This window comes from Prosthecobacter sp., assembly GCF_049294395.1.
Taxonomy (GTDB): domain Bacteria; phylum Verrucomicrobiota; class Verrucomicrobiia; order Verrucomicrobiales; family Verrucomicrobiaceae; genus Prosthecobacter.
This window is the reverse complement of sequence record NZ_JBAQCR010000362.1, coordinates 1-42,157: the sequence shown is the minus strand read 5'-3', so window position 1 is coordinate 42,157 and position 42,157 is coordinate 1. Positions and strand designations below refer to the sequence as shown.

Sequence of the window (42,157 nt, the reverse complement as noted above, 5' to 3'; positions counted from 1 at the left end):
ACCTACGACGGCTCTCGCGTGGCACGCTGGGAGTCGCGGTTTGCGCCGGTGCCGCCCGGGGCGATGACGCCGGACCAGCTGCTCGCCGAGACGCGCATCAAGCTCGACATCATCCCCGCCGGCACGGTGGGCCGCCGCTACTACCGGCCGATGAATCCGCGCTACATCACCATTCATAGTACGCAGAACTACACCGGCAATGCCTACCAGCACGCGCTGGCGCTGAAGCGTGGCGCCCTGCGTGCGACGAAACGCAAAGGGGGCAACCGCATCGGCTTTCTTACCTGGCACTTCACCGTGCAGGATGACATCGCCATCCAGCACCTGCCCTGCCGTGAGCAGGGCGAGCACGCTGATTTCGATGGCGTTGGCAACAATTACAGCATCGGCATCGAAATGTGCGAGCACCATGGCAATGACCTTGGCCAAACCATTGACCGCACGGCGCGGCTGGCCGCGTATCTGATGCGTGCGTATAACATTCCTCTCGATCACGTGGTTCCGCACTATCACTGGCCACGTGTCGGTGTCAGTCCGCTGCACAAGGACTGCCCTCATTTCTTGCTGGAGAATGGCCGCCCGGGTCAGACCTGGCGGTGGTTTCAGGGGCGTGTGCAATTTCACTACAACCGCATGCTGCAAGGTCCGGCAACGCCGCTGGGTTGAAAAAACATGAATGCGGTTCTGCTCCAGTTTGTGTTCGCTCTCACGGCAGTTTCTGCCTGCTGCGGGCAGAGTGCGGTCGCGTGGCCGGAAAAGCCGGTGCCCAGCACGAGCAAGCAGGTCGCCATCCTGGAAAACAAGCGCCTCAATGAAAGCTCCGGTCTGGCGCTGAGTGTCCGTGATCCCTCGATTTTCTGGACCTCGAACGATTCCGGCGGCGAGCCATGTGTCTTTGCCATCGACCGCAGTGGTAAAACGCGCGCCAAGGTGCGTGTGCGAGATGCGGCGAACTTTGACTGGGAGGACATCGCTTCCGGCAAAGATGAGCAAGGAACTCCGACGCTCTTCATTGGCGACATTGGCGACAATCTTTACATCCGCGCCTCGATTCAGGTCTATCAGATCCACGAGCCTGAAATCAGTGCGGCGGGCCAGCCTGTGGCGGAAACTGAAACCGCCGCGCCGCAGATCTGGCGCGCCAACTATCCCGACGGGAAGTACAATGCCGAAAGCCTGCTCGTGCACCCGCAGACACGTCGCCTTTACGTCCTGACCAAGAGTGATGACGGCAAGTGCGCGCTCTATGCTTTTCCACAGACGTTGCAGCCCAAGGTGAGCATGGTGCTCGAAAAAGTGGCCGACCTGACTTTTCCGAAGTTAATTCGCGCCGGCAAGCGCCCCCATGACAACTGCATGACCACGGCAGCGTGCTTTTCGCCGGATGGATCACGGATGGTCGTCTCCACTTACAGCAGCCTGTATGAGTGGCTGCTGCCCAAGGAGAAATCCCTCGCGGAGGCCCTGAAAGAAGCGCCGGTGCGCATCGAACCCCAACTCCTGCGGCAGCTGGAAGGAGTCTGCTATGACAGCGACAGCCGCACGCTGTGGATTATCAGCGAACACCTGCCGACGCCTCTGATTCGGATCACACGCTGATCTGCTTATTTGACCCACTCGAAAAAGCCCATGGCTTCGAGTTCGCCGTGCAGCCGGTCCTTTTGTGCGGGAGTGAGCGTGGTGTTGGGAAGGCGCGCCGGACCGACATCGACCCCGAGCATCGCCATCACAGCTTTTGCCGCGCCCATGTAGCCATAGTTGACAAGGGTGCTGATGATCTGCACCCCGCGAAACTGCTCTCGCTGAGCAGCAGCAAAATCGTTCTGAGCAAACGCGGCCAGCAGTCGCAGGTAAATAGGAGCGGCGAAATTGAACCCGCTGCCGACAGCGCCCTTTGCACCCATCGCCAAAGCACCGAGCATGTGCTCATCGCAGCCAAAGGGCACGTCCCAGGCACCATTGTCGGCACGCAGCGCGTACTGGTAGGCCATGAGGTCGGGATTGGTGAATTTGACGCCGGCCAGATTCGGGATGCGCCTGCCTGCCTGCTGCAGGAAGTCGGGCACCGAGAGATTCACGCCCGTCATCGAAGGGATGTCGTAGTAGTAGAAAGGGGTGTCCGGCGCTGCTGCAGCGATCTGGGCCATCGTCTCCACCAGCACCTCGACATTCTTGGGTTTGAAATACATCGGTGCCAGCGCTGCGATGGCTGCTGCGCCCAATTCCTCGGCCTGCTCCGCCAGCGCTTTCGCATCGGCAACGCAGTTTGCTCCCACGTGCACCACCACGCGCATGGCGGTGCCCTTCGTGACCGCCATCCAGAATTTGGCCAGGAGATGGCGCTCTTCATAGGTAAGCGAGTGGCTTTCGCCGGTGCTGCCACCGATGAAAACGGTGTTCACTCCTTTCGACAGGAGGAACTCCAGTTGTTTTTCCACGACCTTGAGATTGAGGGAGCCATCGGAATGAAATGGAGTGTGGGTGGCCGTGACCAGGCTGTGCAGGCGTTGGGAGTCGGGCAGGTTCATCATAATGCTCCAAACCTGCGATACACGAAATCCTCTGCAACATGATTCATGGTGGTGAGTTTGTTTGTCCATGCGCGCTGCCTTTTTCATCCTTCTCCTGCTGTCCGCCATGCTCCGTGCCGATGACTGGCCGCAGTGGCTGGGGCCTCAAAGCGACAGCGTCTGGCGCGAGTCCGGCATCATCGACACCTTTCCAGCAGGTGGTCCCAAGGTGCTATGGCGCGCGAAGATCGGTGGTGGCTACACCGGTCCGGCCGTCGCGGAAGGCCGGGTTTATATCATGGACCGCCAGGTGGCTGAGAAGAGCAACGTGCCCGGCAATGCCTTTGCGCGGGGCATCATTCCCGGCACCGAGCGCGTGTTTTGTCTGGATGCGAAGTCGGGTGCGCTCGTTTGGGAGCATCGCTACGAATGCACTTACACGATGAGCTATTCCACCGGCCCTCGCTGCACTCCGGTGGTGAGCGGTGGCAAAGTGTGGACTCTCGGCGCGGAGGGAAACCTCCTGTGCCTTGATGCCGCAAACGGCAAGGTGCTATGGTCGCATGACTTCAAAGCCGAATATGGAGCGAAGACACCGATGTGGGGTTTTGCCGGACATCCGCTGCTCGATGGACAGCGCCTGATCTGCCTCTGCGGCGGACCCGGCAGCGTGGCGGTCGCTTTTGACAAGGACAGTGGCAAAGAAATCTGGCGTGCGCTGGATGCGCGCGAGCCCGGCTACTGCCCGCCGACGATGATTGAGGCCGGGGGCTCAAAGCAACTCATCCTCTGGCATCCGCAGGCAGTGAATTCGCTCGATCCTGCCACGGGAAAAGTGTTCTGGTCCTATCCATGGGAGGTGCGTTTTGGCCTCACCGTGGCCACGCCACGCCTTGCTGGAGATAGGCTCCTATTCAGCTCGTTCTACACCAGTGCAAAATGCTTCAAGCTGGATGCCACCAAGCCTGTGGCCACGCTGCAATGGGAGGGCAAAAGCTTCAGCGAAAAGAATACGGATACGCTGCACAGCCTCATCAGCACGCCCTTCATCGAGAACGGTCACATCTACGGCGTCTGCAGCTACGGTCAGCTCCGCTGCCTGAAGCTCGACACCGGTGAGCGCCTCTGGGAAACCTTTGCCGCCACCACCGGCGGCCCGCCCGTCCGCTGGGCGAACGCCTTCATCATCAAACATGAGAACCGCTTCTTCCTCGCCAACGAGCAGGGGGATCTCATCATCGCCAATCTCACACCCCAAGGTTATGAGGAGATCAGCCGGGCCAAGCTGCTGAAACCCACCACCACCGATCCACGCCGGGCCGTCGTGTGGTCACACCCTGCCTTCGCCAACCAGTGCGTCTTCATGCGGAATGACGAGGAGATTGTATGCGCTTCACTGGCGAAGTGATTCTCTGCTCCGAAGAATTCCCGGCTGGCAGCCGTATGGTTGCACATGCCTTCTGCCTCGCCCAAGTCTGTTTGTTCCGGTCCCTTGGACCGACGTGGCTTCATGCGCTTCGGACTCACGGGATTTGCGAGCCTGGGCTGGCCGGGATTGCTCAAGCTGCGCGCTGAGAATGCCGCGAAGCCTGCGCGTGAACGCACCGCTGTCATTTTGGTGTGGCTGCGCGGCGGGTGCTCGCACCTCGACACCTATGACCCCAAACCGGACATCGGCAGCGAGTATCGTGGTCCGTTTAAGACCATCAAAACGAAAGTGCCCGGAATGCAGCTCACCGAGTTGATTCCATTGCAGGCAAAGATCGCCGACAAATTCACCCTGCTGCGCTCCATGACGCACACCGGCGGCGGACATCCGGCGGGATCGCTGCAAATGCTCAGTGGCGATACGGATGCGCGTGACAAACCCAAGCCCTTGCTGCCGGACTGGATGACCGTGGCGAATTTCATGCGCTCGAAAAACAAGCGCGGCAGTCCGTTGCCGAACTACATCGGCGTGAACCCGATCATCAATTACGACAGCTTCACCATCGCCGGACCGGGGTTTGTGAACGCCGCCTATTCGCCGCTTGCGGTGCTGAATGATCCCAGCCGCCCGGATTTCGCCGTGCCAAACGTCGGCCTGTCCGACCCGTCCAAGCTGGCCCGTCTGAATGACCGCATGGCCTTGCTGCACAGTCTCGACAATCTGGAACGGAACGTCGATGCCGCTGGTGAAATGGGCGCGATGGATCAGTTCGAAGCGCAGGCGATGACGCTGCTCACCAATCCGCGGACGCGGCATGCGTTTGATCTCTCCAAAGAAGACAAGCGCACGCGCGGGCGCTACGGCATGCATCGCTGGGGGCAGCAGATGCTGCTGGCGCGACGTCTCGTTGAATCGGGTGTGGAGATCATCACGAGCTGCCTCGATGGCCCGCAATGCGGCCGTGTGGGCAACTGGGATGATCACGCCGTCAACCACCACGTCTTTGATGCGTTGCGCTTCCGTGCTGGAGCCTTCGATCAGGCCGTTTCAGCATTGATTGAGGATGTGTATGCGCGTGGCCTCGACAAACGCGTGCTCGTCGTGGTCAGTGGGGAGTTTGGGCGCACCCCAAGAATCAGTCACGTTGCCAGTTCCGGCGCAGGCGAGGCCAGTGCGCCGGCGGGTGTCGTGCAGCCGGGCCGCGACCACTGGCCGCGTGCCTTTACCAATCTCTGGGCTGGTGGCGGCCTGCAAACCGGCGGCATCATTGGTGCCAGCGACAAACGCGGCGAAGACGTGGCCGAGCACGCCTGCTCGCCGCACGATTTCCTCGCCACGATCTACCACCATCTGGGGATCGACTCTGCCAAAGAAACCATCAATGACTTCAGTGGTCGCCCCACACCCATCGTTCCGAACGGGACACCCATCCGCGAATTGATTCGAGTGTAGGTGAGAGGACGCAACGTTCGACCTGCCTCACATCCCCTTCGGCATCCATGGATCCAGCTTGCTCACTTCCGCCTTCGCGGCTGAGCTGACGGGAATGCCCCAGGCATCGAAGAAGGGGCCAAGGTTCTTGTTGGTGATCTTGGAGTATCGCACGAGGAACTGGTCGCGGCGTTCGTCATCGCCCTTCGGGGCGGGGCCGAATGAGGGGTCGTCAAAGCTGTAGAGATATTTGCGCCAGCTTTCCCAGCCGAACTCCTGCATGAGCTGGATATAGGTGGTCAGCGCGGTGAAGGGTTCGCTTTTCCACACCTGCCACTTGTTGGACGCTTTCTTGATCTTTTGGATGTTATCCTTGCGCGCTTCTTCGGTGATGGCGGTGTGGCCGATGAGCCAGTCCTTCTTCAAGACGGCGTCATAGCAGTACATGCCGATGACGTTGTTGGTGACCTCGCCGGTGCCGTCGAAGGTGAAATCGCCGCGCTGATGGTTGTGGCCGATCTCATGGTAGAAACCCCAGCCGGGGAACTTCAGTTTGCCAAAGGTCGTCATCTCTGGTACGGCGCTCGTCGGAATCATGATGGGATAACCGCTGTGCATGTAGCCGGCGCTGATCTGCACATCCGCCACGATACGCTCGGGGCGTTTGCGTTCGGCCGTTTGATTGGTGATGTCGTCCTGCGCTTCGACCACCTTCTTCCAGAACTCCATGAGCTGGGTGGGATTGTTGATGGCGCGCGCGACCTCGGTGGGGCAGCTCACGATCATCTTGTCGCAGGCGAGCTCGGCCCACGGGGCGGGGCGCTTTTTGATTTCGCTCCATTTGGCGTCATCATCCTGACCGAGCACGAACAGCGGTGCAGGCACGGCGTTTTGAATCGTGGCGGTGAAAGGCTCGTCGTCCTTGGCGCGGCCTGGAACTTCGATGTAGATGAGCCCGCCAAAGGAGCTGGCGGTTTTCGTGGTGGCGGTGGCTAATCCGACGCTGCGGGTGATGTCCGGTGCGCGTTCCCATTTGTCGAGATGGTAAAGCGTGTCGCTGTGGCAGCCGATGCGCACGGCGTAGCCTTTGTCGGCGAGTTTTTCCGGCAGTGTGACGGTGATGGTGTCGCCTGCGGCCGCATAGAGGCCGGTGCTGGTCCAGCCGGGAATGCTGGGAGTCACTTTGATCTCTCCCGAGACACGTGGTGCACCCTCAGGCACTTTGCCGGGGAAGGATTCATGCGCAGGATGGGCGGCCACGCCTTCACCGGCGGCAAGGCGCAGCACGCGTGTCTCCATGCCGAGGCGCAAACGCTGCGCGGCATTTTTCTCGGCGGTAAGCGGTACCTCTTTCGTCGGCACCACGGCATCGGCGCCAGAGTTGCCCAGTGCGGCGAGCACAGCGGTCTTCAGATTGCTGCGGTCCGGTGGTTGAGCCGCCATGGCGATCTGGATGGCGTTCGTGCCCTGCTTCATCTGCTCAGCCGTCAGCGCCGGGCCGCCGTCGCGTTGCTTTTTGATCGCGCTGATGGCTTCCGAGGCGTTCATCATTTGGGGCAGTTCCACGCGTGCTTCAAAGCTTTTCAACTGGTCAAACGCGCTCATGTCCGTGATCGCGATGCCTGCGGGCATCAGCGCCTGGTTGAGGCCGTGTGACACCGCCAGGTCTTTGCCGCCGCTGGTCTGGCTGAAAGCCCAGCCCGTCATGCCGCCGATGAAGCCGCCGCCGCCTTTGACATACTCGGCCACCGCCGCGCCTTCCTCGGCGCTGATGATGCCCTGCATGTTGACGATGACGACATCGAAGTCGCTCAGGCTTTTCTTGTCGATCTTGTCAAAGGTTTCCACTTTGAATTCGTGCTGTTTGTACAAATTGACCGCGTTCACGCCTTTAAGGCCCAGACGAGGCTTTTCTTTGTTGGCCGCCCAATTCACGCAGTTCTCCATGAGCTTCGCGTGATCTCCGCCTTCACCCCCGGCGAGGTAGCTGTTGTGACCAAAAAGAATGACGTGCCCCTTGGCATAACCTGCCGCCGCTGCGACGGCGATCTCGACCCCATCTTTGTCAGGCGCGGAGAGAATGGGGAATGCCATGTTTCCCCAGATGCCGATGGGGCCCGGCGCACCTGCCTTCGGCACCGATTTGACGCCGCCGAGGATTTTGGCGCGTTCGGCATTCACGAGCGCAGGCGGCATCTGCGCATGCAAGATCCCGACAAAGGCGAGGAGGACGAGTGTGGTGGCTGATTTCATGGTTGGGTTGGGAAATGAGGCTCTAGCGATAGATCACGACGAGGAACACCAGAGCGTCCCCTTTGCCGGTGTTGACGATGGCGTGCGGCACGTCGGCGCGGTAGGTGCCGGAGTCGCCTTTGCCGAGTTCTTCGCTGTTTTGGTCGGATTCGATGCGCACGCTGCCGTCCTCCACGGTCAGGAACTCGCGGGTGCCTTCAAAGTGAGCCTGGCTGCGAAGGGTGCCTCCGGGGCGCAGCGTCATTTCATAGAACTCCACATCCTTTTCGAGGTTGATGGGGGAAAGCGTGCGGATCTCACACTGCTTGTCGCTGCGATAGACCTGGGCGCGGTCGCTGGCCCGGATGACTTGGATTTTCGAAGCGCTGGCCTCGGCACTTTCGATCAGTTCCTGCAAGGTCAGTCCAAAGGCCCGGGCGATGCGGAAGGTGACGGTCAGGGTCGGATTGGCCTTTTCACGCTCGATTTCGCTGAGCATGGAGCGACTCACACCGCTCGCCGTGGCGAGTTCTTCGAGCGACCAGCCACGGTCTCCGCGCAGTTTTTTCACCCGCTTCCCCAAATTCTCATTGATGGCCTCAGGGCTGGATTCAATAGAGGGGGCTGCTTTGGGTTTGGGGGGCATGGGTGTCGGTATAACGGATGATTCTCTTGTAAATTAGAAATAATAGTCACATGCTCAAATCATGATGCGTTGATATGACTGTTGACCTACCCAGCTAGAACGCTAATTTCCACCATGCCTGCACGACCCAATGTCCGCTCTGAACTCGAAGCCGCCATGCGCCAGAGAATCCTGGTTATTGATGGTGCCATGGGCACGACCATTCGCGGATACGGACTGAAAGAGGCCGACGCACGCGGCACCCGCTTCCTTTCCAATGAGAAGGATCTGCTCAACAACGGCGACATTCTTTCCATCACCCGTCCGGACATCATCGAGGACATCCACCGTCGCTTTTTGGAAGCCGGGGCTGACATCATCGAGACGAACACCTTCAGCGGCACCAGCATCGCCCAGGCGGAGTTCTTCACGGAAGTGCCGGCAGGGCGGCGCAAAGATCCCGAGTTCTTCCAGACCGTGCTGGAGGACAAGTTCCTCAACGATCTCGCTTGGGAGATCAATTTCGAGTCCGCTAAGCAGTGTCGTAAATGGGCCGACCTCGTGGGCGAAAAGACCGGGCGGAAACGCTACGTGGCAGGAGCCATCGGGCCGCTCACCGTCTCGCTTTCGCAGTTCCCAGATCTCTCCGACCTCAGCTTCCGCTACGTTACCTTTGATCAGGTGAAGGAGGCGTACAAGCACCAGGTGCGCGCCCTCATCGCCGGCGGAGTGGACACCTTGATGGTCGAGACGATCTTTGACTCCCTCAATGCCAAGACCGCCCTCGTGGCGATCCGTGAAGTGTTTGCAGAAGATCAGGTCGAGTTGCCCGTGCAGATCAGCGCGGCTGTCGGACCTGGTGGTGAGACGATGATCTCCGGTCAGGTGACTGAGGCTTACCTCAATGCCATGCGGCATGTGAAGCCGCTGTCCATCGGTCTGAACTGCTCGCTTGGACCTGATAAGATGCGTCCCTTCCTGGAGGAACTCTCCACCAAGGCCGACTGCTTCGTCTCCGCCTATCCGAACGCCGGCATGCCCAACCCTCTGGCACCGACGGGTTTTGATCTGCTCCCGCCGGACATGGCCGCTTACGCCAAGGATTTTGGCAGCAGCGGTTTCGTGAACATCATGGGCGGCTGCTGTGGCAACACGCCCGAGCACATCGCCGCTATTGCCAAGGCGGTGGAAAACCTCGCACCGCGTCAGGTGCCTGCCGACACGCATTCGATGCGCCTCAGCGGCTCGCAGCCCTTTGTGCTGAAGGGGACAACGCCAGAGGAGCGCCCGCCTTATCTCATGATCGGCGAGCGCACGAACGTGGCCGGATCTCCGAAATTCGCCAAGCTCATCAAGGAGGGCAAGCTGGAGGAGGCCGTGGCCGTGGCCCGTCAGCAGGTGGAGAGCGGTGCCAATGTGATCGACGTCTGCATGGACGAAGGCCTCATCGACGGCGTGCCCACGATGACCAAGTTCCTCATCCTGCTGCAGACCGAGCCTGAGGTGAACAAGGTGCCCATCATGGTGGACTCCTCCAAATGGGAGATCATCGAGGCCGGCCTCAAATGCCTGCAAGGCAAGGGCATCGTGAATTCCATCTCGCTCAAGGAAGGCGAGGACAAGTTCAAGGAATGCGCCCGCAAGATCAAACAGTATGGCGCTGCCACCGTGGTCATGGCCTTCGATGAGCAGGGCCAGGCCGCCACGTATGAGGACAAGATCCGCATCTGCGAGCGCGCCTATCGCATCCTCGTGGACGAGATCGAATTCCCGCCAGAAGACATCATTTTCGATCCCAACATCCTCACCGTCGCCACCGGTCTGGAGGAGCACAACAACTACGCGCTCGACTTCATCAACGCCACGCGCTGGATCAAGGAGAACCTCCCTTATGCCAAGGTCAGTGGCGGCGTCAGCAACGTCAGCTTCAGCTTCCGTGGCAACAACAAGGTGCGTGAGGCCATGCACAGCGTGTTCCTCTACTATGCCATCAAGGCGGGCATGGACATGGGCATCGTAAATGCCGGCATGCTCGAAGTGTACGAGGAGATCCCGAAGGACATGCTCGAAAAGGTGGAGGACGTCATCCTCAACCGCCGCCCGGATGCCACGGAGATTCTCGTGGATTACGCCGAGCAGTTCAAAGGCCAGGCTGGCACCACCAAGAAGGTCGAGATCGACATGAGCTGGCGGCAGGGCCCAGTGAGCAAGCGTCTCGAACACGCCCTGCTGCGCGGCATCACGGACTTCATCAATGAAGACACCGCCGAAGCTCTGGCCCAGCTGGGCAAACCTCTCTCCGTGATTGAAGGTCCTCTCATGGACGGCATGAGCGTCGTGGGCGATCTCTTCGGTGCTGGCAAAATGTTCCTCCCGCAGGTCGTCAAAAGCGCCCGCGTGATGAAGCAGAGCGTGGCCTATCTGCAGCCCTTCATGGAAATCGAGAAGGCTCGCAGAGCACGTGAGCGCGCCTTGCTGCTCGAAGTCGCCGCGAAGACTGTCGCTGCGTTGAAAATCGGTGGCGCTGTCGCCGTGGTCGAATCTTTCAGCTACACTCCCAGCATCGGCTTGAGCCTCGAAGAGCGCCGTGCTGAAGTGAAGCTTGCCGCCGAACTCGGCGCTGTGTTTGAAGTGGAAGGCGAGGCCGCTCTTCAGCAGAAGCTTGAAAGCCTGCGCAAGGACGCCTCCAACTCCGACCGTGTCGTCGCCCCATTCCTCAACCATGCTCAGTCCACCTCTGGTGGTGCTGCCGGCTCGGCCGATGGTCTGACCGCCGAAGACTTGATTCCTGCCGAGGCTGCCAAGCAGGGCGGTGGCAAGATCGTTCTCGCCACGGTCAAAGGCGACGTGCATGACATCGGCAAAAACATCGTGGGCATCGTTCTGGCCTGCAATGGCTTCGAAGTCACTGACATGGGCGTCATGGTGCCCTGCGACAAGATTTTGGAAAAGGCCCTCGAAATCGGTGCCGATGTGATTGGCCTCAGCGGCCTGATCACGCCTTCACTGGATGAGATGGCGCATGTGGCCAGCGAGATGGAGCGGCGTGGCTTCAAGCAACCACTTCTCATCGGCGGTGCCACCACCAGCCCGGCGCACACCGCCATCAAGATCGCGCCAAAATACAGCGGCAGCATTGTGCATGTTTTGGACGCCTCCCGCAGCGTGCCCGTCACGACTTCTTTGCTCAGTAAAGATCAGCGTGAAGCCTTTGTGGCCAGCAACGAGGCCCGCCATGCCCGTCTGCGTGAGGAGTACGGCAAGAAGAAGGACCGCGTGCTTCTCAGCATCGCCGAGTCTCGCGAAAAAGGCGTCAAGTTTGACTGGGCCACGCAGGACATCGCCACGCCCACATTCCTCGGCACGAAGGTCTATGAAGGTCCTCAGCTTGTCGCCGCACTGCGCGAGTTCATCGACTGGTCGCCCTTCTTCCATTCGTGGGAACTGCGTGGCCGCTGGTTTGCTGCCGAGCAGCGTTTCTCCTCTGCTCAGGAAGATGCGGAGATGAAAGGCAAAGCTGAGGCGGAGGCACTCAAGCTTTACAAGGATGCTAATGATCTGCTCGACCGCGTCATTGCTGAAAGCCGGTTCAACCCGCGTGGCATCATGGGCTTCTTCCCTGCCAACGCCATTGGCGATGACATCGAAGTCTACACGGACGAGTCACGCGCCACGGTGAAAACCACCTTCCACACCCTGCGCCAGCAGGTCATCAAGAAGGACACGCCGAACTACGCGCTCAGCGATTATATTGCGCCGAAGGACAGCGGCCGAGCCGACTACATCGGCGGGTTCGCCGTCGGCATTCACGGTGCGGATGAGTTCGCCAAGGAATTCGAAGCCGCGCACGATCCCTACAGCGCCATCATTGCCAAGGCCGTGGCCGACCGTCTGGCCGAGGCCTTCGCCGAATACCTTCACCAGCAGGCCCGCTACGCCTGGGGCTATGAAAAACCCGGCGAGCTTTCCCGCGAGGAACTCATCAAGGAAAAGTATCGCGGCATCCGTCCAGCGCCCGGCTATCCCGCCCAGCCTGACCACACCGAGAAGCCCATCCTGTTTGATCTACTCGATGCCGCTGCCAAGACCGGCGTGGAGCTGACTGAAAGCATGGCTATGCATCCCGGCAGCGCTGTCAGCGGCCTTTACTTCGCACATCCAGAATCGCACTACTTCGGTATCAGCGTTCTGGGCAAAGACCAAGTGGAAGACTACGCGCAGCGCAAAGGCATGACGCTTGCCGAGGCAGAGCGCTGGCTTGGTCCTTGGCTCGGCTATTGAGGCTTCTCCAGATTCAACGAAACCAGCCACGGATGCGGTCGAACAGTCCGCGTCCCTGGCCGGGTTGATGCATCTGACGCGGTGGAGGAGCGGCGTAGCCCTGATGTTCTGCGCAGAAGTTTTTGGGCACCAGATCGTAGGGCAGGGCATCTTCGTACGCGGTGCCGGCCTGACTACAGCCATCGGTGGCCAGCTGGCTGCTCACGCGGCACAGAGTCACGCGTGAAAGCGGCAGTGTGACTTTGGGCACCTCCGTTTTGTAGCCGAGAGCCACGGCTTTTTTCATCACATCAGCCCAGATCGGCAGTGCGAGGGTTCCTCCGTAACCTCCCTCGACAATCGTCGCTGGCTTGTCGAGCCCCACCCAGATACCGCAGCTCACGCGATCTGTGAAACCCGCGAACCAGGCATCCTTGTAATCATTGGTGGTGCCGGTCTTGCCACCACCCGGTTCTTTGAAACCGTATTCATTGCGCAGGGAGGCCGCAGTGCCCCGATCCAGCACTTGAGCGAGGATGTTGCGCATCAGGAACGCCACGCTCGGGGTGATGACCTCGGATTCGAGCACGGGTGTCTGGTAGATGATGTTGCCCGCTTTATCGACAATGCGGTCAATGAGGAAAGGGCGGCGGCGCAGGCCTTGATTGGGGAAGATGCTGATCGCGCTGGTAAGCTGCCGCGGATTGCCGCCGATGTTGCCAATGAAAATCTGCGGTGTTCTTTCGGCAGGCTTGCTGAAGCCGGCGTTGGTGAGCAGATCGATCACGCGATCGATTCCGGCATAGTTGCCGAGGCGCAGGGTCATGGTGTTGCGGCTTTTCACAATGCCGTCCGTCAGCGTGGTGGGGCCGAGGAATTTGCCATCCGAGTTCTGCGGACTCCAGCCAGGATCAGCCCCGTCAATCTCACCGGGCTGGATCGGCGCATCATTGATCAGCGTGCCAGGCATGAAACCGGAGGCGATGCCTGCGGCATACACGAAGGGTTTCACTGTCGATCCGATCTGCCGCTCACCCTGAGTGGCGCGGTTGTATTTGCTGTGGCGGTAGTCACGCCCGCCCACGAGGGCGAGAATGCCGCCTGTGGCATTGTCCTGCATCATCAGTGCCGCCTGCAGATAGGGCGTGGAGGCAATTTCCTGAGAGCCGTCCCAGGTCTTGTCAAAATCCGCCTTCTTCGGGTGCGCATATCCATGCTGCTTTTCCACTGCGGTCAGACGCTTTTCCACAGCCGCCTCCGCAGCGTCCTGCAGGCTTTTGTTTAGAGTGGTGAAGACCTGCAGTCCGCCGTCCTCGATCTCCTGCTGCTCCAAAATCAAATCCAAGTCACGCCGCACGGTGTCCAGCGCGTAGCCGCCCTGGCTTTGAAACACAGGCTGCGCATGCAGGGCGATGTCAGCATACTTGGCTGCGATTTCCTCCTCCGGCGTGATCACCTTCGTTTCCAGCATGCGCTTGAGCACGGTGTCGCGTTCCTTCAGCGCTCCTTCATAGTTGCGGAAGGGCGAGAAGCGCACGGGGCTGCGGATGATGCCGGCGATCATCGCAGCCTCGCTCAGGCTGAGCTGGCTGGCATGCTTGCCAAAGTAAACCTGACTGGCACGCTGCACCCCATAAATGCCGGGGCCGTAGAAAATCCGGTTCACGTAATGCTCAATGATCTGGTCCTTGGTGCAGGCCTTCTCGATGCGACGTGCCAGCATCATCTCCACCAGCTTGCGGTGGATGCTGCGGTCATCGAGATCCGGGTAGCTGTTGCGCGCGAGCTGCATGGTCAGCGTGCTCGCGCCCTGCACCACGCGCATGTCCTTGAGGTTGCGCACCATGGCGCGCGCCACGCCTTTGTAATCGATGCCGCCGTGATCGTAGAAGCGTGAGTCTTCGCGTGCCAGCAGCGCTTTGACAAACCACGGCGACACCTCGCTCAGCGGCACAATGATGCGGTTCTCACCATGCATGCGGCCAAGGACTTCGCCTTTGTAGTCCATCACGATGGTCCGCTCCGGCATGTCCCCGAGCTTGGTCAGGTCGTAGGCCTTCGCCAGATGGCTGTAAACGCCGATGACCACCGCCGCCGTGAGCGTGCAAAGGAGCGAACCTCCCATGAGAAAAATCACGCCAAGCCGCTTGAACGACTGCCAGCGCGACAGGGTGGGTTTTGTCGGCTTGCGCTCTTCAGTGGGCTTCTTTTTCATGTGTGCAGGCATCGGGTCGCTGGTTTTGGACCAAAGATCAAGCCTCAGACGATGAACTCGGTGTGAACTTCAATTTCACATTTCATTTGGAAGCCGATCCAGTCGAAATGAAATCGGGCGGCACCCGGTAGGTGCGGGTACTCAACTCATCAGAAAGTGCCGCCGAGGTCAGGACAACGGCGTGGGCATCCACCCGGACTTTCAGACCCACAGCATGGGCGATCTGATCCAAGGCGCTGCGCAGCGAAATCTCCCGAACTTCCAGGCTGATCTTCTTTTTCTTTTGCTCCTCACTGGCCCCCAGAATGATCACATTGAGGTTCTCGTCGCCAAAGGCATGGAGGTTCTTCACGGCCCGCTTCACATAAGTCACCGCTTCCTCCAAGGTGGCATCCTTGAATTTGATCTCGCCAAGCATGGTCGGTTTGGCGCAATCCGTGATGAAGGCTTTCGTGGATTGCAGTCCCGCCAGGAGAATCAGCGCGCAAAGCCACCCTAAGGCGAAGCGAGATCGGGGCTGCATGAATGCTTTCATGGGAAATTCGACTGATCTTATGAAATGCCGCTACAGAAGGCAATCCTACTTTGGGCGTGACATTTCGCCTGCGGTTCACGTACCCTACGACCGCAACCACTCCTTCCGACCATGAAAGCACTCTGCCTCTCCCTCCTCATCGTCACCACATTAGGTGCGTCCGCTGCCCTGCTCGAATCACCGCAGCAGGGTGGATTGCAGATCCAGTCTCTCAGTTCCCTCAGCTTCGGGCCGGAAGGGTTGCTGCTGGTCGCGGAGCCGGCCACGGCCAGTGTCGTGGCCATCCAAACGGGTGATGCCGGCCCCAAAAGCGAACGTCTTGCCAAGCCGGTTTCCGACATCGGCGCGCAGATCGCCGCCGGACTCGGGGCGAAGAAGGAGGACATCACGGTCAAAGATCTCGCGGTGAATCCAGCCAGCGGACGCATCTATCTCGGCGTACAGCGCCGCCCTGACAATGCGGTGCTGATTGTCAGCGTTGGCGCAGACGGCAAGGTGGCTCCGCTGAATCTCGCGCCTCTGTCCTGGGTGCGTATCACACTGCCGGGCGGCACCGCCAGCAAGGTCACCAACATCACCGATGTGGCCTTCGACAAGGACCGCGTCTTTGCCACCGGCACCTGCAATGAAGAATTCGCCTCCCGCATTTTCACCATCCCCGTGCCGCTCAAAAACGGTGCCACGGCCAGTGTGTTCAGTGCGGAGACGTATCATGTGGCGCATCGCAAGTGGGAGACCAAGGCACCGATCCAGAGCTTCATCCCCTACCAATCAAAGGAAGGCACCTTTGTCGTTGGCGCTTTCGCCTGCACGCCGGTTGCCAAGTTCAAGGTGGACGACATCCAGAGCGGAGCGCAGGTCAAAGGCGTGAGCATGGTGGAACTCGGCAGCGGCAACCGCCCCCTTGATCTCTTCAGCTATTCCGACAAAAGCGGCAAGGAGTGGCTCGTGGTTCACACCCAGCGCTTCAAGCAGAACGCCTTTGGCCCCAGCAAGATGTGGGGTGCGCGCATCAGCATGGATTACCTCGATGCCAAGGCTCCAGAGAAGACCAATGAAAACGCCGCACGCCGCGATGAGAAGGAGCCCAAAGGCCCCGAGGGCATCGAAATCGTGGATGCGCTCTTCGGTGCCGTGCAGGTGGACAAACTGAGCGATACCGAAGCCATCGTGCTGCGCGACACCGAAGGCACGCTGAGCCTCGAAGTGGCAGCACTGCCGTGAAACGCTGGCTCAGCATTCTGAGTCTTGTCTGCTCTGCGGCATTTGCTGCTGAGGTCCGTGTGAACGAGTCAGGGCAGATCGAGGCCCATGGCCGTGATGTGCGCGTGTTTCGTGGCGATGCCTCCCAGCCTCTATTTGGGAGCGTGGTGAAGACGAGTGACAGCGTGTGCTTTGCCGCCGCACTGCCTCTGGCACCTGGAGAAACCTACCGCATCGAGATTCAAACAGCCGACGGTGCGTGGAGCACCCAGCGGCTGAAGTTCAAGCTTCCGGCGGCGGTTGCGCCGACGGTGAGCATCACGCCCTCTCCCACCATGCTGCCTGCCAATGCGCTCAAGCTCTACCTGCACTTCACTCAGCCGATGGAGCAGGGTGTGTTTCTGGATCGCATCACCTTGCAGCGTCAGGATGGCAAGGAGGTTCGCGGCGCTTTTCGTGAGACTGAACTGTGGTCGCCGGATGGGAAACGTCTCACCCTCTGGCTGCACCCGGGCCGGCAGAAGACCGGCGTGAATCTGAATCTTGATGAAGGGCCGGTTTTACAAGAGGGCAGGCAGCACACGCTCAGGATAGCTGCCAGCTGGCGCTCGACCACCGGTGTGGCCTTGGGAAAGGAGGCTGTGTTTGCACTTGCAGCTGGTGCCGTGGATCACACCTGCCCCAATCCGCTGCGCTGGCAGATCACTGCGCCGAAAGCGGGAACTCGCGATCCGCTGGTGGTCAGGTTCGATGAACCGCTGGATCCCTCAATGCTTGTCTCCGCATTGAAGGCGCAACGTGGTGAGGGTGAAGTCGCAGGTGTGGTGAGTGTGGCCGCAGATGCACGCACTTGGTCATTCACGCCAGTGGTGGGTTGGACGCCAGGGGCCTGCGTTTTGAAGATTGATCCCCTGCTCGAAGATCTGGCGGGTAACAACCTGCTCGGCCCCTTTGAGGTGGATCGTGATGCGCCGGCGAAAGCGGCCGCTACGACCACGCTGAGCTTCAAGGTGGGCGGATAGAAATGCGCCGTGCCTTCAGGAAATCGAGGAACAGGCTGCGGAGGTCATGCGGCTTGTATTAGCGCTGGAATTGGGGCTTGAACTGGAACTGGACGTGGCAGCCAGCAGGGTGGTCGTGGGAGGGTGAGGCGCGCACTCCTCACTGGGTGGGGGCATGATCTCCAGATTCGCATTGCGCTGCTGCCAGGCATTGCTGAGTTTGTGAACGAGAGTGTCGATCTGGTTGATGTCCTTGGCAGTGACCTGCAGCAGGGGAATGCCGAAGCTCGAAAAAATGTCGTCCACCAGATGGCGGTCACGTGGTTTTCGGCTGGCCTTGCCGGGGCTGTCGTCCTCAAATTCGATGGCCACCATGGGCAGCCAGTCTCCTTTGCGGTAGATAAGGAAGTCGATGTGGCGCTGGCAAATCTTAAGAAAGCCCGCAACGTTTTCAGCATGAAGGATTTCGAAGAGGCGCGGCTTGCATTGAATGTGGCAGCGTTGGGCGGTGATGTTCTCTAGGCAGGCATGAAAAAGAGCTTCGTCGGACGATAGCAGGGGGTAGGGGGTGGGGGATGTTTCAGGGGAAGAAAGGGGAGGATTAGCAGAAGCGGGCTGCATACCCCATCATTTATGGAAATTATAAACCCATCAACCCGGCATTGGTAAGAAGCATGTAAGATGGCTTGAATGAGATTTTAGCTTAATCTGAATAATGTTCTATTGAACAGTTTTTGATTTGGGCGAGAATCGGTCCGCCAATGCCTGCTAATCGTGCCATTCCTGATTCCCAACCGCTCGTAGACTGGCTGTTTCTCGACCTAAATAGTTACTTCGCCAGCGTGGAGCAGCAGTTGCACCCGGAACTCCGGGGGAAGCCGATCGCAGTGGTGCCGGTGGATTCAGATGCGACCTGTGCGATTGCAGCCAGCCATGAGGCCAAGAAATTCGGAATCAAGACCGGCACCAACATCGGTGAGGCGAGGCGGCGCTGCCCGGACCTCATCACTGTCATGGCCAGCCACGATGTGTATGTGGAATTTCATCACAAGATCATTGAGGAGGTGGAACGGCATTTCCCGGTGCACGTGATCTGTTCGATCGACGAGATGGCCTGCAAGCTGGATGCGCCGCGTCGCCGGATGGATGCAGCGCTGGATCTGGCCAGACGCATCAAGCAAGGGCTGAGGGAACGCGTTGGCGAGTGCATCACCTGCTCCATCGGTCTGGCCCCTAACCGCTTTCTGGCAAAGGTGGCCAGCGACATGCAAAAGCCGGATGGTCTGGTGGTGCTGCTGCAGGAAGAACTGCCGGGACGGCTGCTGGAACTGAAGTTGAGTGATCTCTGCGGGATCGGCCGCCGCATGGAGCCGCGCCTGCATGCCTGCGGCATTCGTACGATGGAGGATCTGTGGGCGGCAGGGCGCGAGACGCTGCACCGGGCCTGGGGTGGCGTGGGCGGAGACCGGTTCTGGCATGGCCTGCATGGCGGCACGACGGAGGATGACGTTCCTCCGGCGCATCGCACCATCGGACACAGTCATGTGCTGGCTCCCGAACTGCGCACACCACCGGCCGCAGGCATTGTGGCTCGCAGACTGTTACTGAAGGCCGCGAGCCGGCTGCGCCGCATGAAGTACCGCGCCAGACACCTGCACCTCAGCGTGCGCACGGAGGACGGACCGCGCTGTGAAGCGCAGGCAAAGTTTGAGGAGGGATCTGACAGCATCGTACTGGCACGCGTGCTGGCGGAGCTGTGGCAGCAGGTGATGAAGCAGGCGCGCTGGCAGCGGGTGAAAAAGATCTCGGTGACCCTGTTTGGCCTGATGGCCGAGGCATCCCCGCGGCAGCTCGAACTTTTCGACGACTCGGGTGCATCGGCACCCAAAGAACAGCGCGAGCAGCTCAGTCGTGTGCTGGATGAGATCAATCAGAAGTACGGCCGCGACTCCGTGGTGATCGGTTTCACTCCTGACACCGTGCGCACGTTTTCGGGCACCAAGATTGCCTTCACACGCATTCCAGACCGCGAAGAGTTCAAAGAGTAGATCCTGATGAAGTGAGGGCACAAAAAAGCCGTGGGAGAATCTCCCACGGCTTAATTTGAAGGGCTTGTTCGCAAAGACCGGTTACTTGGAGCTAAACAGGTCCCGGGTGCGGCGGCGCGTGATGATCAGCGTGCCGAGGCCGGCACTCAGAATGAGGAAGGCGGAGCCGGGCTCAGGAATCGAGGCGCACTCGCAGCCGTTCACAGCAACGAGGAAATAAGGGTCGCTATTGACGGCCATCGGGCTGCCTGCGCCATTGTGGGTGTCTGCGGCCAGCGTGAAACCGGAAACCAGCACGCCGGGGCCGACCAAGGCGTCCAGATTGAGCTTCCAAAGATCAGTCTTGGCGATTGGATCCAGGCTGCTCAGGAGGGTCATGGCGTTGCTGGCCAGGATGTCCGCAGTCGAGAAGTTTCCGAGCAACGAATTGCCGATGCCGTAGATGGAGATGGTCGGGGCCACTTGGCTCGGGTCGGCGTCGGTCGAGTATTCATTCAGGCCGAAGTCTCCCAGGGTGGCGGACAGGCCGTGGCTCGAGACCAGTTGATCGAAAGCGATGTTCAGTCCGGTTGAGGCTGTCTGGATACCGGGGGCATAGCTCGCATCGTAGAGGCCGATGCCAAAGTCCGTCTGTATGCCGTAAGCATCCTCATAGCGGACCCCGAAACCACCTTGGAAATCAAAATTCACATTTGGATTGGCCCCTGCCGATGTTCCACCATCCAAGGTGAGTGGAGTGAGATTTTGCAGTGCCGTGATGCGGTAGTTTTCGCCCGCCGGAGCAAAGGGCTGATCCAGTTCGATGGTCGATGCGGCAAAACCAAGGCTTGTAAAAGCAAGCAGCATGGCCACAGCAGCAGCCTCAATGGGCTTACGTTGCAGCTGGGGAGCAGAGGATGGCGTTTTCATGTTTGCAAATGTTAACAGATTTGACACTCAAATTAGATTCGCTGAATCCAAATGGAGGGCCGGTAATAAACTATAATTGAAAAAATTCTCTGTAAAGCGTTTCAATTATGAATTTTTCAATTAATTATGCTTGAATGGTTGGGGTGTTGAATGAATTAATCGCTTTATTGCAATTCATTTACAACTACTTACTCAATTTTGACAATTGTGACGAAATGATGACACCTCCAAATGAGGGGGATTTGAGAGGTCATGTGGCTACCACCAAAGAATCGATGGAAACCGGCATTTTTGAGGTTCGGCCATCGCAATCTGCTCGTGGCAAATGAGGAAGGGGGGCGTCTCATTCGACATCTGGACGAAGCTTGATGTCAGGCGAAATGGTGTGGAAATGACTCCTGCCAGTACTTAATGGTGATTCACGGCTCTACGCGGCTCAAGGACTGAGCCAGTAGCACGGCCAAAGATCTTTCGTTTCTCGCTTTTATTCTACCGCCTTGGCTGTGTCCTTGCCAGCAGTCGCAGGAGGCGGATCGGCGAGAGGGATGGCTTGCAGGGAATTTGGCGCTGGAGGCCCCATGATTTCCGGCGGGGTGGTGTAGGAGATCAATTGAGTGACCGTGGCAAAGCGATAGCCGCGAGCGGTGAGGTCATCCAGCGTGGCAGGCATGGCGGCGACAGTCGTCTCGTGGATGTCATGACAGAGGATGATGGAGCCAGGGCGCGTCTGGCTGTGAATGCGGTCATACACCTTCTGCGCACTGCGAGGGTGCTGCCAGTCCTGAGGATCTACATCCCAGAGGATGGCAGGGTAGCCGAAGTTTTTTTCGATGCGTGCGCGTTGCGATACACGTACAGCACCGTAGGGCGGGCGGTATAGCAAAGGTGCTGTACCACAAGCTTTTACGATAGCGTCGTGCGTGCGGCGCAACTGACGGTCCACGCTCTCCGGGCCGAGTTGGGTTAGCAAAGGATGTGACCAGCTGTGGTTGCCCACCTCATGTCCTTCTTCCACGATGCGGCGCACCACGTCGGGGAAGGCGGCGGCATTTTTGCCGACCAGAAAGAAAGTGGCATGAATGCCACGTTGCTTGAGCAAATCGAGCAGACGTGGGGTGAGCACCGGATCAGGACCGTCATCAAAGGTGATGGCGATAAGCGGCAGTTTTGTCTCGCAACGGCTGTAGACGCCCTGGCGATTGACAGGCAGCACGCGGGGCAGTTTGGCTGTGTCTGGCAGAGCGGGCTGTGGGATGTCGTCAGCCGGAAGTGCGCGCCGTACCTCGATCTTCAGTGGCGAACCGGTCACCTGCGCGGTGAGCGTGGCAGAAGTGCTAAGGAGAAGGGCGAGCAGGCGCGGCAGAAACATGAGGACCCAAGGTCGTATGCTGTGGAAGCTTTGACAACAGGCCTCGGCCGTTTCTTTGCCTGCTGGGCACCGTGAAAATATCCGCCTAGAAGCGGTAGGTCACCGAGAGGCGAAACATGCGTGGTTCGATGGGATGCACGTGGACGCCGTCCACCGGGGCGGCATCATTTTTAAGCTGGGAGGCATAGTAGTAGGCCACATCGTAGTCGCTGCGGTTGAGCAGATTCAGACAGTCCATGGCGATCTCCCAATTGTTCCTGCGATAGCCGAGGCGTGCATTTACCTGCAGCGATTCGCGCGTTTTGACGTCCACCACCGAATCCAAGGGGCGTGGTGCGAAGTAACGAGCACGCAGCGAGCCGAAGAAGCCCTGCGCGCCGCCGAGGGTGACGCCGCCGTTAAACGTGTAGGGAATGGAGTTGGGGATCTTTTGATTGGAGGGGCTGGTATTGACGAGGTGCGCGTTGGTCAACGTTGCCTCAATGTCGACCATGACCCAATCCTCGGGACGCCAGTAGCTGGAGAGCTCGATGCCCTGGCGCAGTGAGGCGGCTCCGGGCTCGGTGGTGCCGGCATCGCCCGTGTAGATCAGTTCCGAATCGCTGTGCAGCATCCAAAAGGAGAGTGTGTTCACTAGCTTGGGAATGGACTCGTTGCGAATTCCGATTTCGGCGCCGTAGGTGCGCACCAGAGGACTGACGCGGTCTGCCGGGAGACCCGTGTTGGGATCGGTGGTGATGTTTACGCCACGTGCATCATTGCTGTGGAAGCCCATGCCGGCGTTCACATAGAACTCAGTCTTGGCCCAGGGACCGAACACCATGCTGAGCTTTGGACTGACGATGCCCTTGGTCAGAGATCCGGCATTCTCCGGGAGATTGCTCTTCTCCACGTTGAATTGAAAGAGGTCGCCGCGCAGGCCGGGGATGATGCGCAGCCAGCGCATGGGCTTGAGCTCTGCCTCTGCGTACATGCCGTAGGTGGACTGGGTGATGTCATCCTGCCGCACGGTGTTCCAGCGCTGACGCTGAGAGGTGTTGTACAAGCCGAGGCCGGTGATGATGTCGGTGCGTAGCTGCATGCCGAGTGTGAAACGCTGCTCCTGGCCCATGGCATCGAAGTGCCAGTCACGCGCGAGTTCGCCGCCGAGAAACCAGCGATGGTCCTTTTGCTCGAACTGGTCGCCCAGAGTGTCGCCACGCGCGAAGCTATCAAGATAGAAGGTGAAATTGGAGAATAGATCGAGGTCGTAAAAGCCCGCGTAAGCATTGGCACGGGTGGTGGTGCGGCCTTCATTGCGCACCCAGTCGAAGGAAAGGCTGTAGCGCTGTGAATTGCCGCCGTCGGTGGGATCGAGGTTTCCATAACGACTGATCAGGCCGCTGTCGACGGCGCGCTGCGGCACCTGATCGGTGGACTTCCATTTGCCGTGATAGCCCATGAAGGTGAGATTAATCTTGTCCGTGGCGTCTTCCCAGTGCCAGCGCAGGAAACCGTTCAAACGGGTGGCGTCTGAGTGCATGTCCCAGGGGCCGTTGTAGTACTGATGCTCCAAGGCCACGGTGAGCTGCCCGGCACCCGCCTGGATCGTATCTGCGACGAGCGTGCGCGAGTAATCATACTCGCCCCAGGTGGTGGAGATGATGCCCTGAGGAAGGGCGTCCAGCAGCTTGAAGCGCGCCGCGCCGGTGGAGCTGAGATCCCCATGCTGCGCGTAGTAGCTGCCCTTCCAGTACTCAAGCTGACCGACCAGTTCCGGGATGATGAAGTTCGTGTCTGCATAGCCCTGGCCGTGCGCGTGGTTGCGGAGGTTCACCGGCATGCCATCAACGTAGATGGCAAAGTCGGTGCCGTGATCGAGGTTGGTCCCGCGCAGGTAGTACTGGTTCGCCTTGCCATCACCGCTGTGCTGGGTGGCGATGAAGCCCGGGATGCTTTCCAACAACTCGCCACGCCGTGAAAAGGGCCGCGCCAGCAGTTCCTTGGCGCTGGTCTGGCCTTTTGAGGCGGAGGTGGCGATGCCGATGAGGCTCTCAGCCTTGCCCTCAATGACGATTTCGGGCATTTCGAGCGTCAATTCTTCAGCCAGTGAGCCACCTCCATCGGGAGCCTCTATCGTTGACTGAGCTTCGCTCAGCAGCGGCATCAAGGCGATGACGAGGCTGATTCTGGATAGGCGGAAGACTGGCATTGGAGGAGGGGTTGCGGCAGTTGGGACGACCAGCTGCAGTGGGTTCCCACAAAATGACCGCAGATTTTGCTCTTTGCCGCTCGTTGGCTATTCTGATCCCCTCATGTCTGCCAAATTAACCCGCATACTTCTTGCCGATGACCACGCCGTGGTCCGCAACGGCTTCCGGATGATCCTCGCTGCGCAGTGGGACATGGAGGTCGTGGGAGAGGCCGCCAATGGACGGGAGGCCGTGGAAAAAGCCATCAATCTTCAGCCGGATGTCGTGGTGCTGGACGTGACGATGCCCGAGCTCAACGGCATCGAGGCGGCGCGGCAGATCACCAAGGCTGTGCCGAAGGCGCGCATCCTGGCGCTCTCCATGCAGAAGGATTCTGTCTATGTTCGTGAAATGCTGCGTGCGGGAGCCAACGGCTATTTGTTGAAGGACAGCAACGAGAGCGATCTTCTTTCGGCTGTGCGAGCCGTCGCCAATGGCAAAGGATTTCTCAGTCCGGAGGTCAGCGACGCGGTGCTGGATGACTATCGCAAGCATGTGACCAACCCGATCGACCTGCTCTCACCACGGGAACGCGAGGTGCTGCAGATGATCTCGGAGAGCAAGACCAACAAGGAAATCGCCTCCGTGCTGAACCTGAGCGTTTATACTGTGGAAGCGCATCGAGGCCGGATCATGGAAAAGCTAAACCTGCACTCGATCGGCGAATTGGTGCGCTTCTCCATTCGCAATGGTTTGATCGACTAAAGGTTTAAGACGTCGAGGTAAAGAATTGAGTAAGTGTTGGAAAACTAAGGCCGTTTTGTTATTGGCTTCGTTTGTAGGGCAGGTTCAGATAAAATCTCCCACCTTTTAGTCACCCCATTCCTCCTGCATGCCTGCCACTTCCTCGACCTCACCTGCCACCATTTTCAAAGATCTCTCCGCTGGCCTCGTCGTCTTTCTCGTGGCACTGCCGCTTTGTCTGGGTGTGGCGCTGGCGTCCAATGCACCGCTCTTTTCGGGTGTCGTGGCAGGGATCATCGGTGGTATTTTGGTCGGAGTTCTCAGCGGATCACAAACAAGTGTCAGCGGACCTGCCGCAGGTTTGACCGCCATTGTGGCGGCACAGATTACCAAGCTGGGGGCTTTTGATGTGTTCCTGCTGGCGGTGATGTTTGCGGGTGTGCTGCAGATCATCCTCGGGGTCTGTCGTGCGGGTTTCATTGCTGCGTTTTTCCCTTCGAGTGTGATCAAGGGCTTGCTGGCCGCCATTGGTGTCATCCTCATCCTCAAACAAATTCCCCACGTCATCGGGCACGACCCCGACCCGGAAGGTGACATGGGTTTCGAGCAGCCCGACCATGAGAACACTTTCACCGAAATTTGGTCCGCTTTGTTTGACATCCAGCCCGGTGCCGCGCTGGTCGGTGTGCTTTCCATCTTGCTGATGGTTTTTTGGGACAAGTTCAAGCCTTTGAAAAACAGCGTGGTGCCCGCCCCGCTGATTGTCGTTCTGCTGGGGGTGGGGGTCAGCATGCTGCTGAAGCAGTATGGCAGCGCCGCATGGGTCATCGAAGCCTCGCACCTGGTGCAGGTTCCGGTGGCGAAAGACCTCAGCGCGTTCATGGGCTTCCTGGTGTTTCCGAATTTCTCCGCTCTGGGCAATCCGGCAGTATACGGCGCTGCCATCACCATCGCCATCGTCGCCAGCCTGGAGACGCTGCTCAACCTTGAGGCGGTGGACAAGATTGATCCGCAGCAGCGCAGCAGTCCGCCCAACCGGGAACTGATCGCGCAGGGGATTGGCAATGTTACCGCAGGGTTGATCGGCGGGCTGCCCATGACGAGCGTGATTGTACGCAGCAGTGTGAACATCAATGCCGGCGGCAAAACCAAGCTCTCCGCTGTTTTTCATGGCTTCCTGCTGCTGGGCTGCGTTCTGCTTGTGCCAGGTCTGCTGAACCAGATCCCGCTTGCCGCGCTTGGCGCCATTCTGCTCATGACCGGGCTCAAGCTCGCCAGTCCCAGCCTGGTCAAAGAGATGTGGAGTGAAGGAAAGAACCAGTTTCTGCCCTTCATCATCACCGTTGTGGCCATCGTTCTTACAGATCTGCTCATCGGCATCGTCATTGGTCTTGCAGTCAGCATAGGATTCATTTTGCACAGCAACATGCGCCGTCCTCTGCGCAAGTTCATGGAGCAGCACATCACAGGCGACGTCCTGCGCATTGAGCTGGCCAATCAGGTGAGTTTTTTAAGCCGTGGCACGCTCGAGGAAACCCTGCGCAGTGTTCCAAAGGGCGGCCATGTTCTCCTTGATGCGCGCAGCACGGACTACATTGACGCGGACATCCTGAGCCTGATCCACGATTTCCAGCACAAGACCGCCACGGCGCGCGGCATCAAACTCAGCATGGCGGGATTCAAGGACAAATATCCCCAGATCAAAGACCGCATTCAGTTTTTGAATTACAGCAGCCGCGAAGTGCAGAGCAGCCTGACGCCGGAACGTGTGCTGGAAATCTTCAAAGAAGGCAATGAGCGGTTCCGCGAAGGCAGGCATCTCACACGTGACATCGGCCGTTTGGTCGATGCGACTTCCGCCGGTCAGTTCCCCATGGCAGTGGTGCTCAGCTGCATCGACTCGCGCACGCCTGCAGAACTCGTTTTCGACTTGAGCCTGGGGGATGTCTTCAGCGTGCGCATCGCGGGCAACATTGCGCGTGACAAGGTGCTGGGGAGCTTGGAGTACAGCTGTGCCGTGGCGGGTGCGAAGATGATTTTGGTCATGGGGCACACCTCCTGTGGTGCGGTCAATGCCGCCGTGGATCTCATTTGCAGCAATCAAACCGCCGCAGAAGCCACCGGCTGTGTGAATCTCGATTCGCTCGTCATTGAGATTCAAAAGTCGGTCGATCTCAAGTCCTGCAAGCGCGAAGGCGAATGGCTGGCCGGTGAGAAGGCGGCCTACGCCAATGAGGTCTCCCGCCGCAATGTGCTGCGAACCATGCGCAAGCTCACGGAGCGCAGCAGCACTTTGACAGGACTGGTGCAGGCCGGGAAACTGGTCATCGTCGGTGCTATGTACGACATCCAGACCGGCATGGTTACTTTCTTTCAGACCCAGGGCTCCAGCCACTCGTCACTGCCGATACCCATGGTCGAGAGCGTTTAAGTTTCTATCCCTGCCCGTCATGTCGTTCACCTTTCTGCGGATTACTGAACGCTACGTGCTGCGCGTTCTCGCGCTGGGTTTCCTGCTGGTGATGGTGCTGCTGGGAACGGCGGGCCTCATCGCTGTACGCCAGAGCCAGGGCATCCGGCACGGGGTGGAGCAGATGGCGCGGGACCAGTTCCTCATCGCCCGTTTGCGGCAGGATGTGCAGTCGGAGGAAAACACCATGACCGGAGTACTGCATCAGTTCGCCCAGTTTGAGCTGAAGCGCGCCGATCTGGCCAAGTTGCTGCAGGAGCTGGATGAAAGTGATCGCCAGATTTCACGCCTGGGACCGGAAGTGCGATCCCTGGCGGATGCGGAACTATGGGCGGACCTGGACAGGGGGGTCAAAGCTTTCACCCAGGAATCGCACCGGCTGCTGGAAAGCCATGAACCGGTGCAGCGGGAAAAGTTGGAGACCCTGTTCCTGCATCACAGCCAGGTCGTCGAGCTGGTCAACAAGCTCATCAAAAGCAGCTCAGAGCATCTCACCAAGACTGAACGTCAGTTGGAGAAGCAGTCGCAGGATCTCAGTGATGACTCCACCCTGCTGCTGGGTTCCAGCACCATCCTGGCCGCGATCTGCGCCATGCTGACCATTGCCTTTGCCCGCAAAAGCATTCAGCGCATCCGCTGGCAGTCCGAGGAGCTCAGCCGTGTGTCCTGGCACATGCTGCAGACCCAGGAACAGGCTGCACGGCGCTTTTCTCATGAACTCCACGACGAACTGGGTCAGTCGCTGGCCGCCGTGCGTTCCAACCTGACCAAGGGCTCCACGCATGATCTGCCCTCTCTGCGCGCCGACTGCCTGCATCTCGTGGATGAATCCATCGCCAACGTGCGTGAGCTCTCCCATCTGCTGCGGCCCGTCATTCTGGATGATTTTGGCCTGGATGCCGGCCTGCGCTGGCTGGCGGAAAAATTCGGCCAGCGCACGCGCCTGAAAGTGGATTACGTTTCTGACTTCACGGGCCGGCTTGCTGATGAAACGGAAACGCACCTCTTTCGCATCGCCCAGGAGGCTTTCACCAATATCGCCCGGCACTCGGAGGCTACGGAAGTGAAGGTCAGCCTGACGCATCGGGATCAAAACATCCTTCTCACCATAGAGGACAATGGCAAAGGCCTGCCCAATCACACTGGCGATATTATTTACAGTCCCAGCCTTGGCATGGTGGGCATGCGTGCACGGGCACGGCAGTCCGGCGGCGAACTGACCGCCAGCAGCGTTTTGCCTCAGGGCCTTCGAATCGAGGTGGTCATTCCGCTGAAGGCACCGGCGGCCTGACAGGGGCCGCCCCTGCCCGGTTTGGGTATGGGAATGGAGTTGCTGGCAGGTGTGAAGGCCATGGATGCAACTGCATGGACCAACCCGGCGCTGAATGATTGGAAACGACTGGCAAAAGCGCCCCCTGTGGTTCGTGGTGAAATAACCCCTTGATTAAGGGATGGCGCAGTCCGCGAGGAGGCTTTTTAATAGACCTTTGATCTTCGATGAGCATCCGCACCCATGCCAGCCCCTGTGGCTGTCACGACTCCTGGCAGGAAACTCAACCGGCAGAGGGGCGTCTTGAGCACCTGCGCCGGGTGGTGGAGCATGCGGCTCATTCGCTGCCTGTACAGGGCCCCCTGGGGGTTTTCGTGCATTACAACACGCTCCGTTCGTTGCAGCACCGGAGGTTTGAAGACGCTGTCATCGAGGGGGGGGATTTGTTCAAGGCCGAGCCTTTTCTTTCTGAAGAGGCTTATCAAACCGAGCGGAGCAGGCAGCGCATCCTCGATGAAGATATCGACGCGGTTCTCAGTCGCGAGCCGGATGCGGACATCCTGCCGGGCAGGCTCACGCGGCGTGAGCTGAGGCGCGTGATGCTGGCCCCCGGTATGCGCCGCGTGAATGGCATCAACATTTCCTGGCAGCTGGAGGAGGGCGGCTGGCTGGATGCGTTCCGCAGCGATCTGCCGGAACCCTCCGCCACGGCCTTGCGCAGAGATTCTCCGTCGGCGCTCTGGGACGCATGCATGGCCAGGGTGAAACCTCGGCCAGCACCACCTCCTGCGATGCCGAAACGCCCGCGCGATGTCGTGCTGGCGCAGCACGGCATCGACATGGATGCGCTCATTCATCCTCCTCTCATCCGCCTCACCGGGGCCTATCTGGACCAGGGCATCGCCTATTGGCCCATGCCACACCGTGACAAGGGGCTGCTCCGGGCTGCGCGCAAGATCATGCCGCAGGCGTTTGCCATATTCCCTGCGCATCTCAGCGGTGTGCGCGCTGAATTTTTGAGGCAGGAGGCTGCCAATTTGGACGCGGGCACCGTCGTGCTGGAGGCGCTCGAACAGCTCGCTGTGCCCTTGGGGCAGTGGGAGGAGTTTGTCACGGAAGAACTGCTCGCGCTGCGCGGCTGGGCGGGCATGATCCGCATGCTGGAGGCGGACGTCACGCTGGCCCCGCATGATCGTGTGCGCTGCTCCCTCATGGAGTTTCTCGCGCTGCGTCTCACCTACACCGTGGCCGCGCTCAAGGACATCTCCGGTGACACGGCCGCATGGCGCACCACCCAGCTGCCTGTCCCGCGCTTTGACCCGCTGACCCACGTGGCGCGTATGTTTGATGTGGTCCAGCTGCTGGGCATCAGCAGCAGTGAGCTCGTGGCTTTCACGGATGAGGACTTGGCGCGGCTGGGGCAGGAGATCCTTGCCTGCCATGAGACCGAACGCCGACGGCTCCTGCATCTGGCCTATGAGCGCAGACATGAGCGGCGTGTGCTCATTCCGCTGGCCAGGCATCGCAGCATGCCGCGCGTTTTTCCAAGCAGCAACCGGCTGGTCGCCCAGGTGGTCTTCTGCATTGATGAGCGTGAAGAGTCAATACGGCGCGCACTGGAAGAGGTCGATCCCAGCATCGAAACCGTTGGGGTCGCGGGCTTTTTTGGCGTGGCCATCAATTATGCCGGCATAGATGACCCGGGCGGTGTCTCATTATGCCCCGTGGTCGTCGATCCGCAGCATTCCGTGCGTGAGGTTCCGGTGGAGGATGATGCGCACCTGCAAAAGCAGCGTCAGGGACTGCGGCGTGCATGGGCCGGCGTGGTGCGCAATGGTTTCATCTCCTCGCGCTCACTGGTGCGCGGCTGGATCAGCACAGCCTGTCTCGGTTTCCTGAGCCTTTTCCCGCTGGCGCTGCGCGTGCTCACCCCGCTGGCCTACGGTCGTTTCATCAAGTGGCTGAACCGCGCCTTCCTGCCGGAGCCCAGGACAGAGTTTGCCTTCATGAGCGATGACGCAGCCTCGCGGGGCGCCACCACCGGGCTCATGAGCGGGTTCACCACCGAGGAGCAGGCGGAGTGTGTTTATGAGGTGCTCGGGCCTGCCGGGTTGCACAAGGGGCATGCGAGATTGGTGGTCATCCTCGGCCATGGTTCCACCAGTCTGAACAACCCCTACGAGTCCGCCTACTGCTGCCAGGCCTGTGGCGGCCATACAGGCGCGCCCAACGCACGCCTGTTTGCCCTCATCGCCAATCGCCCGGCCGTGAGGGAAGCCTTGCGGGCCAAAGGTGTGGTCATTCCTGAGGATACCTGGTTTCTGGGCGGTTACCATGACACCTGCAATGAGGATATTCACTTCTTTGACACGGACCTTCTGCCTGAGACCCACCATGGGGACCTGGCGCGTGTGCATCAGTCGCTAGACAAAGCTCGCACGCTCAACGCCCATGAGCGTTCACGTCGGTTTGAGGCGGCTGGCCATGACATCACTCCGGAATCCAGCCTGAGGCATGTGCAGGAGCGTGCGGAGCACATCGGCGAGCCTCGCCCTGAATACGGCCACTGCACCAACGCCGTGACCTTTGTCGGACGGCGTGAGATCACCAAAGGCCTGTTCATGGACCGCCGTGCCTTTCTCGCTTCCTACGACGCCACCAAAGATCCCACCAATGAAGCGCTGGCACAAGTTGTCGGTGCGGCGCTTCCAGTGTGCTACAACATCAATCTCGATTATTACTTCTCTGCCGTCGATAACGATGTTTACGGCAGCGGCACCAAGCTCCCGCATAACATCAACGGGCTGGTCGGCGTGATGAACGGTTATCAGAGTGATTTGCGCACAGGACTGCCGGCGCAGGCGGTTGAGATCCATGAGCCGGTGCGCATGCTTTTCATTGTCGAAACCACGCCTGAACGTCTGATGAGCGTCATCAAGGCGGACAGCGAACTCAACGAAATCGTCTGCAACCAGTGGATTCGCCTGGCCACCATGGACCCGGATGACGGGCATGTGGAGGTGTACCGGGACGGTGTTTTTAAGAGGTTTGAAGGCAATGAAGAGCCGCTTCCTGTGGCTTCCAGCTCAATGGCCTGGTATCGCGGCAAAATGGAACACCTCCCCCTGGCCCGCATCGATCCCCGGGCCGCATAATATGCCCGCCAGATTCTCTATGTTTTTATGCCTCTAAAAACCCTCATCCCACTGTTCATCGCCATGCCAGGCATGCTCTTCCTCGCGCTGAGCATCGTCTGGCTGCTGGGCGGCAGTGTGCCGGAGCGTATCATGGCGTGGATCACCAAAGCGGCTTACTCGCTTCTCGCACTTCTGGCGGTCATCATCGGCTGGCGCATGGGTGCGGAGGGGCTGCATTCCGTGCGCGTGATTCTGGGAGACTGGTTCACCGTGGGGCATTATGGCTATCCTCTGTCCCTGCTGATTGACCGGCTCTCCCTGCCGATGGTGGGCCTGACCGTGGTTCTGGCCGGCATCGTGGGCTTCTTTTCCGTGCGTTACCTGCATCGGGATCCGGGCTTCCACCGCTTTTTCCTGCTGCTGCACCTGTTCACCTTTGGCGCGCTGCTTGTCTTCACAGCGGACTCGCTGGATCTGCTCATCGTCGGCTGGGAAACGGTGGCCATCACCTCGGTATTGCTCGTCGGGTTCTTCCAGTACCGGCCTGAGCCTGTACGCAATGCGCTCTGGGTCTTTACCTCCTACCGTGTGGCGGATTTGTTCATGCTGATGGCCATCTTTCTGGCGCATCACTGGTTCGGCACCACTTCGTGGGAGGGCATGTTCAGCGGTGAATGGCCTGGCTGTCAGAGCCAGATGCACGGTGCCCAGGGCACCGTCATCGCAGTGCTGCTGGTGATCGCCGCTGGCGGGAAATCCTCTCAGGGACCGTTCTGGGGCTGGCTGCCACGGGCCATGGAGGGGCCCACGCCTTCCAGCGCTGTGTTTTATGGAGCCATCTCCATCCACACCGGGGCCTACCTGCTGCTGCGGATTGAGCCGCTTATTCGCCAGTCATGGATCGCCACCGGGCTCATCATCATCACCGGTCTGGCCACGGCCTTTCTAGGCACGCTCGTCCACCGCACCTGCGCCGACGCCAAGACCTCTCTCGCCTATGCGGCCCAGACGCAGATCGGCCTGATCTTTGTCGAGATCGGCTTCGGCTGGACCACCTTTGCCGTCATCCATCTGGTCAGTCATGCCGTGCTGCGCACGCTGCAGTTTCTGCGCACTCCGTCCATGCTTCGGGACTATCATCGGGTGCATGCCGCCGCTGGCGGAAAGGTCAGCCCCACGGGCAGCCAATACGAATCTCTGCTGCCACCCGCCGTGCAGCTCTGGCTCTACCGCCTGGCGCTCGGCCGTGGATTTTATGACGCAATCGTGGAGCGCTGGATCGTTGCACCCGTCCAGGCCGTCGCACGCTGGCTCGCCGTTTTTGAGCCGCAGCCACCCAAAAAACAGCCGGCGGCAAATGCACCCGCACAAGCGGCTGAAAGCACGGTGTCCTGATTCAAGACAAACTCATGGAGCACCTTTCACTGCCATACATCACCGCCGCCCTGACATCCCTTCTGGGTGGTGTGCTGGCATGTTGGAAGACCGCGCAACCACGACGGACGGCGGTTGTGGCCGCAGTGCTTGCTTTGATCTGCTTTCTTGCCGCCGCGTATGAGTCAGGCACCACAGGGCAGGGGGCGCGGCATGATCCGCTGCTGTCCTGCTTCGTGGCGGACGGGCTGAACGCCCTGCCCATGGCTTTCTATGCTGCGCTGACTCTCTGCGTCGTGGTACTGGCACCCAGGCGCGACGTGACAGCAAGAGCTCCAGGCGGAATGCTGCTGATCTCCCTCGCCATGCAGACGTCTTACGCCGCCGCCAACTGGATTCCCATGGTGGCGGGCTGGTGGCTTTCCTGTGTGCCGTTTGCCCTGGGCATGTTTGGTGCACAGCGTGAGAGCCGTCTCACCAGCGGCATCCGCCTCGCCAGCTGTGTGGCCCTGACTGTAGCTGTGCTGCTGCTGGGCAGTGCGTCGGTCAATGATCTCGCGCATGGCGGGAAACTGGTCTTCGGTCTGCTCATTCTGGCGGTCGTGTTCCGCAAAGGATTGTTTCCCCTGCATGCCGGAGTGGTGCAGGCCTTTGAGCATGGGCCGTTGCTGCCCAAGGCGCTGCTCTTCAACGGCCACCTCGGCGTGGTGTTGGTGGGGCGGACGGAGGCTGCCGCGTTGCCGGAGGCTGCCAGGCATGCCTTTGACGTGCTCAGCATTGCAGCCGTGGCCACAGTGGGCATTGCCAGCCTGCGGGCTTTTGCGGAAAAGAAACCGCGGCGGCTGCTGGCTTACCTGTGCATCAGTCAGGCAAGTTTCATGCTCGCAGGCATCACCACTGCGAATGCCGAAGGCATCACTGGGGCGCTGACGCACTGGCTGGTGGTCGCGGCTGCCTCTACGGGGCTTATCTGCATCGTGCGTGCGCTGGAGGTGCGGGTCAGCAGCAGCGAGGATCCGCTGATGCATCTGGGACTGGCGGCCAAGGCCCCCCGGCTGGCCACATTCTTTCTGATCTGCGGACTGGCACTCGTCGGCCTGCCCGGGACGCTGGGCTACTGCGCTGAGGAGCTCATATTTCACGGCATGCTGCAAAATCACCTGGTGGCCGGCATCGTGCTGCTCGTCGCCACAGTCTTCAATGCGATCAACCTGCTGCGATTGTACAACACCCTGTTTCTGGGTGTGCTTCCAAAGCATGTGATCAACATCCCTGACGCCCTGCCGCGCGAGCGCTGGCCACTGACCGTCTGCATTGTCTTTTTGATATTTGGCGGTCTGCTTCCCAGCACGATCATCGGCTGGCGCGCCGATGCCGCGCAGGTCATTGAAAAAGCCTTGGGTGTGGCCGCAGACGGTCACTGACCCTCTTCATCCCACCATTTTAACAGCATTTGCCGGGCTCGGTAAATGCGGCCCTCGGTGCCTCGCACTGAACAATTCAGTACTTTGGCGCATTCCTCATGGCTCAGGCCTTCCATGGCGCTGAGCATCAGCGCCGTGCGCAGTTTTTCCGGCAACTGCGCCAGCCCGCGTTCGAGTTTTTGCATCTCGCTCTGCCATTCCGCGCTCGCATCTGGGGCATTTTGCGGACACGGCAGCGGCTGGTCGATGTCGTTGATCGTTGTCGTATTTTCACGCTGTCGTGAGGCGCGCGATTTGGCGCGGTCACGGCACAGGTTCAGCGCGATTTGATACAGCCAGGTCGAGAGCTTGGCCCGTCCTTCAAATTCAGGCAGCGCCTGCCAGGCGCGTACAAAGGCATCCTGGCAGACTTCACGCGCATCCTCCACACAGCGCAGCCAGCGGCAGCAGAAGGTGAAGAGTCGCGCTTCATGCTGCCGGACGATCCATTCAAACGCGGCCATGTCGCCAGCTTGAGCGGCACGCAGGTACAGAGCCTCCGCTGAATCGTCAGCGGAGACTTCGGCCTGCGGTATTAGCAGTGCATCAATCGCGGGTGAGGCTGTCATGGGTCCACTCCAGAAGTTTGGCGGCCTGCGCGGGACGCAGGTAGCGTTTCATGACGAAAAAATGATCGAGCGTGGCTTTTTGCAGCGCCCCTTGAGCCTTGTTCAACCGTTCCAGGGCCGTATTCATCGCGGCTTCGTCCACTTTGGGCTCACGGATGGTCTGGGCCAGCGCCACATCCGCCAGACGAACATCATCCTTCAATTTCAGGCGAAGCTTTTCAAACTCCGCCTCAAGCGGTTCCAGTTTCTCATGCTGTTCGGGCGTGATGTCGAGGTGCTCATGCATCCACGCATGCAGATCTGTGGGTGCATGATCGTGGGCGTGGCTTTCACCATGGCGGTGCAGCGTCCAGTCCGTGACCAGCCATGCGGTTCCGCCAGCCAGGGGCGCGGAGAGGAGAACCGAGATTAGCATCCATTTCACTCGTGAGGTCATTGCGGCTTTCCTGTGCGAAACAGTTCCATGGTGGGTGGTGTGGTATGGATGGTGTCGCGTGAAGCCAGAGCCCACCCGATCAGGCTCGCAGTCACAATGCCCGTGAGGGCGGCCAGAATCAGCAGCCACTGGACAAACGACCGCCAGCGTCTGGCCCGGCCATCATCAACCCGTACGCGCGCCATGATCGCTTCCTCCAGTGCGCTAGGCACGGCCACCGGGGGGGTGGTTGCGGCATGTTTGAGCATGCGACTTAGATCCGAATTGTTCATGGCATGCGATCTATGCACAAAGATTCGCTATTTTTGAATCAATTTCTCACATCAGGGGTCTAAATCAATAACAACACCCGCAGGTCATGAACACCCAGCTCCAACTTCCCTTCCGGGGATGGAGTCGTGCCGAAGAAAGCTCAAAGCACGGCTCAGGGGGAGGGAAAACGCCCCGAATCGGCTTGGTTCTATCCAGTGGCGGCGCGCGCGGACTCGCGCACGTAGGCGTCATTCAAGTGCTCGAAGAGGAAGGCATTTCCATCGCGGCGCTGGCAGGTTGCAGCATGGGGGCTTACGTAGGCTCCTTGTGGGCCGCTGGACTCAGTGGCGCCCAGTTGGAAGAGCGCGCCCGCGAGATCAAAGACCGGCCCACCCTGAAAGCTCTCATGGATTTTATCATCCCGCCCTCAGAAGGACTGATCCGGGGTGAGAAGCTGCGCAAGCACCTCGAACGCGATCTTGGCGAAAAGACCTTTGCCGATCTCCAAAAACCTCTGCTGGTCATTGCCACCGATCTGGATCGCCTCACGCCCTATGTCTTCGATTCAGGCATCGTTTCGCACGCGGTGCATGCCAGTTCGGCCATTCCGGCTGTGTGTGCTCCGGTCAGACTCAACGGCCGGCGTTACACCGATGGCGGCGTTTCCGAGCCCCTGCCGGTGAAGCTGCTTAAAAAACGCTTCAATCTCGACGGCGTCATCGCGGTGAATGTCATGCCTGCACCGGAAGAATTCGAATCCAATAGTGATCACACTTTCATGCAGGCCGACAAACCTGCTGACCGCGCCTTTTCGCGCATCTTCCGCACGTTTTGGCAGAAGATAAACCTGCTCGCCAACGGAAACGTGCTGGACACTTTCCGCCGTGCTTTGATGGCCGCGCAGCTCCACCTCATCAAGAAGGAGGAAGCCGCCGCCGACGTGGTCATCCATCCGCATTTTGCCACCTCGACATGGCATGATTACGAGAATTTTGAGCAGTACCTGCAGGCCGGTCGTGACGCTGCAACCGCCGCGCTGCCTGCCATGCGTGCCCTGCTTCAGATCGAACCCAACCTCAACCAGGAGACAATCAGCCATGAAATTGCTCCATCACACACCAGATTGGAACGCCACGCCGCCTGAGACCTGGCGCGAGTGGCAGCTCACGCAGCTACGAGAGTATTTGAGCCACCGCGTCATACCCTTCAGCGCGCACTACCACCGCGTTTTTGAAGAGCACGACATCCAGCCGCTCGACATCAAATCATTCGAGGACTGGAGCCACGTGCCATTCACTTCAAAGAAGGATCTCGCCAACCCGCGTGATTTTGTGCTGGTTCCGGATGAGGCGGTTCTCCGCCGTGAACCCGGCATGATTTGCACCGCGCTGCTGCATGGTCGTGCTGCCGCGAAGGATCAGGCGGAGGCGGAATTCCGCCCCCTTCTGCTCACCAGCACCACGGGCCGTTCATCCGATCCCGTGCCGTTTCTCTACACGAAGCATGACCTGCACAATCTCGACATCAGCGGCAGCCGCTTGATGCTGGCAGGGCGCTCGCAGCGTGACTTCAAGCACATCAATCTCTTCCCTTATGCGCCACATCTGGCCTTTTGGCTGGCGCATCATGCAGGGCTTGGCTTTGGCACCTTCATGCTGAGTACCGGCGGCGGCAAAACCCTCGGCACCGACGGCAACATCAGGCTCATCGACAAGATCCAGCCCGATATCCTCATCGGCATGCCCACCTTCATTTATCATGTGCTGCGTGAGGCCTATGAAACCGGCAGGCAGTGGCCCCAGCTGAAACGGCTCGTCCTTGGCGGTGAAAAAGTCGCCGATGGCCTGCGTGCCCGCCTGCGCGATCTCGCCACCCAGCTCGGCAGCCCCGATGCGCATGTCATGGCCACCTATGGTTTCACCGAAGCGAAAATGGCCTTCCCAGAATGTGTCGGCCAATCCCACGAAGCCAGCGGCTACCACCTGAGCCCCGATCTTGGAATCGTGGAGCTGATCAATCCAGAAACGGGAGAAGTCGTTCCGGATGGCCAGCCCGGTGAAATCGTCTTCACACCGCTCAATGCGCGTGGCACTGTCGTGCTGCGCTATCGCACCGGCGACATCGCCGAAGGTGGCATGACATGGGAACAATGCCCCAATTGCGGCCGCACCTGCCCGCGCTTGCTGGGCCCCATCTCTCGCGTGAGTGAAGTGCGCGAGCTGCATGTGGACAAGCTGAAGGGCACGCTGGTGAACTTCAACATGCTCGAACATCTGCTGGATGATCAAAAAGGCATCGCAGCCTGGCAGATCGAACTGCGCAAGCGCCATGACGACCCTCTGGAAATGGACGAGGTGCATCTGCACCTCACCGCTGAACTCGGCGTGCGCGAATCTGAACTCGAACTCGCGGTGTCCCGCCGCTTTCACGAAGCCACGGAGATCACGCCGAACGGACTCCATTTCCACTCGATGTCCGAGCTTCGCGATCAGCTCGGCATCGGACGCCTCCTGAAGGAGGAGAAAATCGTCGATCATCGCCCCAAAGCCCAACCCGCCGCAGCGCATGTGGCACTCAGCTCCTAACGCCATGAAAACTCCCTCACTTGTCATAGTTGCCGCCGCCCGCACGCCATTCTCACGTGCTGGCACCGACCTCGCGCATCTCGATGCGGTCGAACTCGGTCGTCACGCTGTCGCGGCGCTTCTCACCCGCACTGGCATTGATCCAATGCTGGTGGATGAAACCATCTTGGGCTGCGTCGGCCAGCCACCCGAGGCGATGAATATCGCCCGAGTCATCGCGCTGCGCGCGGGACTGCCCGAATCGAAACCGGCCATGACAGTGCATCGCAACTGCGCTTCCGGCCTGGAGGCGCTCACCCTCGCGCACGCAAAGATGTGCGCAGGGCAGGGGGAGGTCTTCGTGGTCGGCGGCACGGAAAGCATGAGCAACATGCCGTTCTATTTCTCACGGCCTGCCGTTGAAAAATTCACCGCCATGAATCGTGCGCGGGATTTCACCGGACGTGCAAAAGCAGCGCTCCATTTCCGCCCGTCTGACTTTGCGCCCGTCATCGGTCTTAAACTCGGCCTGACGGACCCCGTGTCGAGCTTGAACATGGGGCAGACTGCAGAGGTTCTCTCGCGTGAGTTTGGCATCACTCGGGACATGCAGGATGCCTTTGCCATGCGCAGCCATCTGTGCGCCACGCGGGCAAATCACCTGCTCAATCAGGAAATTGCGCCCGTGTTCGGTCACAACGTTGTCGCGACGGACAACGGCATCCGGGCCGACTCCAGCCTCGAAAAACTGGGCAAGCTCAAGCCGCTCTTCGACACGGCCACCGGATCGGTGACTGCAGGCAACTCCAGCCAGATCACCGATGGTGCGGTGGCCTTGCTCGTCGCCACTGAAGAAGCCGCTGCGGCACACAACTGGAAGCCGCTGGGCCGTCTCGTCAGCTATGCAGCCACTGGCTGTGATCCTGCACGCATGGGGCTGGGCCCGGTGCGTGCGCTGGATGCCGCACTGCATCGCAGTGGCTGGAAACTGGATGAAGCCGACGTCTTTGAAATCAACGAAGCCTTCGCCGCCCAGGTGCTCGCGGTCATGAAATGCCTTGCCGATCCCGCCAGCGCCCGTCGCGCTGGATTGGAATCACCGCTGGGTGAGATCGATCCCGCGAAGATCAATGCCTGCGGCGGAGCCATCGCCCTGGGCCATCCCGTCGGAGCCACCGGTGCGCGCCTCGTTCAGACGGCGCTCAATCAACTGCATGCCAGCGATGGCAAACGCGCCGTGATCAGCCTTTGCGTGGGAGGGGGGCAGGGGATGGCGGCCTGCCTCGAAGCATTATGAATTTAAAGCAGAACATTCTCATCCAACTCAAAGCCATGAAAACTTTGCTCAACTGCCCCTCGATCATCCACGATCCGCCACATGTGCTGGAGGACATCATCCACGGTCATCCCATGCCGCCGAAGCATTTCCGGCACGAAATCGATTTCGACGGTATCGCCTGGATCACTTTCGACTCCCCCAAATCCTCCGTCAATGTCTGGAACGAAGAGACCCTGCGTGAGTTCAATCATCTGCTTGAAACCATCGAGCACGACACCCGTGTCAAAGCCTTGGTTTTGCGCAGCGCCAAAGAGCGCATCTTCATCGCAGGTGCTGACATCAAGGCCATTCGCACCATGCAGTATGTCCGGGTGAATGATCTCATCTGGCTCGGACAGGCCGTTTTTGACCGGCTGGCCCGGTTGAAAGTGCCAAAGATTGCCGCGATTCATGGCGCCTGCATGGGCGGCGGATTTGAAGTGACCCTCGCCTGCGACTGGCGCATCGCCAGTGATCACGACAGCACCAAGATCGGCCTGCCAGAAACCCAGCTCGGCATTCTGCCTGCCTGGGGCGGTTCCACACGACTTTCACGGATTATTGGCGTGCGCAAAACGCTCGATCTCATCACCACCGGCAAGCTGCTCAATGCCACTGCCGCCAAACGTGCAGGACTCGTCAGCCACGTGGTGCCAGCGGAGCGCCTTGAGACACTGGCCCGCCGTCTGGCGCGTGAAAAACGCCCAGTTACGAAGTTCCGGTTTGAAAATGTGTTCTCTCCGGTCATCGGCTACCTGGCGAAACGCAAGGTGCTGGAAAAGACTCGCGGGCTCTATCCTTCAGTCACCAAGGCGGTTGATGTCGTCACGCATGCAGTTCATGGCGAGATTGAGAAAGGTTTGCTGCTTGAGCGCAACGCGGTGGCTGAACTGATTAAAAGCCGTGATTCGGCGCGGTTGATCGACCTATTTTTCAAGCGCGAAGAAGCCAACAAGCGCCCTGCCCCAAGCGGCACGGCGCTGCCCATCCACGATGCCACCGTCATCGGTGCGGGCGTGATGGGGGCTGGAATTGCGCATATCTTGGCTTCGCGTGGCATCCGTGTGCTAATGACGGACGTCACCAACGACAGCCTCGCGCGTGGACTGGAACGGATTCATGGCCTCGTTTCAGATGCCACGCGCCGAAGGCTGGTGACGAAGGTTCAGGCGCGGGACACGCTGGACCACATCAGCACGACGCATGTGCCGGTGCCGCTTAACAGGCACCATCTTGTGATCGAGGCTGCAACGGAGAGCATGGAATTGAAAAAGAAGATCTTCGCGGATCTGGCCGCACGTGTCTCGGCGGACACCATTCTGGCCACGAACACCAGCGCGTTGTCTGTGTCGGATTTGGCAAAAACGGTGCCCCATCCGGAGCGCGTCGTCGGTCTGCATTTCTTCAATCCGGTGCATCGCATGCCGCTGGTGGAGATCATCACGCTGCCGGAAACCTCGCCTGATGTGCTGGCCACGGTGGTCAGTTTTGTGCAAAAAATTGGCAAGACGCCGGTAGTGGTCAAAGACAGCCCGGGATTTCTGGTGAACCGCATCTTGGTGCCTTACTTGATGGAGGCAGTGAGATTGCATGAGAGCGGTATTCCGGTGAAGGACATCGACGAGGCGATGCTGGAGTTTGGCATGCCGATGGGGCCGATGCGTCTGCTGGATGAAATCGGTCTCGACGTGGCTGCGCATGTGGCCAAGACGCTTTCCAATGCTTTCCCGGATCGGTTTCCGCATACCGATGCTCTCGACAAGATGGTCAGTGCGGGACACCTCGGCAAGAAAACGGGGCAGGGATTCTACCGCTATGAGGACGGCAAGGAGATCTTGCCCACGACTCATTCAGATCTGCCAAGGCACGAAAGCATCCAGACCAATCTTGCGCTGCTGATCAGCCAGGAGGCGATGCGCTGTCTCAAGGAGGGCATCGCGCGCAACGCGGATGACATCGATCTGGCCATGGTGCTTGGCACCGGCTACCCGCCGTTCCGTGGAGGCCCCATCACTTTCGCCCGGGATACGGGCATCATTGATTATTAAAACCCTCAACTGGAGAACCAAGCCATGAAAACTACTCTGGAAGAATCGAAGCCTGAAGCCAGGATGCAGATCGACACCTCCCGCATGAATGCGGGGCAGCGTGCCGCGCTCGAAATGGCAGAAGCTGCGCGTGATGAACGCCGCAACACCGGAATCGCCGCCGGAATCTTTTTTGGCGAGCCGGATTTTGGCAAACTGCTGCCATTTCCGAAACAAAGCGGCGAAGACCACGATCAGGGCGACGCGTTCCTGCATCGGCTTGAGCGGGTGCTTAATCTCTATGCAGATCCTGATGAGATCGACGCGAAGGGTGAAATACCTGACATGCTGCTGAGCGAACTGGCGCGAATCGGCGCCTTCGGGATCAAGATCCCCGTGCGATATGGCGGGCTGGGGCTTTCGCAGACGAATTATTCGCGCGCGGCCATGCTGCTGGGGAGCCGTTGCGGCAACCTTGCGGCGCTGCTGTCTGCGCATCAGTCCATCGGCGCCCCGCAGCCGCTCATACTGTTTGGTACTGAGGAGCAGAAGGCCAAATACCTGCCGCGCTGCGCCAAAGGCGAGATCAGCGCCT

At 59.6% G+C, this 42,157-nt stretch carries 31 protein-coding genes; 19 read left to right on the top strand and 12 right to left on the bottom strand.

What is annotated here, in order from left to right; translation table 11 throughout:
- Together WAW39_RS24440 and WAW39_RS24435 are read left to right on the top strand one after the other, a co-directional pair.
- Nucleotides 1–666: N-acetylmuramoyl-L-alanine amidase family protein (locus tag WAW39_RS24440; protein WP_422321777.1), on the top strand; the 666-nt coding region annotated here is incomplete at its 5' end.
- 6 nt (nucleotides 667–672) lie between these two features.
- Nucleotides 673–1,599 carry a hypothetical protein gene (locus tag WAW39_RS24435; RefSeq protein ID WP_422321776.1) on the top strand — a complete coding sequence of 309 codons (927 nt, stop codon included), beginning with the start codon at nucleotides 673–675 and terminating at the stop codon, nucleotides 1,597–1,599.
- A 5-nt stretch (nucleotides 1,600–1,604) separates the two neighbouring features.
- Here the strand turns inward: WAW39_RS24435 and WAW39_RS24430 are convergent, their stop codons facing one another.
- A complete protein-coding gene (locus WAW39_RS24430) occupies nucleotides 1,605–2,531 on the bottom strand; it encodes a dihydrodipicolinate synthase family protein (protein ID WP_422321775.1) in 927 nt (308 codons plus the stop codon).
- 67 nt (nucleotides 2,532–2,598) lie between these two features.
- Here WAW39_RS24430 and WAW39_RS24425 point away from each other — a divergent pair, with 67 nt between their 5' ends.
- On the top strand, nucleotides 2,599–3,918 hold the full coding sequence (locus tag WAW39_RS24425; protein ID WP_422321774.1) for a PQQ-binding-like beta-propeller repeat protein: 1,320 nt from the start codon (nucleotides 2,599–2,601) through the stop codon (nucleotides 3,916–3,918).
- A gap of 102 nt (nucleotides 3,919–4,020) precedes the next feature.
- Nucleotides 4,021–5,391, top strand: coding sequence for a DUF1501 domain-containing protein (locus WAW39_RS24420; RefSeq protein ID WP_422321773.1), 1,371 nt, complete (start codon nucleotides 4,021–4,023; stop codon nucleotides 5,389–5,391).
- A gap of 27 nt (nucleotides 5,392–5,418) precedes the next feature.
- Here the strand turns inward: WAW39_RS24420 and WAW39_RS24415 are convergent, their stop codons facing one another.
- The gene (locus WAW39_RS24415; protein WP_422321772.1) at nucleotides 5,419–7,623 is read right to left on the bottom strand and encodes a M60 family metallopeptidase; all 2,205 of its coding nucleotides are present in this window, start codon (nucleotides 7,621–7,623) and stop codon (nucleotides 5,419–5,421) included.
- 22 nt (nucleotides 7,624–7,645) lie between these two features.
- On the bottom strand, nucleotides 7,646–8,248 hold the full coding sequence (locus WAW39_RS24410; RefSeq protein ID WP_397382809.1) for a helix-turn-helix domain-containing protein: 603 nt from the start codon (nucleotides 8,246–8,248) through the stop codon (nucleotides 7,646–7,648).
- Between the two features lie 114 nt (nucleotides 8,249–8,362).
- On the opposite strand from WAW39_RS24410, the gene WAW39_RS24405 reads away from it, so the two are divergent.
- Nucleotides 8,363–12,508 carry a vitamin B12 dependent-methionine synthase activation domain-containing protein gene (locus WAW39_RS24405; RefSeq protein WP_422321771.1) on the top strand — a complete coding sequence of 1,382 codons (4,146 nt, stop codon included), beginning with the start codon at nucleotides 8,363–8,365 and terminating at the stop codon, nucleotides 12,506–12,508.
- 13 nt (nucleotides 12,509–12,521) lie between these two features.
- Here the strand turns inward: WAW39_RS24405 and WAW39_RS24400 are convergent, their stop codons facing one another.
- Together WAW39_RS24400 and WAW39_RS24395 are read right to left on the bottom strand one after the other, a co-directional pair.
- Complete coding sequence (locus WAW39_RS24400) at nucleotides 12,522–14,702, bottom strand: transglycosylase domain-containing protein (protein WP_422321770.1); 2,181 nt, start codon at nucleotides 14,700–14,702, stop codon at nucleotides 12,522–12,524.
- An 82-nt stretch (nucleotides 14,703–14,784) separates the two neighbouring features.
- Complete coding sequence (locus WAW39_RS24395; RefSeq protein WP_422321769.1) at nucleotides 14,785–15,225, bottom strand: hypothetical protein; 441 nt, start codon at nucleotides 15,223–15,225, stop codon at nucleotides 14,785–14,787.
- Between the two features lie 123 nt (nucleotides 15,226–15,348).
- Here WAW39_RS24395 and WAW39_RS24390 point away from each other — a divergent pair, with 123 nt between their 5' ends.
- Both WAW39_RS24390 and WAW39_RS24385 read left to right on the top strand, forming a co-directional pair.
- A complete protein-coding gene (locus WAW39_RS24390; RefSeq protein WP_422321768.1) occupies nucleotides 15,349–16,461 on the top strand; it encodes a hypothetical protein in 1,113 nt (370 codons plus the stop codon).
- Nucleotides 16,458–17,462 carry an Ig-like domain-containing protein gene (locus WAW39_RS24385; RefSeq protein WP_422321767.1) on the top strand — a complete coding sequence of 335 codons (1,005 nt, stop codon included), beginning with the start codon at nucleotides 16,458–16,460 and terminating at the stop codon, nucleotides 17,460–17,462. The genes WAW39_RS24390 and WAW39_RS24385 overlap by 4 nt, the downstream gene beginning before the upstream one ends.
- Before the next feature lie 15 nt (nucleotides 17,463–17,477).
- Here the strand turns inward: WAW39_RS24385 and WAW39_RS24380 are convergent, their stop codons facing one another.
- Nucleotides 17,478–18,062, bottom strand: a complete 585-nt coding sequence (locus WAW39_RS24380) for a DUF2726 domain-containing protein (protein ID WP_422321766.1) — start codon at nucleotides 18,060–18,062, stop codon at nucleotides 17,478–17,480.
- Between the two features lie 140 nt (nucleotides 18,063–18,202).
- On the opposite strand from WAW39_RS24380, the gene WAW39_RS24375 reads away from it, so the two are divergent.
- Nucleotides 18,203–19,489: a Y-family DNA polymerase gene (locus WAW39_RS24375; RefSeq protein WP_422321765.1), complete on the top strand. Its 1,287-nt coding sequence runs from the start codon at nucleotides 18,203–18,205 to the stop codon at nucleotides 19,487–19,489.
- Nucleotides 19,490–19,570: 81 nt separating this feature from the next.
- On the opposite strand, the gene WAW39_RS24370 is transcribed toward WAW39_RS24375, so the two are convergent.
- The 3 genes from WAW39_RS24370 to WAW39_RS24360 form a co-directional block, all read right to left on the bottom strand.
- The gene (locus tag WAW39_RS24370; RefSeq protein ID WP_422321764.1) at nucleotides 19,571–20,398 is read right to left on the bottom strand and encodes a PEP-CTERM sorting domain-containing protein; all 828 of its coding nucleotides are present in this window, start codon (nucleotides 20,396–20,398) and stop codon (nucleotides 19,571–19,573) included.
- Nucleotides 20,399–20,882: 484 nt separating this feature from the next.
- Complete coding sequence (locus WAW39_RS24365) at nucleotides 20,883–21,767, bottom strand: polysaccharide deacetylase family protein (protein WP_422321763.1); 885 nt, start codon at nucleotides 21,765–21,767, stop codon at nucleotides 20,883–20,885.
- Nucleotides 21,768–21,852: 85 nt separating this feature from the next.
- A complete protein-coding gene (locus WAW39_RS24360) occupies nucleotides 21,853–23,958 on the bottom strand; it encodes a TonB-dependent receptor (RefSeq protein ID WP_422321762.1) in 2,106 nt (701 codons plus the stop codon).
- Between the two features lie 103 nt (nucleotides 23,959–24,061).
- Here WAW39_RS24360 and WAW39_RS24355 point away from each other — a divergent pair, with 103 nt between their 5' ends.
- The 6 genes from WAW39_RS24355 to WAW39_RS24330 all read left to right on the top strand — a co-directional run bounded on the left by WAW39_RS24355 (nucleotide 24,062) and on the right by WAW39_RS24330 (nucleotide 34,357).
- Nucleotides 24,062–24,703, top strand: a complete 642-nt coding sequence (locus WAW39_RS24355; RefSeq protein ID WP_397384597.1) for a response regulator — start codon at nucleotides 24,062–24,064, stop codon at nucleotides 24,701–24,703.
- Between the two features lie 127 nt (nucleotides 24,704–24,830).
- A complete protein-coding gene (locus WAW39_RS24350; protein ID WP_422321761.1) occupies nucleotides 24,831–27,113 on the top strand; it encodes a bifunctional SulP family inorganic anion transporter/carbonic anhydrase in 2,283 nt (760 codons plus the stop codon).
- Between the two features lie 19 nt (nucleotides 27,114–27,132).
- On the top strand, nucleotides 27,133–28,443 hold the full coding sequence (locus WAW39_RS24345; protein ID WP_422321760.1) for a sensor histidine kinase: 1,311 nt from the start codon (nucleotides 27,133–27,135) through the stop codon (nucleotides 28,441–28,443).
- 206 nt (nucleotides 28,444–28,649) lie between these two features.
- Nucleotides 28,650–31,577, top strand: coding sequence for a DUF2309 domain-containing protein (locus tag WAW39_RS24340; protein ID WP_422321759.1), 2,928 nt, complete (start codon nucleotides 28,650–28,652; stop codon nucleotides 31,575–31,577).
- A gap of 27 nt (nucleotides 31,578–31,604) precedes the next feature.
- Nucleotides 31,605–32,954 carry a proton-conducting transporter membrane subunit gene (locus WAW39_RS24335; RefSeq protein WP_422321758.1) on the top strand — a complete coding sequence of 450 codons (1,350 nt, stop codon included), beginning with the start codon at nucleotides 31,605–31,607 and terminating at the stop codon, nucleotides 32,952–32,954.
- Nucleotides 32,955–32,968: 14 nt separating this feature from the next.
- Nucleotides 32,969–34,357: a proton-conducting transporter membrane subunit gene (locus tag WAW39_RS24330; RefSeq protein ID WP_422321757.1), complete on the top strand. Its 1,389-nt coding sequence runs from the start codon at nucleotides 32,969–32,971 to the stop codon at nucleotides 34,355–34,357.
- On the opposite strand, the gene WAW39_RS24325 is transcribed toward WAW39_RS24330, so the two are convergent.
- Genes WAW39_RS24325 through WAW39_RS24315 form a run of 3 tightly spaced genes read right to left on the bottom strand, consistent with a single transcriptional unit; the run spans nucleotide 34,351 to nucleotide 35,673 of the window.
- Nucleotides 34,351–34,965 (bottom strand): RNA polymerase sigma factor, encoded by a 615-nt coding sequence (locus WAW39_RS24325; protein WP_422321756.1) that lies wholly within the window; start codon nucleotides 34,963–34,965, stop codon nucleotides 34,351–34,353. The two genes, WAW39_RS24330 and WAW39_RS24325, sit on opposite strands and share 7 nt — an antisense overlap.
- Entirely contained in the window at nucleotides 34,943–35,401 is a 459-nt protein-coding gene (locus tag WAW39_RS24320) for a Spy/CpxP family protein refolding chaperone (RefSeq protein ID WP_422321755.1), read from the bottom strand. Before WAW39_RS24320 ends, WAW39_RS24325 begins: the two co-directional genes overlap by 23 nt.
- On the bottom strand, nucleotides 35,398–35,673 hold the full coding sequence (locus WAW39_RS24315; protein WP_422321754.1) for a hypothetical protein: 276 nt from the start codon (nucleotides 35,671–35,673) through the stop codon (nucleotides 35,398–35,400). The genes WAW39_RS24320 and WAW39_RS24315 overlap by 4 nt, the downstream gene beginning before the upstream one ends.
- Nucleotides 35,674–35,759: 86 nt before the next feature.
- Here WAW39_RS24315 and WAW39_RS24310 point away from each other — a divergent pair, with 86 nt between their 5' ends.
- The 5 genes from WAW39_RS24310 to WAW39_RS24290 form a co-directional block, all read left to right on the top strand.
- Nucleotides 35,760–36,797: a patatin-like phospholipase family protein gene (locus WAW39_RS24310; protein ID WP_422321753.1), complete on the top strand. Its 1,038-nt coding sequence runs from the start codon at nucleotides 35,760–35,762 to the stop codon at nucleotides 36,795–36,797.
- Nucleotides 36,751–38,238, top strand: coding sequence for a phenylacetate--CoA ligase family protein (locus WAW39_RS24305; RefSeq protein ID WP_422321752.1), 1,488 nt, complete (start codon nucleotides 36,751–36,753; stop codon nucleotides 38,236–38,238). Before WAW39_RS24310 ends, WAW39_RS24305 begins: the two co-directional genes overlap by 47 nt.
- Nucleotides 38,239–38,242: 4 nt before the next feature.
- On the top strand, nucleotides 38,243–39,514 hold the full coding sequence (locus WAW39_RS24300) for a thiolase family protein (RefSeq protein ID WP_422321751.1): 1,272 nt from the start codon (nucleotides 38,243–38,245) through the stop codon (nucleotides 39,512–39,514).
- 35 nt (nucleotides 39,515–39,549) lie between these two features.
- Nucleotides 39,550–41,583 (top strand): 3-hydroxyacyl-CoA dehydrogenase NAD-binding domain-containing protein, encoded by a 2,034-nt coding sequence (locus WAW39_RS24295; protein ID WP_422321750.1) that lies wholly within the window; start codon nucleotides 39,550–39,552, stop codon nucleotides 41,581–41,583.
- Nucleotides 41,584–41,607: 24 nt separating this feature from the next.
- A partial coding sequence (locus WAW39_RS24290; protein ID WP_422321749.1) for an acyl-CoA dehydrogenase family protein occupies nucleotides 41,608–42,157 on the top strand: 550 nt, incomplete at its 3' end.

Bases quoted from the DNA above. Each gene is read 5' to 3' on its own strand.
- WAW39_RS24310 (WP_422321753.1), top strand. From the start codon at position 35,760: ATGAACACCCAGCTCCAACTTCCCTTCCGGGGATGGAGTCGTGCCGAA.
- WAW39_RS24295 (WP_422321750.1), top strand. From the start codon at position 39,550: ATGAAAACTTTGCTCAACTGCCCCTCGATCATCCACGATCCGCCACAT.
- WAW39_RS24370 (WP_422321764.1), bottom strand. From the start codon at position 20,398: ATGAAAACGCCATCCTCTGCTCCCCAGCTGCAACGTAAGCCCATTGAG.
- WAW39_RS24400 (WP_422321770.1), bottom strand. From the start codon at position 14,702: ATGAAAAAGAAGCCCACTGAAGAGCGCAAGCCGACAAAACCCACCCTG.
- WAW39_RS24425 (WP_422321774.1), top strand. From the start codon at position 2,599: ATGCGCGCTGCCTTTTTCATCCTTCTCCTGCTGTCCGCCATGCTCCGT.
- WAW39_RS24390 (WP_422321768.1), top strand. From the start codon at position 15,349: ATGAAAGCACTCTGCCTCTCCCTCCTCATCGTCACCACATTAGGTGCG.
- WAW39_RS24350 (WP_422321761.1), top strand. From the start codon at position 24,831: ATGCCTGCCACTTCCTCGACCTCACCTGCCACCATTTTCAAAGATCTC.
- WAW39_RS24315 (WP_422321754.1), bottom strand. From the start codon at position 35,673: ATGAACAATTCGGATCTAAGTCGCATGCTCAAACATGCCGCAACCACC.
- WAW39_RS24305 (WP_422321752.1), top strand. From the start codon at position 36,751: ATGAAATTGCTCCATCACACACCAGATTGGAACGCCACGCCGCCTGAG.
- WAW39_RS24345 (WP_422321760.1), top strand. From the start codon at position 27,133: ATGTCGTTCACCTTTCTGCGGATTACTGAACGCTACGTGCTGCGCGTT.
- WAW39_RS24405 (WP_422321771.1), top strand. From the start codon at position 8,363: ATGCCTGCACGACCCAATGTCCGCTCTGAACTCGAAGCCGCCATGCGC.
- WAW39_RS24430 (WP_422321775.1), bottom strand. From the start codon at position 2,531: ATGATGAACCTGCCCGACTCCCAACGCCTGCACAGCCTGGTCACGGCC.
- WAW39_RS24340 (WP_422321759.1), top strand. From the start codon at position 28,650: ATGAGCATCCGCACCCATGCCAGCCCCTGTGGCTGTCACGACTCCTGG.
- WAW39_RS24325 (WP_422321756.1), bottom strand. From the start codon at position 34,965: ATGACAGCCTCACCCGCGATTGATGCACTGCTAATACCGCAGGCCGAA.
- WAW39_RS24420 (WP_422321773.1), top strand. From the start codon at position 4,021: ATGCGCTTCGGACTCACGGGATTTGCGAGCCTGGGCTGGCCGGGATTG.
- WAW39_RS24375 (WP_422321765.1), top strand. From the start codon at position 18,203: ATGCCTGCTAATCGTGCCATTCCTGATTCCCAACCGCTCGTAGACTGG.
- WAW39_RS24415 (WP_422321772.1), bottom strand. From the start codon at position 7,623: ATGAAATCAGCCACCACACTCGTCCTCCTCGCCTTTGTCGGGATCTTG.
- WAW39_RS24380 (WP_422321766.1), bottom strand. From the start codon at position 18,062: ATGCAGCCCGCTTCTGCTAATCCTCCCCTTTCTTCCCCTGAAACATCC.
- WAW39_RS24435 (WP_422321776.1), top strand. From the start codon at position 673: ATGAATGCGGTTCTGCTCCAGTTTGTGTTCGCTCTCACGGCAGTTTCT.
- WAW39_RS24355 (WP_397384597.1), top strand. From the start codon at position 24,062: ATGTCTGCCAAATTAACCCGCATACTTCTTGCCGATGACCACGCCGTG.
- WAW39_RS24320 (WP_422321755.1), bottom strand. From the start codon at position 35,401: ATGACCTCACGAGTGAAATGGATGCTAATCTCGGTTCTCCTCTCCGCG.
- WAW39_RS24335 (WP_422321758.1), top strand. From the start codon at position 31,605: ATGCCTCTAAAAACCCTCATCCCACTGTTCATCGCCATGCCAGGCATG.
- WAW39_RS24410 (WP_397382809.1), bottom strand. From the start codon at position 8,248: ATGCCCCCCAAACCCAAAGCAGCCCCCTCTATTGAATCCAGCCCTGAG.
- WAW39_RS24365 (WP_422321763.1), bottom strand. From the start codon at position 21,767: ATGTTTCTGCCGCGCCTGCTCGCCCTTCTCCTTAGCACTTCTGCCACG.
- WAW39_RS24360 (WP_422321762.1), bottom strand. From the start codon at position 23,958: ATGCCAGTCTTCCGCCTATCCAGAATCAGCCTCGTCATCGCCTTGATG.
- WAW39_RS24300 (WP_422321751.1), top strand. From the start codon at position 38,243: ATGAAAACTCCCTCACTTGTCATAGTTGCCGCCGCCCGCACGCCATTC.
- WAW39_RS24395 (WP_422321769.1), bottom strand. From the start codon at position 15,225: ATGCAGCCCCGATCTCGCTTCGCCTTAGGGTGGCTTTGCGCGCTGATT.
- WAW39_RS24330 (WP_422321757.1), top strand. From the start codon at position 32,969: ATGGAGCACCTTTCACTGCCATACATCACCGCCGCCCTGACATCCCTT.